Genomic DNA, 54,290 nt, shown 5'->3' with positions numbered 1-54,290 from the left:
CATGGATCGGCCAGGCCGATCCATAGGTTCATCTCCAATCGCCACGCCTTGATGGTCGGCGCTACGCGTGGCTTCAGCCGCTACCCCAGCACCCCATCCAGCGGATCCCCCGGCTCCGTGACCCCCATGGGCGCCCCCGGCGCCCTGGCCACCACCCTGCTGGACGTGATCCGCGGCCTGGCCGGCAGCAGCGTCGAGACCATCGAGCGCGGCAAGACGATCTTCTTCCCCGGCGACCCGGCCGAGCGCGTCTACCTGCTGCGGCGCGGCGCCGTGCGCCTCTCGCGCGTCTACGAATCGGGCGAGGAGATCACCGTGGCCCTGCTGCGCGAGAACAGCCTCTTCGGGGTGCTCTCCCTGCTCACCGGCCAGCGCTCCGACCGCTTCTATCACGCGATCGCCTTCACCCGGGTGGAGATGGTCACCGCCCCGGCCACCTCGGTGCGGCGCGCCATCGAGCAGGACGCCAGCGTCGGCCTGCTGCTGCTGCAGGGCCTCTCCTCCCGCATCCTCCAGACCGAGACCATGATCGAGACCCTCACCCACCGGGACATGTCCTCCCGGCTCGTGAGCTTCCTGCTCGTGCTCTGCCGCGACTTCGGCGTGCCCGGCGCCGAGGGGATCACCATCGACCTGCGCCTCTCCCACCAGGCCATCGCCGAGGCGATCGGCTCCACCCGCGTCACCATCACCCGCCTCCTTGGCGACCTGCGCAACGATGGCTTGGTCCAGATCGACCGCAAGAAGATCACCGTCTTCGACCCCATCGCTCTGGCCAAGCGGTTCAGCTGAGCGGGCGACCCCGGCGGGGTGCCGTGAGGCCACCGACAGGGATACTTGGTGCATCGCAAAGCCGAGGCGCAGAAGGTGTCGGGTTGGCTGCTGATCCTGGCCCTTCTGGTGCTCGGCGGAGTGCTCTCCACCCTGGGCGACCGGCTCGGCAGCCGCGTGGGCAAGGCGCGCCTCAGCCTGTTCAACCTGCGGCCCCGCAAGACCGCCGTGGTGATCACGGTGCTCACCGGCAGCCTGATCAGTGCCGTGTCGCTGGCGCTGATGCTGCTGGTGAGCGAGCGCCTGCGGGTGGGGCTCTTCGAGCTCGACCAGATCCAGGACCGCCTGCGGGACAGCCGCGCCGCCCTGAAGCGCAACGAGGGGGAACTGACCCGCACCCGGGGCGAACTGGAGCGCAGCCGCCTCGATCTGATCACGGCCGAACGCCGCCGTGACCAGGCCCTGGCCAGCCAGCGCCGCGCCCGCGACCAGCTGCTGGCCGCCGAGCGCCGCGTCGAGACCCTGCGCCGTGAGCTGCAGCCCCTGCAGGCCGAGCGCGTCCGGCTGGAGGCCGAGCGGGCCCGGCTCAGCCGGGAGGTGCAGGGCCGGGACGCCGAGATCCGCCGCACCGAGGCCGAACTGGCCAGCGTCCGCCGCCGCATCGCCGCCGGCGCCAAGGAACTCAAGGACCTGGAGACCAACGTCATCGCCCTGCGCCGCGGCGACGTGGTGATCGCCAGTGGCCAGCCCCTGGCCACCGCCAAGGTGCAGCTGCAGCGCCCCGACCAGGCCAAGCAGGTGATCGACGCCCTGCTGCAGGAGTCGAACCGGGCGGCGTTCCAGCTGCTGCTGCCCGGCCAGCCCCCCAACCGCCAGATCCTGCTGGTGCCCCGCAGCGACATCACCCGGCTGGAATCGCTGCTGGCCACCCCCGGCACCTGGGTGGTCAGCATCCGCTCGGCCGCCAACGTGCTGCGGGGCGAGGCCCAGGTGCTCGCCTTCCCCGACCTGCGCCCCAACCGCCAGGTGGTGGAGCAGGGGGAGGTCCTCTCCCGCACCTCCCTGGAGCCCGACGTGCGCGACCCCGAAGCCGTCCGCAGCCGCCTCAACCTGCTGCTGGCCGCCGCCTTCGCCAAGGTCCAACGCCAGGGCACCCTGGCCAACGGCCTCCAGTTCGATGCCGCCGGCATCAACGCCCTGGCCCGCGACCTCAGCGAGCGCCCCGCCGGCGTCACCGCCAACCTCGAGGCCGTGGCCACCCAGAACGCCGACACCCCCGACCCGATCAGCGTGGAGCTGCGCTGGCCCCGCAAGGACGGAGCCGGAGCCACCCGGCCGGGGCGGCCATGACGGTGGCGGTGCGGCCATGACCACCGGCCCTTTGGCGGGGCTCGATCCCGGCCGCAGCAAGTGCGGGCTGGTGCTCACCGACCCAGGGCGCCGCGAGATCCGCGAGGCCGTGGTGCTGCCCCCCGAGGCGGCCTGGGAGCGGCTGGAGCACTGGCACCGCCACCAAGGCCTGGCCGCCGTGGTGATCGGCGACGGCACCGGCAGCGGCGCCTGGCGGCGGCGTCTGGAGCCCCTGCTGCCGGTGGAGCTGGTGGATGAGCAGGGCACCACCCTGGCGGCGCGGCGCCGCTACTGGGAGCTGTTCCCCGCCCGGGGCTGGCGGCGGCTCCTGCCCCTGGGCCTGCGCCAGCCCCCCCGCGACTACGACGACGTGGTGGCCCAGCTGCTGCTGGAGCGGCGGCTGGGGCGGGAGCTGCTCAGAACGACGCCCGCACCGTGAACACGTAGTCGCCGCCAGGTTCGAGCTGGTAGTCGGCCTTGAGCAGGAAGCGCAGCAGGGCATCCTGGATCAGGGCGCGCCCCAGGGACGGCTCCACCTGCAGTTCCCCCCGGTCGAAGGCCCAGCGGAAGCGCCACTGGAAGCCGCCGGCGCTGATCTCCCCCTCCAGCAGGCAGGGGCTGAAGCTCTGGCGCAGCACCCGCAGCTGAGCGGTGGTGGCGGGAAGGCGACTCACGGGACGGTGTCGATGCTCTCAGGATGGCGGCGGATCGGCGCGAAAACTGTTCAACCGGTTGGCCGCCTTCTCCAGGCCCAGCCGCCGGATCAGGTCGATGCCCGCCTCCACCTCCTCCAGCACCGTCTCCAGCACCGGCCGGTCGGCGGCGGAGAACTTGCCCAGCACGTGGGACACAGTGCGGGCCCGGCGCTCCTCGGGGGTCTCGCCGGGGGCGCCGATGCCGATGCGCAGCCGCGCAAACGACTCGCTGCCCAGGTGGGCGATCGTGCTGCGCAGGCCGTTGTGGCCGCCGGCGCCGCCTGCGGCCCGCACCCGCAGGCGCCCCAGGGGCAAGTCCATGTCGTCCACCAGCACCAGCATCTGGGCGGGCTCGAGCCGGAACCAGTCGAGGGCGGCGCGGATCGAGCGGCCGCTGTCGTTCATGAAGGTCTGGGGCATCAGCAGCCGCAGCCGCCTGTCCCCCTGGCCGGTCTCGGCCAGCAGCCCGTGCAGCCGGCCCTGGTTGCGGAAACTGGCGCCACCGGCGCGGGCCAGCCTCTCCAGCACCATGAAGCCGACGTTGTGGCGGGTGTCGGCGTAGCGGGGGCCGGGATTGCCCAGGCCCACCAGCAGTTGCAGATCCAACGGGTGGCCGTCCTCAGCTGGCGGGGCCGTTGGAGGGTGCGGCGCTCTCCTCGACCACCACCGCCGGCGTTGCCGGGTCGGCAGCGGGCGTGATCGCGGCGGGTTCGGCCGCAGGCGGCACGGCGGCGGGGGGACCTGAGATGTCGATCGGCTGCTCAGTGCCCACGGCCGTGCGGAACTCCTTCTCGAACTCCTGCGAGGCCGATTGGAAGCCGCGCAGGGTGCGCCCCAGGGTCTTGCCGAGCTCGGGCAGCCGCTTGGGTCCGAAGACCAGCAGCCCGATGGCGGCGATCACCGCCATCTCGGGCAGACCGATGCCGAAGATGTTCATGGACAGGGGGCGAGAGGAATCAGCCGACGCCGTTCCAGTTGACGTTGATGCCCTCGAGCAGCAGGGACTTGTTGTACAGCTGCAGGATCACCAGCAGGAACACCAGGAAGAGCAGCATGAACACGCCCATCACGGGGGTGGTACCCCAGCCGGGCACCACCTTTCCGTACTCGGAATTCAGGGGGCGCAGCAGGTTTCCCAGACGGGTGCGTTGGGCCATGGCAGCTCGGACCTCTCGGGCACGGGATCGCGGTGCTTACTGTAAGGGTCTTGCCGGCCGCACCGAGATGGGCTGTCGAGAGTTGTGACGGAAGCGCGAGGCCCGAAGCCTCGCCACCCCGCGCCCCCTGCCCCGCCTGAATGCCCTCCATGGATCCCGCCGCCACCAGCTCCCCCGCCCTCTCCGTGGCCCTCGCGGTGCTCGCCGTGCTGCTGGCCCTCACCGGTTTCGGGGTCTACACCGCCTTCGGTCCGCCCTCCAAGGGCCTCACCGATCCCTTCGACGATCACGACGACTGAGCCGTCGCGCTCTCCGCCGGCACGCGCCCCAGCCGCCAGTGGCCCAGCTGCCACGGCCCCAGTGCCAGCGGCTCGGCCGCCTGGGGCTGGCCCAGGCCATCGCACCGCCAGAGCACGTTCCAGTCCGGGCCGGCTGAGAAGCGCCGCCGGCAGGGCCCCAGGTTCTGGACGCTGAGCAGCACGTCGCCCGCTTCCGCCGCGCCGTCTGGTTCCGTGCCGTCATCCGCCGCCAGGGGCCGCAGGGCCACCAATTGGAGGTCCTCGCCGAGGGACGGGAACAGCGTTTCGGCCGGCACCCCAGCTTCGGCGCCCGCGCCGGCGGCCGCTGCCATCGGCCGGCACCAGAGCGGTTCCCGCAGCCGGGTGGCCTGCTGGGGCGCCGCGGCCGCCCGCCAGCCGCCGGGGCAGGGCAGCAGGGCCAGCCGCTGCCGCTGCCAGCCGTTGTCGGCGCCGGGATCGGGCCAGGTGGGCGCCCGCAGCAGCGACACTCCCAGGCGCTCCGCCGTCGCCGACACCCCCTGGGGGCCATCCAGCAGCACCGCCAGCCCGTCGCCACGGCCCGGGCCCACCGCCGCCATCCAGCTGATGGCGCTCACCTCCCAGCGGGCCCGCTCCCGGGCGGTGCGGGCCGTGGCCGGCCGCTCGATCACCCCGCCGGCGGTGTCGGCCGCCCAGCGGCAGGCCGCATCGGCCAGGGGAATCTCCAGCCGCAGCAGCTCGTGGCGCTGCCGCCACTGGGTGCCCAGCACCAGCTCCAGCCAGGGACTGCCCGCCAGCAGGCGGCCGTCGAGGCGCACCGGGCTCTCGCCGCAGCGGCCGCGCCAGACGAACCGGGCACACAGCGGCCCCGTCTCCAGCCACTGGGGCACCCCCTCCCAGGTCCAGGCCAGCGGGTGCTCGCGGTAGTCGGCGGCCAGATCCCAGGCATCCCAGAACTCGCCCCGGTCGCGCCAGCGGCACCAGGCCAGCGGCCCCGCCAGCTGGGGCCGGCCATTTCCATCGAAGAGCTGCTCCACCCCCGCCGGGCCGATCAGCGCCGACACCAGCCCATTGCCCAGCCGCCAGTGGTCCTGGCCCACGTCGGGGGCCCGCTCCAGGTGCACCGCCCCCGCCACGGGGCTGGCCGCTGCATCGCCGCCGCTGCCGGCGGACGCCGGTTGCCGCCGCAGGCGCCGCACCTCGACCCCTTCCAGGTCGGGGATCTGCAGCCACTGGCCGCCCCCGGGGGCCGGCTGCCCCGCCAGCCGCCTCTCGCCGTCCGGCGCCGCCAGCCACCAGTCGCCGGCCGGCAGCCGCAGGGTGCGGGGCTGGGCCGGCAGCGGCAGGAGCTGCACGACACACCAGGACTCAGCGGGCGTCGACGGCGTCGTGGCCGCCAGCCCCAGCCGCAGGGTCCGGTCGCGGCGGCGGGCGGCCCGGCGGCGGGCGCCGCGCCACTGGGGCTCGGCCTGCTCGAACACCTCCGGGATCGCCGTGCCCGGCAGGATGTCGTGGAACTGCTGGAACAGCAGGGTGCGCCAGTCGTCGGTGGCGGCCGGCGCCGGCCGGCCGAAGAGCGCCGCGGCCAGATCCGCCTCCCGCAGCAGGCGCTCCAGGGTGCGGTTGTGGCGCTTCTGGTCCGGCCGGCTGGTGGGGCAGCCGCGGTGCAGCTCCAGATAGAGCTCGTCGCGCCACACCGGCAGCTGCCCCGCCAGCGACTCCAGCGGCTCCAGGTAGGCGCGCAGGGTGCCGTGGCGCTGGCCGGCGGCCACGGGCTGGTCCTGCCAGAGCGCCAGCTGCTCCAGCATCTCGGCGGTCGGCCCGCCGCCGTGGTCGCCGACCCCGGGCAGCCACAGGGCATCGGCGCAGCCGCTGGCCTGCTGCCACTGCAGCCGGTAGCGCTCCATCGCCACCGGATCGCCATCGGTGCCGATCGGCGCCGTCATCAGGGCCAGCACCTCGGACCCGCAGCGGCTGCGCCAGCGGAACAGCCGGTGGGGGAAGGGGTTGGTGGCGTTCCAGGCCAGCTTGTGGGTGCAGAACCAGCGCACCCCGGTGGCGGCCGCCAGCGCCGGCAGGCCGGCGGCGAAACCGAAGCTGTCCGGCAGCCAGGCCAGCCGGTGGCTCCACTCCGGGAAGGTGCGCAGGCTGTAGGTCTGGCCCTCCTGGAACTGGCGCAGCAGCGAGGTGGTGGAGAGCAGCACGCAGTCGCTCTCCACCCACGGACCGTTGAGCGGCTCGAAGCGGCCCTCCCACATGGCCCGGCGCACCCGCTCGAACAGGGCCGGCCGGTGGCGCTCCAGCCAGGCATAGAGCGCCGGGGTGGAGTGGCCGAAGTGGAGCGTGTCGAAGCGCTCCATCAGATCAAGGGCGGAGGCGAAGGTGCGCTCCGCCGCCTGCCAGGTGTCGGCCACCGGCCACAGCCAGGCCAGATCGAGGTGGGCATGGCCCAGCACCTGCAGCACCCCCTCCCCCGGCGCCCCGTCGTGCCGGTGCTCGCGGCGCAGCTGCCGCAGCTCGTCGGCGGTGGCCGCCAGCAGGCCCAGGGGATCGGCCGGATCCAGGGGCTCCAGCTCGATGCGGCTGCTGATCAGGGCGCCGTCGTCGTGCAGGGGGCTGCGCAGCCGCAGCTCCAGGTCCAGGGCCTCCCCCCGCCACCAGCGCTCGGGCAGGGGCCAGCGGCAGGCGGTGTCGAACAGATCGCCGCTGTGGATGCGCTCGCCATCCACCCACAGCTCGGCGCTGTCGGCCCACCAGCGCAGCGCCAGCCGCGCCCGGGCGCCCTCCGCCAGGGGGGCCCAGGCCTCCGGGCAGGGGCAGGGCAGGCGCAGACGGCACCACTGGCCGCCCCGCGGCCAGATGATCAGGCCCCGGGCCGCCCAGTCGGGACGGTGGCGGAGCCCCCACGCCCCCCCCAACGCCGGACCGCTTCCGCCCCCGGGCTGGATGGCCTGCCAGAGGGGTTGGAGATCCAGGGGCCGGGGCATGGGGAACGTGACCGAAACGTTTCAATCGGAGCCGGTTGTCCCCGCCAAACGGCATCGGACAGCCTGGATGGCCAACCACCACCCATAAGATGATGCGGCTGCCGAGGGGTCATTGAGACCCGTACCGGCGCCTGTCACTCCCTGTCACCCGCCGGACAGACCATGCTCGCTCTCAAGATCTCGGTTTACTCCGTCGTCTTCTTCTTTATCGGGATCTTCGTCTTCGGCTTCCTGGCCAGCGATCCCACCCGCTCCCCCAGCCGCAAGGACCTGGAGGACTGACCCCTTCGGCGGCGGCCCCGCCCGCCACCCGTCCGGAAACCGGACCGCCGCGGGGGTCGACCCCGAACTCCCATGGCAGGATCGGCCGCGTTCTCGCTGCCCATCCGCTGCCTGTGGTGCTCCACCCCCGCTCGGGACGCCGCCAGGCCCCTGAAGGCCTGACCCCTGGGCTGGGCCTGTGGCTGGGCATCTCCGGTGTCGTGGCGTTGACGGCCGCACCGGTCCAGGCACGGCCGGAGACACCCTCCAGGCTTCAGGTCGCCCAGGCACAGGTCCCCCAGGCACAGCCCGCCCCGGCGCCGGCAGCCACCCCCGGCAACACGTCCACCACCGATCCCTTCGACGACGAGCCCCAGGCCGCGCCCGCCACCGGGACCCAAGCCGGAGCCGAGCCTCCCGCCGGAGCCCAGCCCTCAGCGGAGCCATCGCCCGCCGTTCAGCCCCTGGCTCCCCGACGCCGCTCCCTGGCGGTCACACCCCAGCCCGTTCCGGAACCGATCCCGGCCGAACCCTCCGCAACGACGGCGCCGGTGGCCGGTCTCGACGCCGCCCCGGCGGGCGACGCCATGCCCCTGGAACTGGAGCTGACCGCCAACCAGCAGGGCTACGACGGCCAGCTGCAGCGCTTCGTGGCCACCGGCAGCGTCATGGCCCGCCTGGCCGGTGGCCGCCTGCTGGCCGACCGGCTGGAGTTCGAGGCCAGCACCCGCACCATCTTCGCGGTGGGCAACGTGCGCTTCCAGCGCGGCCAGCAGTATCTGCAGGGCAGCCGCCTCCGCTATGCCCTGCTGGAGGGGGTGGGGGAGATCGACGACGTCTACGGCGTCATCGATCTCGACTCCACCAAGGAGGACTTCGACCTCGACAAGGAGGCCTCCCAGCCCCTGCCGGCGCCGGAGCCGATCAGCTGCACGCCCACCTATCCGGCCGTGCCCCAGTGGCAGCCCTACCCCTGGGCGGTCACCACCTGGGCCGGCCAGATGTATGCCGGTGAGTTCGGCGACACCTTCACCTTCAGCGGCCGCTTCCGGCCCGAATACCTGGGCGGCATCGGCCTGCAGCGCCGCCTCTTCCAGGCGGGGCCCCTGTCGCTGGAGTTCGATGCCAACCTGCTCGGCCACCGGGCCAGCGCCCAGCCGGGCGGCGGCTTCAACCAGGTCACCCCCTTCTCCGACACCCCCGCCCAGAACTTCGGTGAGGTCACCGGTGGCATCGGTCTGCGCCTGTGGCTGCGGCCCTGGCTCAACGTCTTCTTCGTGGAGGGCCTGAGCGTCCTCACCGCCAAGAGCAACTACGAGCAGACCTTCCGTCAGAACTCGGCGCGCCTGCTCAACTACCTGGCCTTCGAGGTGGAGGCGCTGGTCACCCCCCGCTGGTCGGCCGTCGGCCGCATCCACCACCGCTCCGGCGCCTACGGCACCTTCAGCGGCGTCAGCGAGGGCAGCAACGCCTATCTGGTGGGCCTGCGCTACCGCTTCGGCACCGACAGGCCCACCAGCCAGCCGATGCCGGTGCCCCCTGCCCAGGGCTGCCCGGACGCCCCGCCCCTGGCCAGCGAGCAGCCCGATGGGCTGGCCCAGCAGCTCGAGCAGGTGACGATGGGGCCGGGCTGGACCGGCACCAGCGGCCAGCCGGCCCCGAAGCCCCCGGTCCAGCCGGTTGAGGACAAAGGTGGCGTGTGGCGCAATGCCCGGCATCAGGAACGGCTGCGCCGCGAGGCCATCTCCCGGATCCCCCAGCGGGTCGAGAACGTGACCTTCGAGCGCAGCCTCAAGGCCGAGCGGCGCTTCGGCTTCCCGCGCGAGTTCACCACCCCGGAAGTGGCCAACGACTTCGGCACCACCCGTCCCGAACAGCTCAAGGACCAGACCACCGAAGGCAACCAGGAGCTGATCAAGGGCACCGTGAGCCGCTGGCGCATCCAGGCCCGGCGCCTCAAGATCACGCCCAACACCCTCTCGGGCGATCGGGTGGGCTTCACCAACGACCCGTTCACGCCGGCCCAGTCGTGGATGGATTCGGAGAAGGTCGTCATCACCCTGCTGCCCAACGGCGACACCCTGGTGAAGGCGCGCCGCAACACGCTGCGGCTGGAGGATCGTCTGCCGATCCGGGTGGCGCGCCAGCGCCGCATCCAGAAGCAGGATGAGGTGAGCAATCCCTTGGTGATCGGCAACGACCGGGAAGACCGGGACGGCTTCTTCCTCGGCTACAACATCCCGATCAAGATCGGCGAGAAGGGACTCCTGAACCTGCAGCCGCAGGTGATGGTCCAGCGCCTCTACACCGGCAACACCGACGCCTACCCCCTGCCCGGGTCGCCGGCGGGCTCCACCACCATCGTCGAGCAGCCGGCCAAGACCGGCGACTACTTCGGCTTCGATGCCCGTCTCACCGGGCCGGTGCTGGGCTTCAACGCCGATGCCCGCCTCTCCATCTCCACCTTCAATCCCGATAACTTCGCCAACGGCACCCGCAGCTTCGGCGACCTGTCCCGGCTGGTGAAGGTGCCCGTGCTGGGCTTCAGCACCATGCGGCTGTTCGGGGCCTACCGCTTCCGCACCTGGAACGGCTCCCTCGGCGAGCAGGACGTCTATTCCGCCTACGGCGTCTCGCTGGAACAGCAGGGAAGCCTGCCCAGCTGGGGCAAGTTGAGCCGCAGCTACTACTGGCGGATGGGGGTGGGCAACTTCCAGGCCAACCCCACCACCGGCACCGGTCTGCTTGATGTGTGGCGCGCCAACGCCATCGGCTCCTTCAACTTCTCCTACCCGATCTGGACCGGCAAGCCCACCACCAGTCCGCCGGTGGTCTCCCTGGCCAATTCACCGGTGCCGATCGTTCCGGGGCTGCGCTTCAACGCCAACCTGCTCGGGGTGGCCGCCTACTTCAGCGACGGCACCAACCAGAACACGATCGGCCTCTCCGGGGGACCCACCCTCACCCTGGGACGCTTCGAGAAGCCCTTCCTCGACTACACCCAGCTCACCGTCACCGGCGGCATCACCCTGCGGCAGGGCCAGAGCCCGCTGAACTTCGACCGGGCCGTCGACCTGGGCACGGTCGGCATCGGCCTCTCCCAGCAGATCATCGGGCCGCTCGTCTTCAGCGGCGGCATCGGCTTCAACGTCGATCCCAGTTCCGGGTTCTACGGCGATGTCACCGGCTCCTACCTGGAGCTGCGCTGGCAGCGGCGCTCCTACGAGATCGGCGTCTACTACAGCCCCTACGACGGGCTGGGCGGCATCCGCGTGCGGCTCAACGACTTCAACTTCCAAGGGCCGGGAACGCCCTTCATCCCTTACCACCCCACCCAGGGGGTCCTGCAGCGCCCCTTCTAGGTCCCCTCTAGGCGGTGGCGAAGCCGGCCAGATAGGGGAGCCGGCCGGTGGTGGCCCGCAGCTCGGCGTCGTGGGCCACCAGCTGGGCCGTGCCGTTCCACTCGCCGCTCACCAGCATGCGGCGTGGGCCGGCCGCCAGCTCCAGGGGCCACGCCAGAGCCTCGCCGTCAGCCTGCAGCGTCACCTGGGGTGGCTCGAGATCGAGCTGCAGCGGGGCGCCGGGATGGGCGGCGATGGCGGCCTGGACGGCCAGCACCGTGTCGTGGTCGGCGCTGAGGCAGGGGATCCCCAGGGCCAGGCAGTTGCCGAAGAAGATCTCGGCGAAGCTCTCGCCGATCACCGCCCGGATGCCCCAGCGCATCAGCGCCTGGGGGGCGTGCTCCCGGCTGGAGCCGCAGCCGAAGTTGCGGTTGACCACGAGGATCGCGGCGCCCTGGTTGCCGGCCCGGTCGAAGGGGTGGTCGCCGGCCCGCTCGCGGCGGTCATCGGCGAAGACACCCTCCGCCAGCCCGTCAAAGGTGACGCACTTGAGATAGCGGGCCGGGATGATCCGGTCGGTGTCGATGTCGTCGCCGGACACGACGACGGCGCGGCCCTGGCAGTGCTGGATCGGTCCGGCCGGGAAGGGGGTGGCGCTCATGCGGGGGTGGGGGCGGGCTCGGGGGAGGACGGGGTGGCGATCAGGCGGCGCACGTCGGCCACGTGGCCGCTCACCGCCGCCGCGGCCACCATGGCCGGGCTCATCAGCAGGGTGCGGCCGGAGGCGGAACCCTGGCGCCCCTTGAAGTTGCGGTTGCTGGAACTGGCGCTGATCTGGCGCCCCTCGAGCCGGTCCGGGTTCATGGCCAGGCACATCGAGCAGCCCGGCTCGCGCCATTCGAAGCCGGCCTCACGGAACACCGCATCGAGGCCCTCCGCCTCGGCGGCGGCCGCCACCTGCTCACTGCCCGGCACCACGAAGGCCTTGATGCCCGCCGCCACCTGCCGGCCCCGGGCGACGGCGGCGGCGGCCCGCAGGTCGCTGAGGCGGCCATTGGTGCAGCTGCCGATGAAGCAGACATCCACCGGCAGGCCCTCGATCGGCGCCCCGGGCCTCAGATCCATGTAGCGGTAGGCCTCCTCGGCGATCGGCCGCTCGTCACTGTCGGTCTGCTCAAGGGTGGGCACGGCCTCATCGACGCCGATGGCCTGCCCCGGCGTGATGCCCCAGGTGACGGTGGGCGCGATCGTGGCCGCGTCGAACACCACCTCGTCGTCGAAGACGGCGTCGGGACCGGAGGCGAGGGCACTCCACCAGGCGACGGCCCGCTCCCAGGCCTCGCCGGACGGGGCGTGGGGCCGCCCCTTCAGATAGGCGAAGGTGACGGCGTCGGGGTTGACGTAGCCGCAGCGCGCCCCGCCCTCGATGGCCATGTTGCAGAGCGTCATCCGCTCCTCCATCGAGAGGGCCTCGATCGCCGGCCCGGCGAACTCGTAGGCGTAGCCGACGCCGCCCTTCACCCCCAGGGTGCGGATCACGTGCAGCACCAGATCCTTGGCGTAGACCCCGCTCTGCAGGGTCCCCTCCACCCGGATCCGGCGCACCTTCAGCTTGCCCATCGCCAGGCTCTGGCTGGCGAGCACGTCACGCACCTGGCTGGTGCCGATGCCGAAGGCGATGGCACCGAAGGCGCCGTGGGTGGAGGTGTGGGAATCGCCGCAGGCCACGGTCATGCCGGGCTGGGTGAGCCCCAGCTCCGGGGCGATCACGTGCACGATCCCCTGGCGGCCGCTGCCGAGGCCATGGAGGGTGATGCCGTGCCGGGCGCAGTTGGCCTCCAGGGTGGCGAGCATCTCCTCGGCCAGGGGGTCGGCGAAGGGCCGGGCCTGGGAGGTGGTGGGAACGATGTGGTCGACCGTGGCGACCGTGCGTTCGGGGTGGCGCACCGACAGGCCCAGATCGTCGAGGGCGGCGAAGGCCTGGGGACTGGTGACCTCGTGGATCAGGTGCAGCCCGATGAACAGCTGGGTGGCTCCGCCCGGGAGATCGGCGACGCGGTGCAGCTCCCAGACCTTGTCGTAGAGGGTGCCGGCGCTCAAGAGGAAGGATCGAGACGGTCAGAAACCACCCTAGAAGGAGGGTGTTCCACCGGTGCGGGCTCGCGGCGGAACAGGCCATTGAGGTAGTGGCGGGCCACGGCGCGGTCGTGGCTGCCGTGCTGGACCAGGAAACCGGCGAGGGCGGCCTGCATCAGGCGGTACTGGTCCCACTGGGGGTGCACCCGGATGAACTCCCGCATCGCCTCGAACAGGTCCTCCGGCATCTGGTTCTCGATGCTCACGGTGCGGGGAGCGTGGTCGGGAATCTGGCTCATGCGGCGCTGCTCGTCGGTCCCCCCCATCAGGCCATGGGGCTGCCCCCCGCGTCAAAGCGACCCCCACCGGGCCGGTCCCAAGGGACCGCCGCTGAGAATCCCGGCGCTGGGCGGCTTCCCGGCCGCCGCCCGGGGGTGGTCGCCGCCGCGGTCCCTGCCGGGGCACGCGGTCAAGGGGGGGAGGCCTTTCCCGCAGCACCGGGCCAGGACCCCTCCGGCAGCTCGGGCCGACCGCCGCCACCTGTGGAAAACGCCCCTGCTTTCGGGGGAAAAGGGCCAGGTCGGGGGGAAAAGTCCATGCCTCAGGATTCGTGATCGATGGCGGCCGCGGCAGCAGATGTTCCGATCAGGCCGGCTCAGATCGCCCCAATGTTCAGCTGTAACCGCAGACGGTTCAGGCTTTCCCCCACCGTCAGCGTCTGGATCCAGCCGCGCTCGCGGCCGCTGCCGAAGCGCACCGCCTCGCTGCGGCAGCCATCGGGCCCGGCCACGGCGATGTGCACCAGCCCCACCGGCTTCTCGGCCGTGCCGCCACCGGGTCCGGCGATGCCCGCGACCGCCAGGGCCCAGGTGGCCCCCGTGAGACGTCGCACCCCTTCCGCCATCGCCTCGGCCACCGGGTCGCTCACCGCCCCATGGCGCTCGAGCACCGCCGCCGGCACCCCCAGCACCGTCTGCTTGACGGCGTTGGCGTAGGCGATCACGCCACCGAGGAACACCTCCGACGCCCCCGGCACCGCCACCAGGGCGGCCCCGAGGCCACCGCCGGTGCACGACTCCGCCACCGCCAGGGTCTCGCCCCGGCGCCGCAGGGCCGCCAGCACCACCGAGGCCAGGCTGTCGCCGTCGGCGCCGAAGCAGCTGGCGCCGGTGCGGCGGCGCAGTTCCGCCTCCACCGGGGCCAGCAGGGCGGCGGCGGCGGCCGCGTCGCCGGCCCGGGCAGTGACCCGCAGCTTCACCTCGCCGGCGCCGGCGTAGGGCGCCACGGTGGGGTTCTCCAGGGCCAGCAGGTCGTGCACCCGCTCGGCCAGATCGGACTCGAGCACCCCCCAGAAGCGCAGCATGCGGCTGGCGAACACCCCGCCCGCCAGGCCCGCCTCCCGCAGCCAGGGGGCCGCGGTGGCCTCCCACATGGCCCGCAGCTCGCTGGGAACGCCAGGGAAGGTGAGCACGGTGAATCCCGGCACCGGGGTCCAGATCATCCCGGGCGCCGTGCCGGTGGGGTTGGGAAGCACGGCGGCCCCGCGCGGCAGCAGGGCCTGCTTGCGGTTGGAGGGGGCCACGGTGCGGCCGCGGGCCGTGATCCGGGCCTGGATCGCCGCCCAGATCTCGCCGTGCTCCACCAGGTCGGCGCCGAAGGCGGCCGCGATCGCCTCGGTGGTGAGGTCGTCGGGGGTGGGCCCCAGGCCGCCGGTGGTGACCAGCACCCGGCAGCGGCCCGCCGCCTGCCGCACCGCCTCGATCAGCCGCTCCCGGTTGTCGCCCACCACCTGCTGGCGGTGATGCACCACCCCGAGGGCGGCCAGCTGTTCCGCCAGCCAGCGGGCATTGCCGTTGACGATGTTGCCCAGCAGCAGCTCGGTGCCGATGCAGAGCACCTCCACCTCGGCGGCGCCGGGGGGGCCGCTCACTTGGCCTCCTCCTGCATCTGGCGGCGGCAGACCACCAGCACGGCGATCAGCACCGCCGTGGCCAGCGCCAGCCAGAGGAAGCGCATCTCGGCATTGGCCAGCACCAGGGCGATGGAGGCCAGCCACTGGGTGAAGGCGTAGATCAGCACCACGGTGCGGCGGTGGCTGAAGCCGGCCCGCAGCAGGCGGTGATGCAGGTGGCGGCGATCCGGGTAGAAGGGCGAGCGTCCGGCCCGGAGGCGGCCCATGATCACCGCCGACATGTCAGCCAGGGGCAGGGACAGGATCATCAGCGGCAGCAGCAGGCTGACACTGGTAAGCCGCTTGGCCGGGCCGACGATGCTGATCGCCGCCAGGGCGAAGCCGAGGAAGTAGGAGCCACCGTCGCCCATGAAGATGCGGGCCGGGTTGAAGTTGTGGCGCAGGAAGCCCAGGCAGCTGCCGGCCAGGGCCGCCGCCAGCAGGCCGGCGGCGGGCTGGCTGAGGCTGAAGCTCACCGAAAGCAGGCCCACGGCGGCGATGCCGCTCACCCCCGCCGCCAGACCGTCGAGGCCATCGAGCCAGTTGATCGCGTTGGTGATCCCCACCAGCCAGACCACCGTGGCCAGCAGGCTCAACCCCTCCGGCAGCGGCAGCCCGGCGACGGAATGCCCCAGGCCGAAGGGCAGGTCGATGCTGCCGATGCGCACCCCCTGGTTCCACACCGCCGCGGCCACAAGCACCTGGCCGCAGAGGCGGGGCAGGGGCGGCAGGGCGAACAGGTCGTCCGCCAGGCCGATGACGAAGAAGCAGAGGGCCCCCGCCAGGGTGGTCCAGATCAGCTGGTCCTTGTCCGGCGGCAGGTCGGCGAAGCCGCCGAAGGTCCAGGTGCAGGCCAGCGAGAGGCTGAAGCCCACAACGATGCCCACCCCACCCAGCCGCACCATGGGGCCGGTGTGCTGCTTGCGGTCATCGGGCGGGTCGACCAGGCCCCAGCGCAGACCGAGCCTCCGCACCACAGGCACGATCAGCGCCGTGAGCAGGGCCGCCGCAGTGGCCGTGAGCAGGGCCGCCGCGTTGGGGCTGTAGGCGAGGGTCACAACGGCGGGCCGGAAGAGTGCGGTCCTGAAGGCGACACGTTACGGGCGAACGGGGCCGTCAGGCGTGCTGGAGCTCACGTTGGCGTCCATAGAGGGGGAAGCGGCCGCAGAGGGAGGCCACCCGCTCACGGCAGCGGAGCTCCACGGCGGCGTCGTCCGGGTGCAGCAGGCGGTCGGCGATCACATCGGCCACCTCACGGAAGGCCTCGGCATCGAAACCGCGGGTGGTGAGGGCGGCGCTGCCCAGGCGCAGGCCGCTGGTGACGAACGGCGACTCCGGATCGAAGGGCACCGTGTTCTTGTTGGCGGTGATGTTGACGTCGCTCACCAGGCGGTCGGCCACCTTGCCGGTCAGGCCGATGGAGCGCAGGTCGAGCAGCACCAGGTGGTTGTCGGTGCCGCCTGAGACGACGGCGATGCCCCGCTCCTGGATCCGCTCGGCCAGGGCCTGGGCATTGCGCACCACCTGCTGGCTGTAGGTGCGGAAGCTGGGCTGCAGGGCTTCGCCGAAGGCCACGGCCTTGGCGGCGATCACGTGCTCCAGCGGCCCGCCCTGGGAGCCGGGGAAGACGGCCTTGTCGAACTGGCGGCCGAAGGTCTCGTCGTTGCAGAGGATCAGGCCACCCCGGGGGCCCCGCAGGGTCTTGTGGGTGGTGGTGGTGACCACGTGGCAGTGGGGCACCGGGCTGGGGTGCACCCCGGAGGCCACCAGGCCGGCGATGTGGGCCATGTCGGCCAGCAGGTAGGCCCCCACCTCGTCGGCGATGGCCCGGAAGGCGGCGAAGTCGATCGTGCGGGGGTAGGCGGAATAGCCGCAGATGATCAGCTTGGGCCGGTGCTCAAGGGCGAGCTGGCGAATGGTGTCGAAGTTGAGCTGGTGGGTCTCGGGGTCGACGCCGTAGTGGACGGCCTTGAACCACTTGCCGGACACGTTCACCGGCGAGCCGTGGGTGAGGTGGCCGCCGTGGGAGAGATCCATCCCCAGGATCGTGTCGCCGGGCTGCAGCAGCGCCAGGAACACGGCGAAGTTGGCCTGGGCGCCGCTGTGGGGCTGGACGTTGGCCCAGGCCGCGCCGAACAGCTGCTTGGCCCGCGCGATGGCCAGGTCCTCGATGATGTCGACGTGCTCGCAGCCGCCGTAGTAGCGCTTGTGGGGCAGGCCCTCGGCGTACTTGTTGGTGAGCACCGAGCCCTGGGCCTCCATCACCGCCCGGGAGGCGAAGTTCTCGCTGGCGATCAGCTCAAGGTGGGTCTGCTGACGCCGCAGCTCCTTCTCGATCAGGGCGGCGATGGCCGGATCGCCGCTGGCCAGGGGGCTGTCGATGGAGGCTGCAGGCTGCGTGGGGCCGTGATCCGCTCGGTCCGCCATGGGGCTACTCAGTGTGAAACCGATCGTAGGCAAACGCCGCTGGCCTGACCGGGCTCGGATGGGCCGGGGGCTGGACACCGGTGGCCCTGCGAAGGCGTAGCCAGAAAAAAACCGCCCCGAAGGGCGGTGTGGGAAGAAACGCGCCTGGAGAGATTCGAACTCCCGACCCTCTGATCCGTAGTCAGATGCTCTAATCCGCTGAGCTACAAGCGCCTACCCCGACATTCTCACCCCACGGGGTGCCGATCCGTCAACAACGCCCCACCGCCCCCGGCCGGATAGGGTCCGCATCAGAGCCCAACCACCGCCTGCGGCGGTCTTCCCCCCATGCCGATCCGCTGGTACGGCCCCGCCGATCCCGACGATCCCACCTATCGGCACTTCGAGCGGATCGTGAACCTCACGCTCCATGCCGCCCTGTTCGCCGCCGTCAACAGCGGCCTCTGGTTCGTCCAGGGCCTGCGCCACCCCTGGTCCCACCTGGCCTGGCTGACGATCGGCTGGGGCGTCCTGCTGCTGGTCCATGGCAGCGTGGTGGTGCTGCAACGCCCCGAACCCCAGCCATGACGCTTGCCGCCGCCGATCTCGAGGAACTGACCCGGGCGATCGCCGACCGGCTGTACGTGCAGGTGGCCGGCTGGCACCTGTATCTGGGGGATGCGGGCCTAGCCCAGATCCTGGCGATCGAATGCGCCGCCCGGCTCGACCAGGGCGCCGAGGTCTGCGCCCGCCAGGCCCTGGAGGCGGTGCAGGTGCCGATCGGCGGCGGGGCGACGCGCCTGCCCCTGGCCCGGCTGGTGCCCGCCGGCCAGCTGCGTGATCTCGAAGACGTGCTGCAACCCTTTTGCTGACGGCTGCGGCCGGAAGGCCGTTCTACGGATAGGGTGACGCCCCACGCAGGCTGGTCGTGCTGGTCATCGAAGTCACCAATGCCCGTGACGTGGTCCGCCAGCGCATCGGCCGACTCGGCGGGCGTCTGATCGGCAAGGTGGTCGATGCGGAGGCCCAGGTGGAGAAGGCCCTGATCCAGGAACTGGAGAGTGCCTTCCGGGACTTCGGCATCGAGGCCCGCATCTTCTCCATCGACGGCCCCCAGATGATCGGCCGCTCCCATCTGGAGATTCCCGTGCAGGTGAGAGAGGAGCGCCAGGTGCGGCTCCCCTAGGCCCGGCGGCGCACCATCCGCAGCAGCTGACCCGCCTCGGGCACGCCGGCGAGGCTCGCCAGCAGTCCGTAGAGGCCCACCGCCAGGGCGGCGCAGATCGTGTTCTGGAGCAGCAGCCCCCCCAGGCCCGGGGGCCAGGCCACCGCCAGCGACAACCACCAGCAGGCCCCCCCACCGACCAGGGCGGCCAGCAGCAGCTTGCCGCTGTCGGCGGCCCAGAGCCGCAGGGGCAGGCCCCCCAGCCGGCGGCTCAGGGCCAGCAGCAGACCGGCGCAGGTGATCAGGTTCACCGCCACGGTGGCCAGCACCAGGCCGGCGGCGCCGGCGTTGAGCATGGGCAGCTGGAGGCCCCAGGCCGGGGTGGGGCCACCGGTGAAGGCCCAGCAGAACACCGCATTGAGGCCGATGCCGGCCAGGGACCAGCGGAAGGGGGTGTTGCCGTCGCCAAGGGCATAGAAGACGCGCACCAGCACGTCCCGGCCCAGGTAGGCCGGCATGCCGATCCCGTAGGCCATCAGCAGCTGGCCCACCAGGTCGGCGGCGCTGTGATCGAAGGCGCCGCGCTGATAGATCAGGGCCACGATCGGCACGGCCAGGGCCACCATCAGTGCCCCCAGGGGCAGCATGGTGGCGTTGGAGAGCATCAGGCCCTGGCGGATGCGCGTGACCAGCTCGGGCCGGTCCTCCGGCGCCGTCAGCCGGGCATAGACGGGCAGCAGCGGCACCAGCAGGACATTGGACAGCAGGCCCAGGGGCGTCTGCACCAGCAGGTTGGCGTAGCCCAGGCCCGCCGCCGCCGCCGGCATCCCCGAGGCGAAGAACAGCGACACGAAGACGTTGATCTGCAGCATGCCGGAGGAGAGGGTGGCCGGCCCCATCACCTGCAGCACCTCCTGAACGCCCGGATCGCGCCAGTCCCACACCAGCTGCAGCCGGTTGAGGCCCTCCTTGGCCAGGGCCGGCAGCTGGATCAGCCACTGCAGGATCGCCCCCAACGTGGTGCTGGCGGCCAGCACCACCCCACCGATCACCGCCGTGGCGGGCAGGGTGATGGTGCTGCCCAGCTGCCACCAGAGCAGGCCGATGCCGCCGATGACGGCGACGCTGGAGAGCAGCGGGCTCACCGAGGGCAGCCAGAACACGTCGGCGGCGTTGAGGGCGCCGAAACCGAGACCGATCAGGCCGGCGAACAGGGCCATCGGCGCCATCCAGCGCAGCTGCAGCACGGCGAGGGCGTGGCGCTCAGCGTCAAGGCCGGGGCCCACCAGATTGATGAGCGGGTCCGCGGCCACCAGGAGCAGCAGGGTGACGACGATCAGTCCCGCCCCCACCAGGGTGTTGATGCTGGCCAGCACATGGGCGCCCTCGTGGCGCGGCCGCCGGGCCAGGACGCTCACCATGGCGCTGTGGAAGGGCCCGTTGATGCCGCCGAGCAGGATCAGCAGGAACCCCGGCAGCACGTAGGCGTAGTTGTAGGCGTCGTAGGCCGCGCCCACGCCGAAGGCGGCGGCGATCACCTGCTGGCGCAGCAGACCGGCCACCTTGCTGAGGGCCGTGGCCACCCCCACGATCAGGGCAATCCGGCGCAGGGATCGGGCCATGGCGGCGGGGCACTGCCCATCGGAACGCACGGCAGTATGGCCCTCCCCCCTCGGGCAGCCGACCCCATGGCCCCAGCGACCGTTGCCGTGCCCGTGCTGTCCACCGGCCCGCTGGAGGAGGGGGTGCTGCTGAAGCGCTACAAGCGCTTCCTGGCCGACGTGCAGCTGGACGATGGCCGGACGGTGACGGCCCACTGCCCCAACACCGGGCCGATGACCGGGGTGCTGCTGCCGGGCGGGCGGGTGCGCCTGCGCCACGACCCCTCACCCAGCCGCAAGCTGGCCTGGACCTGGGAGCAGGCGCAGGTGGGCGGCCATGGCGGGGGGCCGGTCTGGGTGGGGGTCAACACGGCCCTGCCCAACCGGCTGGTGCGGGCCACGATCGAGGCGGGTTGTCTGGAGCCGTGGCTGGGCCCCATCGGCAGCATCCGCGCCGAGGTGCCCTACGGCGAGGGGCGCCGCAGCCGGATCGACCTGCTGCTGACACCCGCCGAAGGCGCCGCCGATCCCCGGCCGATCTACCTGGAGGTGAAGAACACGACCTGGAGCGACGGCGATCTGGCCCTGTTCCCTGACACGGTCACCGAACGGGGCCAGAAGCACCTGGTGGAGCTCACGGCCCTGGTGCCAGGGGCCCGGGCGGTGCTGGTGCCTTGCCTGAGCCGCGGCGACGTGACGCGCTTCGCGCCCGGGGACAGCGCCGACCCCCGCTACGGGGAACTGTTCAGGGCCGCTGCGGCGGCAGGGGTGGAGATGCTCCCCTGCCGCTACAGCTTCGAGGCGGCGTCCGTGACGTGGCTGGGCCTGGCCGATCAGGCGTGGTGATGGTGGTAGTGGGTGCCGCGGTAGACGAGGTCGAGGGCCTCATCCACCGGGGACGGCTCGTGCCGCAGCGGCGCGTCGTAGTGATGACCGCGATAGACGTGGTCGATCGGGGCGGGGGAGGGAGGCGCGTCGTGGGAGTGGTCGTAGGAGAGACCGCGATAGCAGAGGGCGGAACGGGCCATGGGGACAAAGGCGGAGATGGGGAGGCCAGGAAGACTTCCCTGATGCATGTCTAGCGCCTCAGCACTGTCCATGCTGAACATTTCTGGAAACTCTTTGCATCTCTTCAGGACGGGGGCCGACCGCCGCCCGGGCGGGCGGGGTGGTGCCCTCGGATTCATTTGGTAGCGAATCAGACATTGGAACGGATGCCTGTCATGGATAGTCGGAGCTTGTTGATGCCTACCCCGGCGTCAGAAGACGAACGTTCTCTTCAACCACGATCCATGATCGATTCAAGTCACCCGCACAAGGTTCGACCGCCGAGAAGCCTCAGCGAAGCCAGCCTGCTTGAGGCACCGGGGCTGTTAATGCGCAAGGTTCGTGGTCTGTCCTCCCGCACCAGCCTCACCTGGTTCGCCTGCGTGCCACTGGCCCTGTTCATCCTGGGCCTGTTCAACCTCTCCGCCCACGCGGCCGACCTGCCCGAGCTCACCCCCGCCTTCCTGATCAACAACCTCTGGTTGTCGATCGCGGCCTTCCTGGTGATCTTCATGAACGCCGGCTTCGCCATGGTGGAAGCCGGGCTCTGCCGCCAGAAGAACGCCGTCAACATCCTGGCCAAGAACCTGATCGTCTTCGCCCTGGCGGCCACGGCGTACTGGTTCATCGGCTACAAGATCATGTACAACGCCTCGTGGGTGATCCCCGGCTTCTTCAAGTTCGGCGGCTTCTTCTTCGACCCCACCGTCACCGCTGAAATGGTGACCGAAGGCAAGCTCGTCCCCAGCGTCGACTTCCTCTTCCAGGTGGCCTTCGCCGGCACCGCCGCCACGATCGTCTCCGGCCTGGTGGCCGAGCGCATCAAGTTCAACGAGTTCGTCATCTTCTCCCTGGTCCTGGTTGGCATCCTTTACCCGATCGCCGGCTCCTGGCAGTGGAACGTCGGTGAAGGCTGGCTCAACAAACTCGGCTTCATCGATTTCGCCGGATCCACCGTGGTCCACACCGTCGGCGCCTGGGCCGGCCTGGTGGGCGCCATGATCCTCGGCCCCCGCATCGGCAAGTACATCGACGGCAAGCCCCAGGCCATCCCCGGCCACAACCTGGCCATCGCCACCCTCGGCTGCCTGATCCTCTGGCTCGGCTGGTACGGCTTCAACCCCGGCTCCGTCCTGGCGATGAACGAGCTGGTCCCCTACGTGGCCGTCACCACCACCCTGGGCGCCGCCGGCGGCGGCATCGCCGGCACCCTGTTCTCCCAGATCCACTCCGGCAAGCCCGACCTCACGATGACCATCAACGGCATCCTGGCCGGTCTGGTGGCCGTGACCGCCGGCTGCGACGGCTTCCCGATGTGGGCCGCCTGGGTCGTCGGCTTCATCGGCGGCGCCATCGTCGTCTACGCCGTCAGCTTCGTCGACTCGATCGGCATCGACGATCCCGTGGGTGCCTTCTCGGTCCACGGCATCGGCGGCATCTGGGGCACCCTGGCGGTGGGCCTGTTCAACGCCGACAAGGGTCTGCTGCTCGGCGGTGGCTTCAGCCAGCTCGGCATCCAGATCCTGGGATCCTTCGTCTTCTCCATCTTCACGATCGTCACCTCCTGGATCGTCTGGAGCATCCTCAGTGCCGTCTCCGGCGGCATCCGCGTCGAGGAGCATGAAGAGGTCCAGGGTCTCGACATCGGCGAGCACGGCATGGAGGCCTATCCCGACTTCGTGGCGTCCACCAACTGAGGCCCTGACGTCCGTTCCCTGAACCGACCGCGGCTCCGGCCGCGGTTTTTTTTCGCCCGTCCCACCGCCGACCCCCATAGAGTCGGCACAACCCGGTACCTGCCTGTGGACACCCGTGCCTTCAAGCGCTCCCTGCACCACTCGGATCGCTACAACCGCCGCGGCTTCGGCCTGGGCGAGGAGGTCGCGGGCAGCCTGGAGCAGGCCTACCAGAGCAACCTGATCGCCAGCCTGCGGGAGAACGGCCACGTCCTGCAGCGCGGGCGCCTCAAGATCCGCCTGGCGGAGGCCTTCGGCTTCTGCTGGGGGGTGGAGCGGGCGGTGGCGATGGCCTACGAAACCCGCCGCCACTACCCCAGCGAGCGGATCTGGATCACCAACGAGATCATCCACAACCCCTCGGTCAACGCCCATCTGCGCCAGATGGACGTCCGCTTCATCCCGGTCGACGACGACGTCAAGGACTTCTCCGAGGTGGGCACCGGGGACGTGGTGATCCTGCCGGCCTTCGGCGCCACGGTGCAGGAGATGCAGCTGCTCAATGAACGGGGCTGCCACATCGTCGACACCACCTGTCCCTGGGTCTCGAAGGTGTGGAACACCGTCGAGAAGCACAAGAAGCACGCCTTCACCTCGATCATCCACGGCAAGGTGAAGCACGAGGAGACCCTGGCCACGAGTTCCTTCGCCGGCACCTACCTGGTGGTCCTCGACCTGGCCGAGGCCCGCATGGTGAGCGACTTCATCCTCGAGCGGGGCCAGGGGGCCACCGATCGCGAGGCCTTCATGAGCCATTTCGCCAATGCCTGCTCCCCCGGCTTCGATCCCGACCGGGACCTGGTGCGGGTCGGCGTCGCCAACCAGACCACCATGCTCAAGAGCGAGACCGAGGAGATCGGCCGCCTGTTCGAGCGCACCATGCTGCAGCGCTACGGCCCCGCCGAGCTCGACGAGCACTTCCTGGCCTTCAACACCATCTGCGACGCCACCCAGGAGCGTCAGGACGCCATGTTCGCCCTGGTGGACGAGCCCCTCGACCTGATGGTGGTGATCGGCGGCTACAACTCCTCCAACACCACCCACCTGCAGGAGATCGCCGTCAGCCGCGGCATCCGCTCCTTCCACATCGACACCCCCGAGCGGATCGGACCGGGCAACCGCATCGAGCACAAGCCCCTGGGGGGCGAGCTGGAGACCCTGGAGCCCTTCCTGCCGGAGGGGCCGGTGCGGGTGGGCATCACCTCCGGCGCCTCCACCCCCGACCGGGTTGTGGAGGACGTGATCGAGCGCCTGGTGGGTCTCAGCGAGGAGTGAACCACCACCCGGTGGCTTTACATTCACGAAAGGTTTTCCTCCCTCCAGGGCCGCCCGGGAGATCAGAACCCCCGTCCTTTCTGGCCGTTCCCCTCTGACCCACCGCACGCCCCAGACCACGATGGCGGCAGGCTCCTCCCTGCACCAGGATCCCGACGACACCGGGACCTCCGCGAGCGAGCCCCTGCGCGACAGGCAGGACCCTGCCATCCGCCGCTACGCCAGCACCTTCGCCGATCTGATGGAGATGCGGGCGCCGGCCGCCGTGGTGGGCTCCTACCTCGACCGCCACGAAGGCTGGTTCCGTCGCTGCGCCGCTCCGATGACGGTGGAGCCCATCGGCAGCCAGGGGTATGTGCTGACCCTGGGCCGCTTCGGCAACTTCGGCTTCGAGGTGGAGCCCACCATCGGCCTGGAACTGCTGCCCCAGGCCGCCGGGATCTACCGCATCGTCACCGTGCCCCTGCCCCACTCCGACGCGGCCCTGCGGGGGCTCTACGACGTCGAATTCGCGGCCTCCCTGTGCCTCGACGAGGCCAGCGGCTCCGAGGTGTCCCACGAGGAGGTGGATGGGGTGATGCTCCACACCCTGGTGCGCTGGCAGCTCGACCTCGCCGTGTGGCTGCGGCTGCCCGGCATGCTCTCCCTGCTGCCGGAACATCTGGTCCAGAGCAGCGGCGACCACCTGCTGCGTCAGATCGTGCGGCAGATCTCCCGCAGGCTCACCTGGAAGGTCCAGGAGGATTTTCACGCCAGCCACGGGATCCCCTGCCCGCCGCGGCGCCGGGCCCAGTTCTGAAGAACCTCCCTCAGGAGGCGGTGCTTGCTGAGGGGGCGGGGGCTCAGGGAGCGGTGCTCAGGGGGCGGGGGCGGTGAGGATCTTGTTGACGATCTGCATGCCGGTGACGGCCTGCCAGAGGAACAGGGTCATCAGGGTCATGTTGAGGCCCACGTGCACCTTGCGGGCGATCAGGTTGCCGGCCTGCATCAGCGGCGAGAGGGCCGCCGCCAGGGCGATCAGGGACACCATCGCCAGAGCCACCAGCAGGTGGGGACCGACGAACAACTTGCCGTTGTTGATGTAGGTGACGGCCATGCCACCGACGAAGCCGAGCACGAGGACGGCCAGCACAAGGCTTCCCATGAGGTAATGGCGTTTGGCGAATTGCCCCTTGATGAGCTCCTTGCGATCCTCGGCCGTGGCCGTGCGGGTCTTCTTGGCCTTGATGCCCAGGAACATCGCGTAGGCCGCGAGGCCCAGCAGCACCCACATCAGCAGGGGGTGGGCGAAGTTGAGGGCGAAGGCGAACGAAGCGGGAAGGGCAGCGAACATGACGCGTTGGAACTCCACCGGGCCAGGGCGGCCGGCTGCGAGTGCACCGAAGTTACAACTTCTCCGTGCCCTCAGTGCAGAAAGTGACGACGGCCGGTGACCACCATCACCATGTCGTTGGCGTTGCAGGCGGCGATCGAATCCGGGTCGCGCTTGCTGCCACCGGGCTGAATCACCGCCCGGATGCCGTGCTCCGCCGCCAGCAGCACCGTGTCGTCGAAGGGGAAGAAGCCGTCGCTGGCCAGCACGGCCCCCCGGGCGGCGGCGCCGGCCGCCTCGAGGGCCAGCCGGGCCGAGCCCACCCGGTTCATCTGGCCCGCCCCGACCCCGAGCGTGCGGCCATCGCGGGCCACCAGGATGGCGTTGGAGCGCACATGGCGCACCACCTGCCAGGCGAAGCGCAGATCCCGCCATTCCTCCGCGCTGGGCTGGCGCTCGCTCACCACCTGCCAGGCGTCGGGATCGGCGGGGCCGTCGTCCGCCTGCTGGGCCAGCACCCCTCCGAGCACGCTGCGCAGCTGCAGGGCTCCGGCGGCCCCCGCCACGGCACTGGGGTCGAGCTCCAGCAAGCGCAGGTTGGCCTTCGCCGCCAGCCGCTGGCGGGCCTCCTCGGAGAAGGACGGCGCCACGACGCATTCCAGGAACAGCCCCGCCAGGAGCTCGGCAGCCGCCAGGTCCACCGGCCCGTTGAGGGCGACGATGCCCCCGAAGGCGGAGACCCGGTCGGCATCCAGGGCCCGAAGCAGGGCCTCGGCGGTGTCGGCGCCGATGGCGACGCCGCAGGGGTTGGTGTGCTTGATCACCACCGCCGCCGGCTCGGCGCCGGGGCCGTAGCCGAAGGCCGCCACCGTGGTGAGGGCCGCCTCCAGGTCGATCAGGTTGTTGTAGCTGAGTTCCTTGCCCTGGAGCTGGCGGGCCGCCCCCCAGCCCACGCCGGCCTCGCCGAACCAGCGGGCGCCCTGATGGGGGTTCTCGCCGTAACGGAGCACCTGCCGCAGGGGCAGCTCCAGCCGCAGGGGTTGGCCCGGTTCATCGGCGAGGCGGCCATCGATCCAGCTGGCGATGGCGGCGTCGTAGGCGGCGGTGTGGGCGAAGGCCGCCAGGGCGAGCCGGCGCCGCAGGCTCCCGTCGACCTGGCCGGCCGCCAGGGCCTCCAGGAAGGCCGGGTACTGGTCGGGATCGGTGAGCACCGCCACGTCGGCGTGGTTCTTGGCGGCGGCGCGCACCATCGCGGGGCCACCGATGTCGATGGTCTCGATGGCCGTTTCCCAGCTCACGGCGGGGTCGGCCACGGTGGCGCGGAAGGGGTAGAGGTTGACCACCACCACATCGATGGTGGTGATCCCCTGGGCCTCCAGGTCGGCGCGGTGGGCGGGATCGTCCCGGCGGGCCAGGATGCCGCCGTGGATGCGGGGATGGAGGGTCTTGACCCGGCCGCCGAGGATCTCGGGAGCACCGGTGTGCTCCGCCACCTTCGTGACCGGCAGGCCGGCGGCGGCCAGGGCCGCGGCGGTGCCGCCGCTGGAGAGCAGCGCGTAGCCCTGAGCCAGCAGCCCCTCCGCCAGCGGCACCAGGCCCCGCTTGTCGGACACACTCAGAAGGGCCGTGGCAGCCATGACGGCGGAATGGGCGGAGGAGGAGCCAACCTACGCAGCAACAGCCGAACGCCACCGTGCCCACGGATCCCCTCGCCGAAGTGCCGCCGATCGAAGACGACGCCACCGCCCTGTTCGCCGGACCGCGCCAGGCCGAAAGTCGGCTGGTGCTGCTGCACGGCTGGGGGGCCGACGCCGATGACCTGCTGGATCTGGGGGCGGTGCTCCTGGACACCGATCCCGCCGCCATCGGCCTGAGCGTGGTCGCCCTGCGGGCGCCCCTGCCCCATCCGGCCGGGATGGGCCGCCAGTGGTACGACCTGCAGCAGCCCGAGTGGCCCCAGCTGCCCGAAGCCCGCCGGGCGCTGCGGCGCCGGCTGCTGGCCCTGGGCGCCTCGGTGCCGCTCGAGCACACCTGCCTGCTGGGCTTCTCCCAGGGGGCGGCCATGGCCATCGATGTGGCCACGGGCTGCGGTCCGGACGCCACCGACCCCCTGCCCCTCGCGGGACTGGTGGCCTGCAGCGGCTACCCCCACCCCGACTGGCAGCCCCGGACGCCGCGCACGGAGATCCTGCTCACCCATGGGGAGCAGGATCCGGTGGTGCCCTTTGCGGCCAGTGCGGCGTTGGAACGATCGCTCGCGGAAGCCGGTGGGTCGGTGCGGCGGATCGCCTTCCCAGGCGGCCACAGCATCGATCCCGAGTTGATCGGCCCGGTGCGGGAGTTCCTGGTCAGGGGCTGGAAAGGACGCTGACCAGGAGCGGCGGAGCCGGAATCAGACGAAGGCGTACTCGTACTCCTCCATCTCCTCCCAGTCGTCGGAGGCGAGGGCTTCGAGGCCCTCGAAGAGCACCTCTTCGCCAATGCTGTCGACGATCAGCCGCAGGGACGGGAACAGGAAGTGGTTCTCTTCGGCGTACTGGGCGCTGAACAGGCCCTTCTCCCCCCAGAAGAAGCGGTCGGTGGTGTGCTCGTTGCGGCGCACGTTGAGGATCGCCGGAGCCGTCAGCTCCGTTTCGGCGATGTAGCGGCGGGCTGCCGTCACCGGTTTATGGGAGCCGGTTTCGAGGTTGAAGGTCGGGACATGGGCGAGGACCCGCTGGCCTGCGAGACGACGGCGACTGATCCGCTTGCGCTTCTTGGACATGGCATGGATCCCGGTGAAGGGAGACCGAAAGGTGGAGTTTGGGGGGGGCTGCAGACGTGCGATAGCGGCCGGAGCCGGCGACGAACGGCAGGGAGGACCGACCACCCAGAGGTGGCGGGTCCACGTCCATACGACTGTCGACCTGGGGCTGGTCGGAGAGGATCACCGTCGGTAACGCCGGCCGGCTCCCGGAGGAGGTCATGGCCGGTACAGAGGCGGTGCGCAGCTGCCTCTGCTGTAGCCTTGGTTGCGAGCAAAGCGCAACGCTGGCCGTTACGACTGCAACTTTCCGCCCGTCCGAGGACTGCGAAGTAGTGGTCGTTACCAAGATCTTAAAACTTTTTTTGCGTTTCGACACGCCTCTCCCGAAAATTCCCCGGACGGATCCGGTCCGCGGCTGGTGATGCCTGTCTCGCAACGGTTTCTGGCCCTGGTGGGGTTCCAGCTGGGCCAGTTCGTCGACTGCCCTGAGGTCCGGTCCCTGGTGGTCTACGTCACCCATCAGGGGGAAACGGGCCAGCCCAGCCTGCTGCCGGTCGGCCACTGGCCCCCCGACGAGCGGGCCCTGCCGGCGGTGGACAGCGTCAGCCGGCTGCGGGTGCCGGCGGAGCAGCGGCGCTGGCTGCCCCTGCGGGACGGCCAGCGCCTGCTCGGTGCCCTTCAGGTGGAGGCCGCCCGCAACCCCTGGCCGGAGCCGCTCGCCCAGCGGCTTCAGGCCGTGGCCCTGGCCCTCACCGAAGCCCTGCGGCTGGATCTGGAGGGCGGCGAGCTGCGACAGCGGCTCACCGAGCGTGAGGAGCAGCTGGGACTGCTGCTGCACCAGCTGCGCAACCCGCTCACGGCCCTGCGCACCTTCGGGCAGCTGCTGCTGCGGCGCCTCGGCCCCGACCACAACGACCGCTCCCTGGTGCAGGGCCTGCTGGCGGAGGAACGCCAGATCAACCGTTATGTGGAGGCCATCAGCGCCCTGGTCCACCCGGAAGGGCGGCTCGCCGCCCCCGCCTCCCCCCAGCCCCTGCTGCTGCCGCCCCTGCTGAGCGGACCCGAGGGCCAGCCCCTGGCCGGGCTGCTGGAACCACTGCTGCAACGGGCGGCCGCCACCGCGACCCTGCAGGGGCGGGAGTGGCACGGCCCCCGGACCCTGCCGGACTGGAGCGGCGACAGCGGATCAGTGGCGGAGATCCTGGCCAACCTGCTGGAGAACGCCTTCCGCTACAGCGCCCAGGGTGCCGCCGTGGGACTGCACTGGGCCACCGACGACGGCGGGCTCCACCTCACGGTCTGGGACGGCGGGCCGGCCATCGACACCGCCGAGCGGGAAGCGATCTTCGGGCGGGGGGTGCGGGGAACCCGGGGCCAGGAGCTGCCCGGCACCGGCCTGGGCCTGGCCCTCGGCCGTGATCTGGCCCGCAGCCTGGGCGGCGAGCTGGCGCTCGTGGTGCCGCCCCGGACCGTGGCCGAGGCCCTTCCGGCGCAGGGCAACGCCTTCCAGCTCAGCCTGCCCAGGCCGTCAGCACCGCGGCGATGAGCAGCAGGCCCAGCGATTCGCTCCACTCCACGCAGGCGCCGTAGCTGTCACCGCTGTGGCCGCCGAGACGGCGGCCCAGGACCACCGGAACCAGCAGGGCCGGCAGCAGGGCCAGCGCTCCGACGGGCACGGGCCAGCTGGTCAGGCCCGGCCAGGGCAGCAGCAGCAGGGGCGCCAGCAGCAGCAGGGCAGGCCGCAGTTCCACCGCCAGGCCGGCCCCGTGGACACGATGGAAGGCGGCGCTGCCGCCGGGCCGCAGGTAAGGGAACCAGGCCATGGCGGGCAGGGGCGCCACCCGGCCGCAGACCGCGGCCCAGACCAGCGCCACCGGCGCCGCCGGCCCCAGCATCGCCAGGGCCCCGGCCCGCAGCAGCAGCACCAGCACCAGGGCCTGCACGCCGCTCGCCCCCACCCGGCTGTCGGCCATCGCCTCCAGGCAGCGGTCCCCCGCCGCCAGGCCATCGGCGCTGTCCATCACGCCGTCCATGTGCAGGCCGCCGCTCAGCCACATCCCGAGCGCCAGCACCAGCGCCACCTGGGCCACCAGCGGCACCCGCCCCTCCAGGGCCCACCAGAGCAGCCCCTGCAGCACACCGAGAACGGCACCGATCCAGGGGGCGAAGCGGGCGATCCGCTCGAACCGGGGCGCCGGCGCCGGCCAGGCCGGCAGCACCGAATAGAAGATCCAGGCCCCGGCCAGATCCCGCAGCCACGGTGGAGCGCTCAGGCGGGGCATGGGCAGGGCGGTGGGGATGGAGGTGGCGGCGGGAACCCCGGGTAGCGTCGCAGCAGCGGCGCCTAGCGTCAGCGCTGAGCCGCTGCGGCGTCATCGCCTTCGACTTCACGATCACCGCCCGCTGCCCGCGGACCCGGGCCCGCTGCGGCTGCTTCACCACCCCCCACGGGCCCGTCCACACGCCCCGGTTCATGCCGGTGGGCACCGCCGCCACCGTCAAGGGCGTCAGCACCCCCCAGCTGCGGGAGACCGGGGCCCAGATGGTCCTGGCCAACACCTTCCATCTGCATCTGCAGCCGGGGGAGCCGGTGGTGGCCGAGGCCGGCGGGCTGCATCGCTTCATGGGCTGGGACGGCCCCCTGCTGACCGACTCGGGCGGCTTCCAGGTGTTCAGCCTCGACGCCATCAACCGGATCGACGACAACGGCGTGGTGTTCCGCTCCCCCCGGGACGGCTCGCGGATCGACCTGACCCCCGAGCGTTCCATGGCCATCCAGCGGGCCCTGGGGGCCGATGTGGCCATGGCCTTCGACCAATGCCCGCCCTATCCCGCCAGCGAAGCGGCGGTGGCCGAGGCCTGCCGGCGCACCCACCGCTGGCTGCAGCGCTGCGTCGCCTGCCACGGCGGCGGCGACCAGGCCCTGTTCGGGATCGTGCAGGGGGGCTGCTTCCCCCATCTGCGCGAGGCCTCGGCCCGGGTGGTGGCCGCGATGGACCTGCCCGGCATCGCCGTCGGGGGCGTGAGCGTGGGCGAGCCCGTCGAGGAGATGCACCGGGTGGTGCGCCAGGTGGGTCCCCTGCTGCCCCAGGAGCGTCCCCACTACCTGATGGGGGTGGGCAGCCTGCGGGAGATGGCGATCGCGGTCGCCAACGGCTTCGACCTGTTCGACTGCGTGCTGCCCACCCGGCTGGGCCGGCACGGCACCGCCCTGGTGGGGGGCGAGCGCTGGAACCTGCGCAATGCCCGCTTCCGCCACGACCACGGCCCCCTCGACCCCAGCTGCAGTTGCCTGGCCTGCCGGCACCACAGCCGCAGCTACCTGCACCACCTGTTCCGCAGCGACGAACTGCTGGGCCGCACCCTGCTGAGCCTCCACAACCTCACCACCCTGCTGCGCTTCACGACCGCCATGGCCCAGGCCATCGGCGAGGGATGTTTTGCAGAGGATTTCGCTCCCTGGGAGCCCGACTCCCCGGCCGCCCACACGTGGTAGGTTCCGGCCATTGCAACGGTTCTCCCCCAGGCATGGCTCTCTCCCTGCTGGCCAGCTACGCGCCCCATACCCTCGCCCAGCTGCCCGAGGCTTACCAGGCCTTCGGCCCCCTGGTGGACATCCTGCCGATCATTCCCCTGTTCTTCCTGCTGCTGGCCTTCGTCTGGCAGGCCTCCGTGGGCTTCCGCTGATCAGCGGCGTTCACTGAGCACCACCGTTCAGCGGCGTTCCCGGAGAACAGCCCAGGCGAAGGCCGGCAGCGAGAGCATGCGCCGCCAGCGGCTGGGCTCCTTGATCAGCCGGTAGAGCCACTCGATGTGCAGGGCCCCCATCCAGGCGGGGGCGCGTTTCTTGGCGCCAGCCCAGATGTCGAAACTGCCGCCCACCCCCATCCAGAGGCCGCTGCGGGGTCCGGGCAGCTCCTGGATCCAGGTCTCCTGGCGCGGCACCCCCAGGGCCACCAGCACCAGATCGGGGCGGCACTGGAGCAGCTGGCGCTCGAGCCCGGGCCAGGCGTCCGCGCTCTGGTAGCCGTGGACGCTGAAGACGAGCTTCAGCCCCGGCAGGTCGTGGGCGAGGCGATCGCGCAGCTGATCCATCACCGCCGGACTCGCCCCCACCAGGGCCACCCGCCAGCCGCTGGCGGCCGCATGGTCGAGCAGGCGGCGGGCCAGCTCGATGCCCGGAGCCCGGCGCACCCGGTACGACTGGCGGCCCAGGGCCCAGACCACGCCGGCCCCATCGGGGATGACCATCCGGGCCGCCTCGATCGCCGCCCCCAGGGCGGGATCCGCCCGGGCCGCCATCGTCATCTCCGCATTGAGGGTGACGATCTGGCCACCGCCGGCCGCGTGCAGGGCCACGGCATCCCGGAAGACGTCGTTGCTTACATTCACAGGGATGCCCAGGACGCGGGCACGGACCGGCGTGGTCGCGAGGGCTGCCATGGGAAGGAACGACGGCGGGGAGAATCTATGGCCTGGTTCCACGGCCGCCACCACCGGCACGCCCCGTCCTGACGCGACCATGATGAGCACGGCGAGCAACGGCGACAGGGGCGTGATCGATCCGCCCGCCCCTTCCACCGGCGAGGCGGAGGCCAGAGAGCTCCTCGAACGGCTCGACCGCGGCATCGAGCATGTCGTCCTGCGGCGCCAGCATCCGATCACGGGTCTGCTGCCCGCCAGCACCGCCAGCACCGTGCACGGCAACTACGGCGATGCCTGGGTGCGGGACTGCGTCTACTCCATCCAGTGCGTCTGGGGGCTGGCCCTGGCCCACCGTCGGCTGCAGGGACCCTGCCGCCGCAGCTTCGAGCTGGAGCAGCGGGTGCTGCAGCTGATGCGGGGGCTGATGCGCTCGATGATGCGCCAGTCGGCGAAGGTGGAACGCTTCAAGACCAGCCTCGAGCGCCTCGACGCCATCCACGCCAAGTTCGACACCGCCACGGGGGATCCGGTGGTGGCCGACGACGGCTGGGGCCACCTGCAGCTCGACGCCACGGCCCTGTTCCTGCTGCAGCTCGCCCAGCTCACCCGCTCGGGCCTGGTGATCGTGCAGACCAGCCACGAGCGCGACTTCCTCCAGAACCTCGTCTACTACGTGGCCCGGGCCTACCGGGTGGCCGACTACGGCATCTGGGAGCGGGGCGACAAGGGCAACCACGGCCAGCCGGAGCGCAACGCCAGCTCGATCGGCATGGTGAAGGCCGCCCTCGAGACCCTCGTGGGTCTGGACCTCTACGGCCCCCAGGGCGACGGCAGCAGCTGCCTGACCATTCCCCATGACGCCATCGTCCGGCTGCGGCGTGCCCTGCGCGGCCTGCTGCCGAGGGAGTCGGCCAGCAAGGAGGCCGACAGCGCCTGCCTGTCGGTGATCGGCTACCCCGCCTGGGCCGTGGAAGATCCGGCGCTGGTGGAGCGCACCCGGGAGAAGATCCGCAGCGAGCTGGCCGGGTCCTACGGCTACAAGCGCTTCCGGCGCGACGGCCACCAGACGATGCTGGAGGACGTGACCCGGCTCCACTACGAACGGGAGGAGCTGGCCCAGTTCGAGCACATCGAATGCGAGTGGCCCCTGTTCCTGGCCTACGAGCTGATCACCGCCTGCTGTGAGGGCCGCTGGGAGGAAGCCCGCCTGTGGCGGCGGCAGCTGGAGGAGCTGAGCGTGTCGGTCGACGGGGAGGCCCTGCTGCCGGAGCTCTATCTGGTGCCGGAGCGGCTGATCGAGGCCGAGCGCCGCCAGCCCGGCAGCCAGACCCGCGTCCCCAACGAGAACGTGCCCCTGCTCTGGACCCAGAGCCTCACCTGGCTGTCGGATCTGCTGCTGCACGGCCTGATCACCGCCGAGGATCTCGACCCCTGCGGGCGCCGCCACCCGTGCCCCCCGGGGGCCGAGGAGGTGCTGGTGGCCCTGGCTCCGGCCAACGACAGCATCGCCGCGGCCCTGGCGGAGGCAGGCCTGCCGGTGCGGCGGCCCTCGGACGGGACGTCCCCCCTGCGGGTGGCCAGTTCCCGCGAGCTGGCCCGGCGCCTGGCGACGGTGGGCGCCAACGGCCGCCTGGGCCTCTCGGGCCACCCGCCGGTGCGCATGGAGACCCAGGCCACCGCCCGCCTCTACCGCCACGACGGCGAGCTGATCGGCTTCCTGCCGGCGGTGCTGGAGGAGGACACCTTCTACCTGGCCGACGATGCCCAGGTGCTGGTGGACACGGTGGCCACCGAGGTGCGGGTGCTGCAGCGCCACTGGCGGGGTTCCGGCGCCCCGCTGCTGCTCGTGCCGGTCGCCGCCGGCCCCTTCCGCCGCGACCCCGACGCCTTCCTGAACCTCGGCCGCGATCTGCAGCAGGGCCAGCTGGGCTCGGTGCCGGTGCGGCTGGTGTCGCTGGAGGAGCTGGTGCCGCTGGCCAGCCTGATCGACCTGCCCCCCCAGGCGCTGGCGGCCTGCGATCTGGTGCCGGACGGCCACACCCTGCTGCCGCCCAGCGCCAGCCACCAGCCCCTCACCGCCCGCCAGGAGCAGGAGCTGGAGGACGTGCCGCTGGCCCATCTGGTGGACAGGCTCTGGGCCAGCCGCTCCCTGGAGGAGCAGGCCGAGGTGCTGGAGCTGCTGAGCCGCCGGCTCGGCCCCAATGCCCGCCTGCAGGGACCCCGCAGCGGCCCTGGGGTGCGGCTGATGGTGCTGCTGGAGGAGGTCTACCGCCGCGGCCTCGCCGACGCCGACTGGAGCGTGGTGCGCCGGGCCGCCGGCGCCATGGGCCTGGTGCACCCCCAGCTGGAGGATGCCCTCACCGACCTGCTGCTGCGCCAGAAGCAGGTGGTGGTGGGCCGCAACTACACCCGCGATTCGCTGCTCGGCCATCCGGAGGGCAGCCTGGCGATCGCGGCGATGGTGCGCCGCTTCAGCGGTGAGGACGGCCGGGAATGGATGCTGCAGCAGGAGCTGCTGCTGGCCATCGACGCCCTGGCCCGCTCCGACGTGGATCTGCTCAGCGGCAGCCTCACCCTGCAGCTGGGGCAGTTCCTGCTGCTGCTCACCGGCGAGCTGGCGGCGGAGGCCAACCTCAGCCCCAGCGAGGCCTTCGAGGCCCTCTGCGGCCTGCCGCCCCATGCCATCCGCCGCCGCCTGCGGGCCGTGCTGGCGGACGTGGAGCACGCCCGGGCCTCCCTGCAGCGCAAGGAGCAGCTGCACCTGCGCGGGCGGGTGCGCTGGGAGGTGCCCGACCCCCTGGCGGAACTGCCCAAGGACGGCAGCTGGCTGCAGCACCGCATGCGGCTCGGGGCGCTGCAACGGGTGCCGAAAGACTTCTATCCCGGCATCTGGGACCTGCTGCACCACTGCCGGGGCCTGGTGATCGGCGACAAGCTGGAGCGGCGCAATCGCCTGGAGAGCGCCCCCCTGCTGCGCGAGAAGACGCCGGGGGAAAAGAACTTCGCGATCCTGGTGGAGCACCTGCTGAGCAAGATCGAAGCGCCGGAGTACCGCCGGCTCTGCATCGAGACCCTGCTCACCCTGATGGCCTTCGTGGCCGCCAACCCCCAGGTCCAGTTCGACGACGACCTGGCCCTGGACGTGGTGATCGGCCACGCCGTGCGGGTGGGCTGGCAGCAGCGCCATCCCGAGGTGCCGAGCGAGGCCTACGGCCGCCACAAGGCGGAAGCCTGGGATCTCTTCTACCGCTCCTCCCCCGCCGACTGCCGCCGCTGGCAGTTGTTGGCCCTGCAGGAGCTGGCCGACAGGGACGCGGCCCCTGCCGCGATGATCCCGGCGGCGGGTGTCTAGATCGGGGCCTCCAGGGCCATGCAGAGGTTGGGCTGCTCGACGCACTGCTCGATCAGGTCGGCCAGCTGCAGGGCCCGGGAGGCCTGCAGACCATCCACGGCCGGGGTCTCCCGGCCGCGCACGCACTGGAGGAAGTGCTCGAGTTCGGCGTAGAGGGGTTCGATCGAGGTGGTGCTCACCTCTTCGATGAAGCCGTCGTTCCGGTAGAGCAGCTCGCCGTGGTCGGCGCTGACCGATTCATGGGAGCGCCGGTGGATGCGCAGATTGCGGTTGAGGAAATCCGTCTCCATCAGGCTGCTGCGGCAGTGGGCACTGAGGCTGCGGATCTTGCGGTGGGCCATCTTGCTGGCCGTGAGGCTGGCCACCACGCCGTTGGCGAACCCCAGGGTGGCGTTGACGTAGTCGATCGGGCCATCGGAGCTGCGGCCACCGGCCGCCGCCAGCCGCACCACCGGGGAAGCGGCCAGTTCGAGCACCAGATCGATGTCGTGGATCATCAGATCGAGCACCACCGACACGTCGTTGGCCCGGTCGGCGTTGGGGCTGTGGCGCCGAGCCTCGAGCACCACCACCTCCTCGTTGGCCACCACCCGCAGCAGCTCCCGGAAGGCGGGGTTGAAGCGCTCGATGTGGCCCACCTGCAGCAGGCGTCCGGCCGCCTCGGCGGCGCCGATCAGGTCGGCGGCCTCCTCCTGGGTGGCGGCGATCGGCTTCTCGATCAGGACGTGCACCCCCGCCTGCAGGCAGGCCATGCCGACCCGGTGGTGCAGCAGGGTGGGAACGGCGATGCAGACGGCCTCCACCTCGCCGAGCAGGTCCTCGTAGGCGGGGAACCAGCGGCAGTCGAACTGCTCCACCGCCAGCCGGCCGCGGGCCTCGTCGGGGTCGGCGACACCCACCAGTTCGGCGTCGCGGAGCAGGCTCAGCACCCGGGCGTGGTGCCAGCCCATGTTGCCGATGCCGATGACACCCACGCGCACTGGGTTCATGGCAGGGGCAGAGCAGGTGGCCGCATTATCGATGATCAGGTTCCGTCCGTGCTGGCGAGGGTGATCTGAACCCGCTCGATGCGGGGGCCGTCCATGGTGAGAACGTCGATGCGGACGCCCTGCCAGCGGAGACCCTCCCCGGGGGAAGGGATGTGCTGGAGCCGTTCCAGCACGAAGCCGGCCAGGGTGTGGTGGCCGTCCGCCTCGGGCAGCTGCAGGCCCAGCTGGCGGTTGAGCTCGACGATCTCCAGGTCCCCCGCCGCCGACCAGCTGCCGTCGACGAGGGGCAGCAGGTCCTGGGCCGTCTCCAGGGGGTTCTCGTCCTCGCCGACGATCTCGCCGGTGAGGTCGGCCACGGTGACCAGCCCCTCGGTGCCGCCGTGTTCATCCGCCACCACCAGCAGGGGCTGGCCGCTGCGGATCAGCGGCAGAAGATCGGCCAGGGAGGCGCTTTCCTGCACCTGGGCCACCGGCAGGATCCAGGGGGCCAGGGCCGTGTCGGGGCGCAGCAGGCCCCGGGCGATCGGCTCGGCCAGCCGCCGCAGATCGAGCATGCCGCGCACGTCGTCGAGGGAGTTGCCGATCACCGGGAAGCGGGCGTGCTGGCTGGCATGCACCGCTTCCATCATCTGGGCGAAGGTGACATCCAGCGGCAGGGTGACCATGCCGGAGCGCGGCATCATCACCTCGCGCACCAGTGTGTCCCTCAGGGAGAACACCCCCTCGAGGATGCTGCGCTCGTCGGGCATCAGGCCGGTGACGCTGCCGCTCTCGATGAGCGTCTCCAGCTCACCTGCCGACAGCACCGGCACCAGCTCATCCCAGTTGCGCGGCAGGCCCAGCAGCCGCAGCAGGCCGCCGCTGAAGCGCTCGATCACCAGAAGCAGCGGCGACAGGGTGCGGGTGAGCGACTCCAGCAGCGGCGCCAGCCGCAGGGCCGAGCCCTCAGGACGGTGCAGCACCCAGGCCTTGGGCACCAGGCCGCCCAGGAGGGTGGCCAGCAGGGCCAGCAACAGGAAGACCCCGGCGTCGATCCAGGCCTGCTCGCCCCGGCCCATCCAGCCGGCCACCTGCTCCGCCAGGCCCCGGGCCAGCCAGCCCATGGCCAGCAGCGCCAGCACCAGGCCCAGCTGGGTGGCCACCAGGACGCTGCGCATCCGGTGCTGGAGCCGGGCCACGGAACGGGCTCCTGGCTCCTCCGCCTCCTCGAGCTGCTGGACGCGGCTGGGCCGCAGACGGATCAACGCAAGCTCCCCGGCAGCGAAGAAGGCCAGCAGGGCCAACAGGATCGCCAGAACCAGAAAGCGCATCGGTGGGGTGTCGTGGCTGAAGGTTAGGCCCCGCAGCCCGGCTCAGCCCTCGCCGCCCTCACCGCCCTCGCCACCGTCCCCGTCGCCGCCCTTGTCGCCGTCCTTGTCGCCGTCCTTGCCGGCCCCATCCGGCGCCCCGGGGGCCGGCCGTTCCGCGGCCGGGGCGCTGATGCCATTTTCGCCGCCCTCCTGGTCCTTCGATTCGGGGGCCTGGGCGCAGCCCATGGTGGCCGTGATCAGTCCGGTGGTGACCAGGAACAGGGCGATGCTGGATCGGGCCATGGCATGCACCGTGGTGGGGTGGGGGGAGAATTGTGGCGCAGCGGACAGCCGAAGAATGCAGTTCCGTCTCGAACCCCTGCTGAGTGCCGGCCAGGTCGACGAGCTGCGGCAGGCGCTGCTGGCGGAGGACGTCCCCTGGCGGGACGGGGCCGAAACGGCCGGATGGCATGCCCGGGACGTGAAGCGCAACCGCCAGCTGGACCCGGGGTCCTCCCTGCACCAGACCCTCGCCTCCGCCCTCAGCGACCGCCTGCTCCAGCATCCGCTGCTGCAGGCGGCGGCCCAGCCGGTGCGGCTGCACAATCTGCGTTTCAGCCGCTGCGGCGTCGGCGAGGGCTATGGCCGACACGTCGACAATGCCTTCATGGCCGGCGGCCGCTCCGACCTCTCCTTCACCCTGTTCCTGAGCGAACCCGACCAGTACGACGGTGGCGCCGTGGTGCTGGAGGATCCGGGCGGTGAGAACGCCCTGCGCCTGCCCGCCGGCCATGCCCTGGTGTATCCGAGCTCCCTGCTGCATCGGGTGGAGCCGGTGACGCGGGGTGAACGGCTGGTGGCCGTGGGCTGGATCCAGAGCAGGGTGCGCCGCAGCGATCAGCGCGAACTGCTGTTCGAGCTCGACACCGCCCGACGCGCCCTCTTCCAGGCGCAGGGCAAGGACGAGATCTTCGATCTGCTCAGCCGCAGCTACGCCAACCTGCTGCGGATGTGGGGCGAGTGAGGCAGATGGGGGTCGCGAGGATCGAACTCGCCTAAGGCGAATTATGAGTTCGCTGCATTCACCAGATTGCTAGACCCCCGGGGGACGGGCCACCGGCTGGGCAGAGGCGTCACCAGAGGCCCCGGATCGGCGGGGTCCAGGTGGTGGCGGCCGGCGTCCGGACGTAGGTGGGGGTGGCGGGCCCTGAGCCGAGGCTGGTGCTGAAGCCGTTGGTGATGTCGGCGGTGCGCTGGGGCATCAGACCGCTCTGATCGGTCAGCATCACCGAGGCGGTGTTCTCGATGGCGGTGCCGTCCCAGATGATGTTCTGGTCGGGGAAACCGAAGGCGACGATCCTGCCGCCATCGCGGCCGGGGATCGAGAGACCGAGGGGATCGGTGATCTGGTGCAGCAGGTTGACGCCCTGGGCGAAGGGCGCCGAGAAGCTGTAGAAGCGCTGCTCCATCAGCTCGGGGGCGGAGCGCGTCACGCCGCAGCGGGTGACCTCCACCGGCCCCGTGCCGGCCGAGCCGGGGATGGGGGCTTCGAGGGTGGTGGTGCAGAGGACAGGGCCGGCCAGGGCGGGGGCCAGGACGGCGAACGGGAGCAGGGCCGTGACGCCGGCAGCGAGGCGGGCTGTGAGGCGGTGAGTGAGGCGGGCGGCGAGGGGGGAAGGCACTGCCAGGATCGGTGCTGTCATGGGGTCTACGGGCCCAGCCTCGGGGCGATATGTGCGCAGGTTAGCGACCTCTGACGCTCTCGCCCATCCATGGCCCGCCGCACCGGCCACATCTGCGACGCGCTCCTCCAACGCCGTTCCCCCAACGTCCATGGTCTCCCTGCCCTCCAGCCCCAGCCAACAGCGTTCCGCCCTGCTCGCCCTGCTGGCGGAGCGGGCCTACCGGCTGGGTGACTTCACCCTGGCCTCGGGCCGCCGCAGCCCGCACTACGTCAACTGCAAGCCGGTGAGCCTGAGCGGCATCGGCCTGGCCCTGCTGGGCCGCCTGATGCTGGAGTTGGTGGAGGACGAGGCCGCCGCGGTGGCGGGGCTCACCCTGGGGGCCGATCCCCTGGTGAGCGCGGTGGCCCTGCAGGCCGCCCTGGCCGGCCGCGACCTCGATGCACTGATCGTGCGCAAGGAGGCCAAGGGCCATGGCACCGGCGCCTGGCTCGAAGGCCCCCTGCCGCCGGCCGGTAGCCGGATCACGGTCCTGGAGGACGTGGTCACCACCGGCGGCTCGGCCCTCAAGGCCGTGGCCCAGCTGCAGGAGGCGGGCTACGCCGTGGAGCGGGTGGTGGCGATCGTCGATCGCCAGGAGGGGGGAGCCGAGGCGATGGAGGAAGCGGGCCTCGACCTGCGCAGCCTGTTCCTGCTTGAGGAGGTGGCCGCCACGGCCGCCGGGCTGGACGGCGCGGCAGGCTGAGCCCCGCGACAGGCTGAACCCCGCGACGCGCTCCGCCATGGCCCCCTCCCCCGACCCGACACCGGCTGCGGCCGATCCCTGGCAGTGGACGCCGCCGGAGGGGAGCCGCTGGTCGCGGCCGGTGGGGCTGCTGCGGCTCGACGGTCCCGACACCCTGCGGGTGCTGCACGGCCAGACCAGCCAGGCCCTCGAAGGGGCCCGCCCGGGCCAGTGGCTCGGCACCTGCTGCATCAGCCCCACGGCCCGGCTGCGGGCGGTGGCGGAGGTGCTGGTGGATGACGCCGGGGCCTGGCTGGTGATCGTCGACGGGGATCCCGGGGCCGTGCGCACCGCCCTCGACCGGGTGTTGTTCCCCGCCGACAAGGTGCGGCTGGGTCCGGTGACGGCGGCCGTCCTGCACCAGCCTCTGGGGGCGCCGGAACCGGAGGCCCTGCCGGCCGGCACCTGGGCCCCGCTCGAGGGCTCGCCGGGCTGGCGGCTGGGGGAGGCCCTGCTGCTGCCGGCCGAGGCTCCCTTGCCCCCCTCACTGGCCGCCAGGCGCCCCCTGGAACCCCAGGAGGCGGAACGCTGGCGGCTCCAGCAGGGCCTGCCGGCGGCGCCGGGGGAGATCAACGAGGAGATCAACCCCTTCGAGCTGGGGCTGGCGGGCCGGGTGAGCCTGAGCAAGGGCTGCTACGTGGGCCAGGAGACCCTGGCCAAGCTGGCCACCTACGACGGGGTCAAGCAGCAGCTGCGCCGCTGGTGGGCCACGGCTGTCCCCGACGAGGCCATCGCGGTCGGCACACCCCTGCAGGACGGGGCAGGGGGCCGCGCCGGCCTGATCACCTCCAGCCTGGAACTCCCCGGTGACGGGGGCTGGATCGGCCTGGCCCTGGTGCGCAAGGCCTGGCTGGCGGAGAGCCATCTGCTGGCCGGGCCGGCCCCTGGCGTGTCACTGAGCCTTTCGCTGCCGGAGGCGTTTCAGCCGCCGCCGGTGGGGCCCGGGGGCAAGGCCGCGTCCTGATCGAGCAGCCAGCGGACCACCGCCCAGGTGGCCAGGCTGTCGTCCTGGTTGTAGCGGAAGATCCGCTGCAGCTTGCGGCCCAGGGCCCGCCGGCTCGGACGCCGCGGGCCGCCGGAGCCCTCCCGCCACTGGCGCCACCAGAGCAGGCAGCGGGCGCCGTCGACCCCCTTCTGGCTCCAGGTGAAGCCCCGCCAGCCGGCGACGGCCTTGAGCCCGTAGCTGTTGACCGGCAGCAGCCAGTGGCGCCGCAGCCGCTGGTGCACATCCACCAGCCGGGCCCGCAACCGTTCCCGCTCCCGCTCGCTGGCCCCCTGGCGCTCGGCCAGCCGCAGCAGGGCGACCGACTCGGTCTCGCCGTAGTGCAGCACGGGCCAGTCGGGATAGCGTGCCAGCAGGGTGCTGAGCCGCCGCCAGAGCAGCGCCTCGCCGTGCTCCTGCAGGGCGAGCAGGGGCTGGTAGCTCCCCAGGTCCTCCCCCGGCCCGGGCGCCCCTGGCCAGAGGCCGTCCGCGCCGCGCTCCAGCCGCACCAGGCCGTGGAGGAAGTCGTCGCGGGCATCGGGGTCGGATTCGATGTCGTAGAGCAGCACCCCGGGCGCCGCCGAGAGCTCCGGCAGGGCGGGGCCGTCCCCCTCGCCGCTGCGTCGGGGGGTGCCCTGCCGCTGCACCCTGGCCTGGGCCACCAGCCGGGGGGCCACCTCCCGGTGCTGCTCCCCATGGGCGGCCAGGTCCTCGGCCAGCCGGTCCGGATCGGCCGCCGCCAGCTGGTCGAGGCTGGCGATGCCCAGTTCCAGCAGCAGCTCGCGCCGTTTGCCGCCGATGCCGCTCACCTCGCTGAGGTGCCCCTCCGCGGTGGCGACCCGATCGCAGGCGCCGCGCCAGCTGCAGAGGGTGCATTTCTTGCGGTCGCTGACGAGGGGCGGCGGCTCGCTGCGGGCCAGGTCGAGCGCCAGTCGCTCCAGGCTCTCGTCGAGCTGGCGCTGCAGGGAAGGGCCGAGGGCGAGCCGTTCCCGCTCCAGCCCCCGGTCGGCGCCGGCCACCACCAGCCCATGGGGCACGGGGGCCCGCTGGTGCTCCGCCAGCAACCGCCCCCACAGGGCCAGCTGCAGGCGGTGCTCCCGGGTGAGGCGCCGGCCCTGGCGGGCCAGCACCGGCCGGTAGCTGTGGGCACCCCAGCGGCTGGGCTCCTCGACCCGCTCCAGCAGGCTCGGGTGGGCCTCCAGGCGCAGGCCCCGGGGGCCGGTTCCCGCGAGCCTGAGGCCCACCACGCCGGGCGCCCCATCCCGGCAGGCCGCCTCCCCGTGGCCGGGGCGCTGGGGCAGCAGGCTCTGGAAGCTGCGCAGCTGGTCATCGAGGGCCAGGGCGCGGTGGGCACTCCACAGCCGCTCCTGGGGCACACCGTGGAGATCGAGCCAGGCCCGCCGCCGGCAGCGCACCCAGCTGCGCAGCAGGCGGTCGGTGAGGACGGGGGATCCGGGGGAGGCGGCGTCCGGGGTCTGGGGCATGGGATGCAGGCTAGGGGGACCGGTGGCCTGCCATCAGGCCGGCACCCGCCCCAGCCATCCGGAGGGGCCGGCCTGCTACGACCGGCCTGCCCCTCCATCGCCTCCGCGCCGCCCATGGCCTCCGCCCCCCTGCCCCTCGAGGCCGGACCGATCCACTTCGGCACCGATGGCTGGCGGGGCATCCTCGGGGTGGACATCACCATGGAGCGGCTGCTGCCGGTGGCGGCCGCCGCCGCCCGGGAACTGGCCGCCAGCGCCCCGGAGGGCCTCGCCAGCCGGGAGGTGGTGATCGGCTACGACCGGCGCTTCCTGGCCCCGGAGCTGGCCGAGGCCATCGCCGCCGCCGTGCGGGGGGCCGATCTGGTGCCCCTGCTGGCTGCCACCCCCGTGCCCACCCCGGCCTGCAGCTGGGCGGTGGTGGAGCGGGGTGCCCTCGGGGCCCTGGTGATCACCGCCAGCCACAACCCGCCGGAATGGCTGGGCCTCAAGATCAAGGGACCCTTCGGCGGCTCGGTGGAGGGCGACTTCACCGCCCGGGTGGAGCGGCGCCTGGCGGCCGGGGGCCTGACGGTGCCGATCCCCGGCGACACCGAACGTTTCGATGCCATGGGCACCTACCTGGCGGGGCTCGGCGCCAAGGTCGACGCCGCGGCCCTGGTGCAGGGGCTGGCCGCCGCCGGCCTGCAGGTGATCGTGGACCCGATGCACGGCTCGGCCGCCGGCGGGCTGCCGGCCCTGCTGGGGGAGGCGGGGGCAGCTGCCGGCGTGATCCGGGAGATCCGGGGGGAGCGGGATCCCCTGTTCGGCGGCCACCCGCCCGAACCCCTGGCTCCCTACCTGGAGGCGCTGATCGCCGAGGTCCGCCAGGCCACGGCCGCCGGCCGGCCAGCGGTGGGGATTGTCTTCGACGGCGACGGTGACCGCATCGCCGCGGTGGACGAGCAGGGCCGCTTCTGCAGCACCCAGCTGCTGATGCCCCTGCTGATCGACCACCTGGCCCGGGCCCGCGGGCTGGGGGGCCGCGTCGTCAAGACCGTGAGCGGCTCCGACCTGATGGCCCTGGTGGCGGCCGACCTGGGCCGGGAGGTGATCGAGATGCCCGTCGGCTTCAAGTACATCGCCGCCGAGATGCTCAGCGGCGAGGTGCTGGTGGGTGGAGAGGAATCGGGCGGAGTGGGCTTCGGCATCCATCTGCCGGAGCGGGATGCCCTGTTCGCAGCCCTGCTGCTGATCGAGGCCCTGGTGGAAGGGGGGCTGCCCCTCGGGGCCCGGCTGGCGGCCCTTCAGGAGCGCTGCGGTGGCGCCAGCGTCTACGACCGCCTCGACCTGCGTCTGCCGGACATGGCCAGCCGCCGCCGGCTGGAGGCCCTGCTGGCCCAGGATCCGCCCCAGCAGGTGGCGGGAGCGACGGTGCTGGAGGTGAACCGCACCGATGGCGTCAAGCTTCGGATGGGCCCCAGCCACTGGCTGATGCTGCGCTTCTCCGGCACCGAGCCCCTGCTGCGGCTCTACTGCGAAGCCCCCGACGCCGACCGCGTTCAGGCGGTGCTGGCCTGGGCCCGCCAGCTGGCGGAGAGCATCTGATGGCCGCCCCATCGGAGCCCGGGGTGGCGCCCACCGTGCTGGTGATCGCCAGCGGCAACGCCGGCAAGATCCGGGAGTTCTCCCACCTGCTGGCCTCCCTGCCCCTGGAGGTGCGGCCCCAGCCCGAGGGCCTGGAGGTGGAGGAAACGGGCACCACGTTCGCCGCCAATGCCCGGCTGAAGGCCGAGGCGGTGGCCCGGGCGACCGGCCACTGGGCCCTGGCCGACGACTCGGGCCTGGCAGTGGCGGCCCTGGGCGGCGCACCCGGGGTCCATTCGGCCCGCTACGCCGACAGCGACCCCGCCCGGATCGCCCGCCTGCTGCAGGAGCTGGGGGATGCGGACCAGGCGCGCTGCGCTCAGGGCCTGGGGCCGGACCGCCGGGCGGCCTTCGTGGCCGCCCTGGCCGTGGCCGACCCGAGCGGGGCGATCCGCCTGGAGGTGGAGGGCCGCTGCGACGGGGAGATTCTGGAGGCCCCGCGGGGCAGCGGCGGCTTCGGCTACGACCCGGTGTTCCTCGTGCCCGAGACGGGCCTCAGCTACGCGGAGATGGACAAGGGCCTCAAGGGCCAACTGGGCCACCGGGGGCGGGCCTTCAGTCAGCTGGAGCCGGGACTGAGGGAGCTGCTGGCCTCGGAAATCGATCAACCGGGCAGAAGCCCTCAACAGGGAAGAGACGTCGCCTGTCCGGAAGGCTGATCTCAAGCATCCATTCATGGGGACTGTCGAAGGGAAAGGAGCTGATGGGCCAGTTCCGTCTGCCTTGAATCGTCCTTCTCCAAGGCCTTGAAGATGCTGTCCTCCTGACACTCCTTCAAGGGCCTGACCCAATGTCTGCATTGAGGCAAGATCCAGAGATCGAGCCGTCGACGGGCCGACTCAAGCGCAAAATTCAGATCGACCATGTTGATCTCCGGCCAGCGGAGAACATCAAATTGCATCGTCCCAACCCTGAACATGCAGCCGTTCGTGGCCAGCACATCCACACGTCGAGGACGAAGTCGCCGGCCAGCGAAATGGAAAATCGTTCGTTGCTTCGAAAAGCTGACAAAGTCACGGTGCAGGCGACTACCGTGAATTCCAACGGCCGCAGAGCGATTCAACGCCAGCAACATTAGTCGCAGCCGCAGAGAGAAGTCTCGCGGATAGAAATTGTCATCGTCAAAACAGACATAGAAGTCGTCGGGGTTCGCCGAAGCCAGGCCCAGAAGCTTGCCGTTAGCGCCAATAGCCCCAAAGTCCTGAGATTTGAGAAGGACAATTTTGGGATGCACCACATAGGATGGGGTGGCCGTGAATCGGTCAAGATAGACGTATAGCCGATCCACATTGGGAAGAATTGATCGTATGGCCAAAGCGGCGGTGTCCTGCCTGCTTGGCATCGTCGCCAGTCCTCCAATGATCATCAGCCCACAGGAGAAGCCGAAATGGCGCGCAGCGCCAGCTTCACAGCGGGGGCATCGGGACGGCTGGGAATCAGGGGCCTGTTGGACAGCCCCCTTCGGCTTCTGATCTCGCGACGCTTGGAGAGGAACTCAAGAAGTGGGATGAAGAACCGACGGAAGACCCGCTTGGGCAGATACCTGGAAAGACGTGGATACGCGGAGGCGATGGCTCTGGCTCGGTGATTGGCAATCCATTGGGTACGAATGTGTTCGCGTTCAAGATTTAACTGCCAGGTCTCCTCGAAGGCATCCATGGATTCCACGGCTCGATGGTCAGACCAACGAAAAAGGTGATAGCCAAGATCCATGGGGTTGAAGGGATCAAAGGCCCGGTACGTCACATGGCTGTCCTTGGCAAACGTGATCCTGGTCCCCATGCTGATCAACCGAAGCCCGAAGTCGACCTGCTCTCGGGTGATGAGCCGTTCATCAAGGCCACCCATGGCCTCCCAGACAGACTTACGCAGCATGGCACAATGGAACTCACAGACATCATTGTCTGCTGGAGCCAGCTCTGAAAGCCTGGATTCCACCCTCTCAAAAGGTACATTCATCAATCGATGTTGCTCTTTGATGATCGGGCGACCACTGGATTCGTTGAAGATCAGTCGGCCTCCAGCGTGGTGAATGGTCTTGGCCTCACTCGGTCCGATAAAGATCAAGGGCGCCACCGCATCAGCGCCTGATTCCAACGCATTCCGCTCAAGGGCCTCCAACCATCCGGGTTCATACTCGATATCATTATCGGCAAGCACCACATAGGGGGTCGAGGCCATGCGCATCCCGATGTTCCGCGCCTCATTCGGCGTCACCATGTAGCCAAGCGAAACATGGGTGAAGGCTCGGAGTTCGTTCAGCTCTCGGAGGCGCCGTCTGATCGTCCGCGGGGTTGAGCCTTCAACCACAATGACAGGCACATCGGGAGAGATCGTTGAAAAGAGCGACTCCAAGGAGGCAAGGATTGACGAGTATCGCTCCCTTGGAGAAACAACAATGGTGGTCATCATTGCGGCTTACCTGGCGAAGGATAATGAGGAGATTCTTTGGAATTGATCAACCCTTGCAACGGGCAGTGACAATGAACTGCCGAAAGACTTGACTAGGATTTTGAAACAGAACCTGGAAGAAGACGTGCGATCTGAATCAGAGACTCGCCCGCAGGGGCGGCTGCGCAACCCTTAACCACACAACAAAGCAGTGACAGCGGCACTGGCGTGGCGGTGACACTGGCACGACTGATGCTGAATTATGGCCCGGATCCCAGGCCAGTGGGTGTGCGATCAGGCCCCCATCCAGGCCGCGCCGCTCCATGGAGGCGGAGGGCAAGTTGTTTGTATCGCACAGGGATTGAGGCTCTTGACCCGCGATGGCGGCTCCGTCTAGGCGCCAGGGCGTTGACGACATGGGTCGGCGGGACCCCGGCGGGCCTGCAGGGCCGCCGTCAGGGCCTCGGCCGTCGCTTCGGCCCGCTTCTGCCAGGTGCATCCCATGGCAAACCGATGGCGCTCCGTGGCAAAGCCGTCCTGGAAGCCGGTGGCGGCCAGGCGCTCGAGGGTGGCCGTGAGGGCCTGGCCATCGGCACAGTGATAGGCCAGATGCGGCGTTTCGGCGATCTGGGCGCAGGTGCCTGTGTAGAGAATCGGCTGGCCGGTGGGCAGCTGGGAGAAGAAACGGACGGGGCTGCTGCAGGGGTTGATGTCGCCGTCGGTGAGGGGCAGCACGGCCGCATCGAGGGTGGCGAAACAGGCCTGGAGTTCGGTGTAGGGCATGGCGCCGAGGAAGCGGCAGCGGGGGCTGCTCTGGAGATGGGCGAGGCCGGGCACCTGGCGGCGCACCGGCCCCACGAACAGCCAGCGGAGCTCAGGCAGCGCGTCGTGGGCGGCGACGATCGGCAGCAGGTCGATGCGGCTGCCGATCACGCCGATGATGCCGATCAGGGGCCGGAAATCGGCCGGCACCAGATCCGCCGGCAGGGCGGGGCGCTGGGGTGGCTGGGGCGTCAACGCGGCGGGAGGCTCGGCCGGCAGCCAGGAGGAGGGAATGCCGTTGGGAATGATGGGAAAGCGGGACGCCTCAAGGCCGTACCGAGCACGGATCACCTCGGCAAGGCGCTGGGACACGGGGAGGATGAGATCCACGTGACGGACCAGATCGTGTTCCTGATCGAGTCGGACATGGGGGTAAGCCGCATAGTCATCGCTGACCAGATAGGCGATGACGGAAGCGAGGGCGCGGTGATGAATCGCGTAGGGCCAGGAGTGGGGATCGGTGATGATCAGGGCGTCGGCCTTGCCGTAGGTCGCCAGCAGGCGCCGCTGCACCAGGGGGGCAAGCATCCTGACCAGCCAGCGATGGCGGGAGAAGGCACCGCGCGGGAGTTCACAGGTCCGGCGACGGCGACCGAAGCCGGGCAGCCAGCCCCGCCAGCTGAGCCGGGGAGCCAGAGTCTGCACCGTGCAGATGGTCTCCAGCGCCTCGAACAGAGCCTGGTGATAAGGCTCTTCGGAACCGACAACGAAAAGGCGTCGCAGTTCGTCCGTCGTCCTGGCTGAATCCGTCGTCCTGGCTGAATCAGTCACGGCGGGACGAGTAAGCCATGGATTCTTGATCCTAAAGGTGTGGATCCCTGGCGATGGCCGAGACCAGCACGACCCGGAGACGCCGGCCAGCGACGCTGGCTGGAAGCGCACGGCTCGGGGATCGAACGCGACCCAGGCCGAGGCCTGTATGGTTGGTTGGGATGGAACCGTCCTGCTCTCCAGCCATGTCAGGTTCAGACAAGGGCGGGCACGGGCAAGAGGCAACGGTCGTCTTCCTGCCCGACAAACGACGCTTCAACCCCTACCAGAAACGGCTTGCCGAAGCGCTCATCCATCAGGGCTTCTGCGTCGACGTCAAGGATCATCCTCCACTGTTTGGAGCCTTTTTTCGACAGCAACGGCTGTATTCCAGGAAGGTGATCGTTCACCTGCATTGGCTGAACGGCCTGACGGACCAGGCCGTCTATGCCCAGTCCAGGATCCGATTCCTGGCCTGGTACCTTCTGATGCTGATCGACCTGAGTTTGTTCAGGCTACGGGGCGGAAGACTGTTCTGGACAGTGCACAACCTGATCAGCCATGAATGCCCAGACCATGCCAGGGAGCTGAAGGTTCGAAGGCTGATCACCAGATTTGCCAATGGCATTCATTTTCACAGCAGATCGTCCATTGACCGAGCCGAGGAGGAATACGGCGTTTCGCTGAAGAAGAAAGCGCTTGTGGCAGCTCACGCCGGCTACCCCGAGGACTATCCACCCAACCCATCCAGACGCGAAGCCCTGGCCAGGGAGACCGACATCAGCAACGCCGACTTCACCTTTCTGTTCTTTGGCAACATCCGTCGTTACAAGGGTCTCGAGTCCCTTGTTGAAGCCTTCCATCGTCGACCGGGGTCCCACTACAGGCTCCTGGTCGCCGGTGCCCCCATCCCGGGGGTATCGACGGAATGGCTCAACGAAGCCTCAGCGAAGGACCCCCGCATCCGCCTGCGCATCGGCTACGTGTCGGAACCGGATGTGTCCGCCCTCTTTTCGCTCGCGGATGTCTTGGTGGCGCCTTACACCGCCACGCTCACCTCAGGGGTTGTCTCGCTCGGGCTCACCTTCGGTTGTCCCATGGTGCTCCCGGAGGCCGCCAGGGTCTACGACCTGCCGGGCGATGCCGGAGCGGAATACTTCGCCCCCGGCCTCCTGGCGGAGGCCCTGGCCAGGATCGAGGGGCGCGATCTCGATGGGATGCGGGCCCACAACAGCAACCTCGGCCGATCCCTGACCTGGGAGGCCATGGCCCGGACGATCGCCGGGGGCTACCGGAAGGCCGGCCGAAACCGCTGAACCGGAGGCGTGTCCAGGGCCTCCAACAGGGCCTCCCGCGCCTCATGGCGCAGGCCGTCGAGATGCTCCGCTGCGGCGACACCGGCCTTCCGGGCTGCCGCAGGATCGCGGAGATAGGCGAGCACGGCCTCGGCGAAGTCGTCAGCCGTTCCAGCCACCGAAACGCCCGGGGTCAGGGCCATGCCCTCCACACCGGCCGGCGTCGTCACGATCGCCCGGCCATGGGCCATGGCTTCCACCGTCTTGATCTTCAAGCCGGTGCCGGTGCGCATGGGATTGATCATGAACAGCGATAACTGATAGATGTCCCGGGCAGATGGCACGACCCCGAGGAGCTCAACCTCCTCAGGGAAGGGCATCGCCTCGCAGATCCCGCCGGCGACCACCAGCCGGCCGACGCCCCCCCTCTTCCTGACCAGCGGCCACACCTGCTCAAGGAACCAGCGCAGACCCACCCGGTTGAGGGGATTCGCCGAGGCCAGATAGCCCACGACGGGAACCCGGGCTTCGGCGAAGGGCAAAGGATCCGATGGAATGATGTGGCCGACGGTCCTGACGACACGCCGGCCATGGGTCAGGCGCTGGAAGTAGCTGGATTCTCGCTCCTGGATGCCGAGGATCACATCGGATCGCCGCAATCCCCGGCACTCGTCGCCCTGGTTCAGGGAAATCCAGAAGTCCTCAGGATCCAGCTGGGCCCTCTGGAGCAGGGCGTTCCGATCCGTGAAGACATCATGACAATCCAGAATCTTCAGACAACGGGAGTCGAAGACTTCAAAGAAGGCGGAATGGGTCACGTAGGACACCAGCACGCGCCTGTAGTTGCCGGCGCGCTGGAGACGGCGCGCCTCAGGGAGCCAGCTCGGATGAAACCAGTCGTCCAGGGGGCGGTTGCCGATGGAGGGCCCCGGCTCCCGCCCCGGCCAGCAGCGACGACGGAGCCCCTGCAACGCTCTGCCAAGTCGCTGCCTGACCCGGGCGGCCAGCGGCCGCCGGCCGCCCGGGGGCCAGACGAAATCGTGAATCCAGCGGTCGACAGCCTTGCGGGTCTCCCGTTTCTCTTCAGCGGAGAGATCGACACCGGCGAAATGGAGCTCGAAGCCAAGGGCCCGCAGGTCGTCGAGCAACGCGGCCATGCGGCTTCGGTTGCCGGCGTAGGGGGGGCCGACGCCGATTCTCGAGATGACCAGGAGACGTCGATCCGTCATCAGGACACCGCCAGGTCCCCCACCGCCGGCCGCCACCCCTGCAGCTGCCAGTGCACACACCCGGCGATCACCATCGGATCCTGGAGCACCAGGGCGAGGGCGGCGGCATGGTCGGGAGCCTCGAGCAGCAGCAGGCCGCCGCCACCGGGCCGCCCCTGGTCATCCACCAGATAGCCGCTGCTGATGCGGCGTCCCTCCAGACGCAGCCGCTCCACCCAGCGGCGATGCTCCTGCAGGTGGGGGATCACGGCGTCGTGGGGGAACCGGAAGGTTTCGGTCTTGATGAACCAGGCCATGGCGGGAACGGAACACCACATCGGGCTCCAGGCCGCGCCCTGAAAGGGAGTAGGACGGAGAGTCCGTAGTCGATGGTCCCATGTCCAAATCCCAGCTCACCGCTTTCCTCGCCAAGGTGGCCGCCGATCCGGCCCTCAAGGCCCGTGTGGATGCCGCCGCCGACGCCGATGCCGTGGTCGCCATCGCCCTTTCCGAAGGTCATCTCTTCTCCCCCGCCACCTTCACCCGTTTCTCGCGCGGCTGAGGCCGGCGCGGTCCTTTCACAGCTGGACGATGGGGGAGACGATGCAGGGGCGGAGCGGGGTGAACCGAGCCAGCGCGTGGCTGCTTTCAGGGGCGTCCCTGGCCTCCCATCCTCCGGCCAGCCGCGGCATTCCCAGGATCATCCATCAGACGTTCAGCACCAGGAGTCGGTTGCCGTCCGTGCTGGAGGAGAACTGTCGCGCGATCGAAGCCCTCAACCCTGACTTCACCTATCGCTTCTACGACGATCGCGACTGTGAGCGGTTCATCGGCGACACCTACGGCGAGGCGATCCTGGCCCGCTATCTGCGGATTGATCCTGCCTACGGTGCCGCCCGTGCCGATCTGTTCCGCTATCTGTGCATCTACCACTTCGGCGGTGTCTACCTGGACATCAAGGCCTGCGTCACCCGGCCGTTCTCCGAGGTGCTGCGCGACGATGATGCCTTCCTGCTGAGCCAGTGGGACCATTCACCCGGCAGTCCCCATGCCGGCTGGGGCACCCACCGGCAACTGGCCGCCATCCCGGGCGGCGAATTCCAGCAGTGGCATGTCATCGCCTCTCCCGGCCATCCCTATCTGGCCGCCGTGATCGCTGCGGTGCTCAGAAACATCGATCGCTACGAACCCTTCGTTCACACCAATCCCTGGGAGGCGGTGATCTGCACCACTGGCCCGGTCGTCTACACACAAAGCATCCACCGGATCCTGGCGGCCCATCCCCACCGGCGCCTGGTCGGCAGCGAGGAGATCGGCCTGCAGTACAGCGTCTTTGATGGCTCGGAAGACCCGAACGCCCATCGTCGGCTCTACAAGGACTACCGGAAAGCCGAAACCCCGCTGGTTCGCCAGCCCTTTCCCCTCTCCCTGCTCTGGCCCCTGCTCAAGCTGGCCCGCAAGGTGGCGCGCCGAACGCGCGGGCTGATCCGGCGCTGATCGCCCAGCCGCTGGCAGAGCGGCGCGGCCTCAGGCCGCCACCCAGCTGCCATGCAGGCCATGGGGGATGGCCAGGGGAAGCTCCAGCACGGCGACCTCGCCCATGGAGGCGGCATCGAGAACCACAAGATCGCTGGCACTGCGGGCGCCGTTCCAGACCAGGCCGAGCACCCAGCCGTCGTCCTCGGCCGTGGCGCCGGGACGGGGCACCATGATCGGCTCACTGACGAAGCCGCGGGGCGCCGCACTCCAGACGCGGGACTCACCGCTGGCGAGATCGAGCTTCATCAGGGCCTGCAGGGGGTCGTTGCCGCGCTCCCGCTCGGCCACCGCCATCCAGCCGTAACGACTCTCCAGCCCCACCCGGGCCGGCGCCACCATGGCGAATTCACAGGTGCGCTCACTCAGCCGCGTGGCCGTGACCGTGCCGCTGGCCAGGTCGAGACGGCACCGCTCCAGCAGGCCCTCGGGGATGCGGTCGAAGTCGACCTCCTTGTAGTCCTGGTCGGGGCCGATGGAGGGGAAATCGGCGTAGAAGATGCTGTCGACCACCACCGCATCGCCGTCCTCCCAGGCGTTGAGATGGTGGAACACGAAGCCTTCCGGAGCCTCCAGCACCCGCGGCTCCTGGCCGGCGAAGGCACCGTCCTGGCGCGGAATCAGCCAGAACTGGCCGCGGGCACCGGCCCGGGACTTCAGGCACTGGGCCGCCCCTTTGCGGCCGAGCACGTAGGGGAGGGGGTTGAAGTCGATGGCGTTCTGCAGGAACACCGCCCAGTTGGGGGTGATGGCGAAATCGTGCAGGAAGGCGAAGCCGCCGAAGCTGTGGCTGGAGTCGGCCAGCAGGGTGCCGGCCCCGGGACCGTCGGCGGCGAACTCCATCAGGCGCACGGTGCTGCGGGGGCCGGCCTTCACACCGAAGGTGACCATCCGGGGAGCGCCGTGGTGGCCGGGATCGAAACGGGGGTGGGCACTGAAGGCCTCACCCGGCTTGAGCACCCCGTCCAGCAGGGTCAGACCGCGGGTCTCGAGGCTGAGGGGATCGAGGGCATGGGGGGAGCTGGCCTCCCAGAGGGCGAGCAGCTGGTCGCCGAGTCGCACCACATGGGTGTTGGCGATGTTCTTGAGCCGCAGATCGAAGGCGTTGGCCAGCGGGCCGCCGGGCTTGGGGGTGCCGAACACGCCCCGGTAGAGCACCGTGCCGGCCTGTTCCTCGGCCAGCCAGCCCTCGGTGCGCACGAAGCGGTTGCTGAGCCGGGTGCCACCCTCGGAAAAGCGCAGGGCCGTGATCATCCCGTCGCCATCGAAGGGGTGGTGGACCCAGTGGCCACCGCGCTCAAGCCGGCCGGGGCCGTTGCGGTAGAGGGTACCGCTCAGCTCGGCGGGGATGGCACCACGGGCGGCGACGAGGGGCTCGTCGCTGAGCTCGACGCTGACGTTGCAGAAGGAGCTGGACCAGTCGGCGCGGTCGTAGGCAGGCGAGGCCGCGGCGGCGGGGGAGGCAACGGTCATCGGATCAGCCCACGGGAAGAACAGCGCAGCGCGCTGTCCCGATTATCACG

55 protein-coding genes and 2 tRNA genes are annotated in these 54,290 nt (G+C 70.7%); 26 read left to right on the top strand and 31 right to left on the bottom strand.

Annotation, left to right across the window (positions count from 1 at the left end):
- Nucleotides 1–126: 126 nt before the first annotated feature.
- The 3 genes from ntcA to KUG38_RS08020 all read left to right on the top strand — a co-directional run bounded on the left by ntcA (nt 127) and on the right by KUG38_RS08020 (nt 2,560).
- Nucleotides 127–792 carry a global nitrogen regulator NtcA gene (ntcA, locus tag KUG38_RS08030; protein ID WP_416233167.1) on the top strand — a complete coding sequence of 222 codons (666 nt, stop codon included), beginning with the start codon at nt 127–129 and terminating at the stop codon, nt 790–792.
- Nucleotides 793–867: 75 nt separating this feature from the next.
- Nucleotides 868–2,121, top strand: coding sequence for a DUF3084 family protein (locus KUG38_RS08025; protein ID WP_216920685.1), 1,254 nt, complete (start codon nt 868–870; stop codon nt 2,119–2,121).
- A 16-nt stretch (nt 2,122–2,137) separates the two neighbouring features.
- Entirely contained in the window at nt 2,138–2,560 is a 423-nt protein-coding gene (locus KUG38_RS08020; RefSeq protein WP_216920477.1) for a RuvC family protein, read from the top strand.
- On the opposite strand, the gene KUG38_RS08015 is transcribed toward KUG38_RS08020, so the two are convergent.
- The 4 genes from KUG38_RS08015 to psbH are packed head-to-tail and all read right to left on the bottom strand — an operon-like array spanning nt 2,538 to nt 3,973.
- Nucleotides 2,538–2,795, bottom strand: a complete 258-nt coding sequence (locus tag KUG38_RS08015; RefSeq protein WP_015109626.1) for a DUF3146 family protein — start codon at nt 2,793–2,795, stop codon at nt 2,538–2,540. The genes KUG38_RS08020 and KUG38_RS08015 overlap by 23 nt on opposite strands.
- Before the next feature lie 18 nt (nt 2,796–2,813).
- Nucleotides 2,814–3,422 carry an aminoacyl-tRNA hydrolase gene (gene pth / locus KUG38_RS08010; protein WP_216920475.1) on the bottom strand — a complete coding sequence of 203 codons (609 nt, stop codon included), beginning with the start codon at nt 3,420–3,422 and terminating at the stop codon, nt 2,814–2,816.
- 13 nt (nt 3,423–3,435) lie between these two features.
- Nucleotides 3,436–3,753 (bottom strand): TatA/E family twin arginine-targeting protein translocase, encoded by a 318-nt coding sequence (locus KUG38_RS08005; protein ID WP_216913671.1) that lies wholly within the window; start codon nt 3,751–3,753, stop codon nt 3,436–3,438.
- A 19-nt stretch (nt 3,754–3,772) separates the two neighbouring features.
- Entirely contained in the window at nt 3,773–3,973 is a 201-nt protein-coding gene (gene psbH, locus KUG38_RS08000) for a photosystem II reaction center phosphoprotein PsbH (RefSeq protein ID WP_015109629.1), read from the bottom strand.
- Between the two features lie 149 nt (nt 3,974–4,122).
- Here psbH and psbN point away from each other — a divergent pair, with 149 nt between their 5' ends.
- Nucleotides 4,123–4,272, top strand: coding sequence for a photosystem II reaction center protein PsbN (gene psbN, locus KUG38_RS07995; protein ID WP_216913669.1), 150 nt, complete (start codon nt 4,123–4,125; stop codon nt 4,270–4,272).
- Here psbN and KUG38_RS07990 read toward each other — a convergent pair.
- Nucleotides 4,260–7,238 carry an alpha-mannosidase gene (locus tag KUG38_RS07990; protein ID WP_216920473.1) on the bottom strand — a complete coding sequence of 993 codons (2,979 nt, stop codon included), beginning with the start codon at nt 7,236–7,238 and terminating at the stop codon, nt 4,260–4,262. The two genes, psbN and KUG38_RS07990, sit on opposite strands and share 13 nt — an antisense overlap.
- Before the next feature lie 162 nt (nt 7,239–7,400).
- Here KUG38_RS07990 and KUG38_RS07985 point away from each other — a divergent pair, with 162 nt between their 5' ends.
- Together KUG38_RS07985 and KUG38_RS07980 are read left to right on the top strand one after the other, a co-directional pair.
- A complete protein-coding gene (locus tag KUG38_RS07985) occupies nt 7,401–7,520 on the top strand; it encodes a photosystem II reaction center protein I (protein ID WP_015109632.1) in 120 nt (39 codons plus the stop codon).
- Between the two features lie 113 nt (nt 7,521–7,633).
- Nucleotides 7,634–10,861 carry a DUF3769 domain-containing protein gene (locus KUG38_RS07980; RefSeq protein WP_216920472.1) on the top strand — a complete coding sequence of 1,076 codons (3,228 nt, stop codon included), beginning with the start codon at nt 7,634–7,636 and terminating at the stop codon, nt 10,859–10,861.
- Between the two features lie 7 nt (nt 10,862–10,868).
- On the opposite strand, the gene KUG38_RS07975 is transcribed toward KUG38_RS07980, so the two are convergent.
- From KUG38_RS07975 to KUG38_RS07945, 7 genes are all read right to left on the bottom strand, one after another.
- Nucleotides 10,869–11,501, bottom strand: coding sequence for a 3-isopropylmalate dehydratase small subunit (locus tag KUG38_RS07975; RefSeq protein ID WP_216920470.1), 633 nt, complete (start codon nt 11,499–11,501; stop codon nt 10,869–10,871).
- Complete coding sequence (leuC, locus tag KUG38_RS07970) at nt 11,498–12,940, bottom strand: 3-isopropylmalate dehydratase large subunit (RefSeq protein ID WP_216920468.1); 1,443 nt, start codon at nt 12,938–12,940, stop codon at nt 11,498–11,500. The genes KUG38_RS07975 and leuC overlap by 4 nt, the downstream gene beginning before the upstream one ends.
- Entirely contained in the window at nt 12,937–13,242 is a 306-nt protein-coding gene (locus KUG38_RS07965) for a DUF2811 domain-containing protein (protein WP_315859202.1), read from the bottom strand. The genes leuC and KUG38_RS07965 overlap by 4 nt, the downstream gene beginning before the upstream one ends.
- A 329-nt stretch (nt 13,243–13,571) precedes the next feature.
- Nucleotides 13,572–14,846: a competence/damage-inducible protein A gene (locus KUG38_RS07960; RefSeq protein ID WP_353617750.1), complete on the bottom strand. Its 1,275-nt coding sequence runs from the start codon at nt 14,844–14,846 to the stop codon at nt 13,572–13,574.
- Complete coding sequence (locus tag KUG38_RS07955) at nt 14,843–15,925, bottom strand: MraY family glycosyltransferase (protein ID WP_094584412.1); 1,083 nt, start codon at nt 15,923–15,925, stop codon at nt 14,843–14,845. The genes KUG38_RS07960 and KUG38_RS07955 overlap by 4 nt, the downstream gene beginning before the upstream one ends.
- A 58-nt stretch (nt 15,926–15,983) precedes the next feature.
- A complete protein-coding gene (glyA, locus tag KUG38_RS07950) occupies nt 15,984–17,294 on the bottom strand; it encodes a serine hydroxymethyltransferase (RefSeq protein ID WP_094584411.1) in 1,311 nt (436 codons plus the stop codon).
- A 139-nt stretch (nt 17,295–17,433) separates the two neighbouring features.
- A tRNA-Arg gene (locus KUG38_RS07945) sits at nt 17,434–17,507 on the bottom strand.
- Nucleotides 17,508–17,621: 114 nt separating this feature from the next.
- Here KUG38_RS07945 and KUG38_RS07940 point away from each other — a divergent pair.
- From KUG38_RS07940 to KUG38_RS07930, 3 genes are read left to right on the top strand one after another with little or no spacing between them, the layout of a single operon-like run.
- Entirely contained in the window at nt 17,622–17,861 is a 240-nt protein-coding gene (locus tag KUG38_RS07940; protein WP_216920466.1) for a 2TM domain-containing protein, read from the top strand.
- Complete coding sequence (locus KUG38_RS07935; protein WP_015109641.1) at nt 17,858–18,145, top strand: DUF3181 family protein; 288 nt, start codon at nt 17,858–17,860, stop codon at nt 18,143–18,145. The genes KUG38_RS07940 and KUG38_RS07935 overlap by 4 nt, the downstream gene beginning before the upstream one ends.
- A gap of 56 nt (nt 18,146–18,201) precedes the next feature.
- On the top strand, nt 18,202–18,459 hold the full coding sequence (locus KUG38_RS07930; protein ID WP_015109642.1) for a hypothetical protein: 258 nt from the start codon (nt 18,202–18,204) through the stop codon (nt 18,457–18,459).
- Here KUG38_RS07930 and murJ read toward each other — a convergent pair.
- Complete coding sequence (gene murJ / locus KUG38_RS07925; RefSeq protein WP_216920681.1) at nt 18,456–20,060, bottom strand: murein biosynthesis integral membrane protein MurJ; 1,605 nt, start codon at nt 20,058–20,060, stop codon at nt 18,456–18,458. The two genes, KUG38_RS07930 and murJ, sit on opposite strands and share 4 nt — an antisense overlap.
- Nucleotides 20,061–20,126: 66 nt before the next feature.
- On the opposite strand from murJ, the gene sfsA reads away from it, so the two are divergent.
- Nucleotides 20,127–20,885, top strand: coding sequence for a DNA/RNA nuclease SfsA (sfsA, locus tag KUG38_RS07920; RefSeq protein WP_216920464.1), 759 nt, complete (start codon nt 20,127–20,129; stop codon nt 20,883–20,885).
- Here the strand turns inward: sfsA and KUG38_RS07915 are convergent.
- Nucleotides 20,873–21,067 carry a DUF4278 domain-containing protein gene (locus tag KUG38_RS07915; protein ID WP_216920462.1) on the bottom strand — a complete coding sequence of 65 codons (195 nt, stop codon included), beginning with the start codon at nt 21,065–21,067 and terminating at the stop codon, nt 20,873–20,875. The two genes, sfsA and KUG38_RS07915, sit on opposite strands and share 13 nt — an antisense overlap.
- Before the next feature lie 264 nt (nt 21,068–21,331).
- Between KUG38_RS07915 and KUG38_RS07910 the strand changes: the two genes are divergently transcribed.
- The 3 genes from KUG38_RS07910 (at nt 21,332) to KUG38_RS07900 (ending at nt 24,896) form a co-directional block, all read left to right on the top strand.
- Entirely contained in the window at nt 21,332–22,783 is a 1,452-nt protein-coding gene (locus tag KUG38_RS07910; RefSeq protein ID WP_216920461.1) for an ammonium transporter, read from the top strand.
- 105 nt (nt 22,784–22,888) lie between these two features.
- Nucleotides 22,889–24,097: a 4-hydroxy-3-methylbut-2-enyl diphosphate reductase gene (locus tag KUG38_RS07905; RefSeq protein WP_216920459.1), complete on the top strand. Its 1,209-nt coding sequence runs from the start codon at nt 22,889–22,891 to the stop codon at nt 24,095–24,097.
- Nucleotides 24,098–24,218: 121 nt separating this feature from the next.
- Nucleotides 24,219–24,896, top strand: coding sequence for a DUF1997 domain-containing protein (locus KUG38_RS07900; protein ID WP_216920457.1), 678 nt, complete (start codon nt 24,219–24,221; stop codon nt 24,894–24,896).
- Between the two features lie 57 nt (nt 24,897–24,953).
- Here KUG38_RS07900 and KUG38_RS07895 read toward each other — a convergent pair whose 3' ends face one another.
- The gene (locus tag KUG38_RS07895) at nt 24,954–25,430 is read right to left on the bottom strand and encodes a DUF4079 domain-containing protein (RefSeq protein WP_216920455.1); all 477 of its coding nucleotides are present in this window, start codon (nt 25,428–25,430) and stop codon (nt 24,954–24,956) included.
- A gap of 71 nt (nt 25,431–25,501) precedes the next feature.
- Nucleotides 25,502–27,046: a bifunctional phosphoribosylaminoimidazolecarboxamide formyltransferase/IMP cyclohydrolase gene (gene purH / locus KUG38_RS07890; protein WP_216920454.1), complete on the bottom strand. Its 1,545-nt coding sequence runs from the start codon at nt 27,044–27,046 to the stop codon at nt 25,502–25,504.
- Between the two features lie 56 nt (nt 27,047–27,102).
- On the opposite strand from purH, the gene KUG38_RS07885 reads away from it, so the two are divergent.
- Nucleotides 27,103–27,780, top strand: a complete 678-nt coding sequence (locus tag KUG38_RS07885; protein ID WP_216920452.1) for an alpha/beta hydrolase — start codon at nt 27,103–27,105, stop codon at nt 27,778–27,780.
- A 21-nt stretch (nt 27,781–27,801) separates the two neighbouring features.
- Here the strand turns inward: KUG38_RS07885 and KUG38_RS07880 are convergent, their stop codons facing one another.
- Nucleotides 27,802–28,173 carry a DUF3155 domain-containing protein gene (locus KUG38_RS07880; RefSeq protein WP_015109652.1) on the bottom strand — a complete coding sequence of 124 codons (372 nt, stop codon included), beginning with the start codon at nt 28,171–28,173 and terminating at the stop codon, nt 27,802–27,804.
- A 403-nt stretch (nt 28,174–28,576) separates the two neighbouring features.
- Here KUG38_RS07880 and KUG38_RS07875 point away from each other — a divergent pair, with 403 nt between their 5' ends.
- Nucleotides 28,577–29,701 (top strand): sensor histidine kinase, encoded by a 1,125-nt coding sequence (locus KUG38_RS07875; protein ID WP_216920450.1) that lies wholly within the window; start codon nt 28,577–28,579, stop codon nt 29,699–29,701.
- Here KUG38_RS07875 and KUG38_RS07870 read toward each other — a convergent pair.
- Entirely contained in the window at nt 29,667–30,437 is a 771-nt protein-coding gene (locus KUG38_RS07870; protein ID WP_216920448.1) for an adenosylcobinamide-GDP ribazoletransferase, read from the bottom strand. The two genes, KUG38_RS07875 and KUG38_RS07870, sit on opposite strands and share 35 nt — an antisense overlap.
- Nucleotides 30,438–30,529: 92 nt before the next feature.
- On the opposite strand from KUG38_RS07870, the gene tgt reads away from it, so the two are divergent.
- Nucleotides 30,530–31,651 carry a tRNA guanosine(34) transglycosylase Tgt gene (gene tgt, locus KUG38_RS07865; protein ID WP_216920679.1) on the top strand — a complete coding sequence of 374 codons (1,122 nt, stop codon included), beginning with the start codon at nt 30,530–30,532 and terminating at the stop codon, nt 31,649–31,651.
- Between the two features lie 32 nt (nt 31,652–31,683).
- The gene (locus KUG38_RS07860; protein WP_015109656.1) at nt 31,684–31,842 is read left to right on the top strand and encodes a photosystem II reaction center protein K; all 159 of its coding nucleotides are present in this window, start codon (nt 31,684–31,686) and stop codon (nt 31,840–31,842) included.
- A gap of 27 nt (nt 31,843–31,869) precedes the next feature.
- Here KUG38_RS07860 and KUG38_RS07855 read toward each other — a convergent pair whose 3' ends face one another.
- Entirely contained in the window at nt 31,870–32,598 is a 729-nt protein-coding gene (locus KUG38_RS07855; RefSeq protein ID WP_216920446.1) for a WecB/TagA/CpsF family glycosyltransferase, read from the bottom strand.
- Nucleotides 32,599–32,677: 79 nt separating this feature from the next.
- Between KUG38_RS07855 and KUG38_RS07850 the strand changes: the two genes are divergently transcribed.
- Nucleotides 32,678–35,932 carry a glycoside hydrolase family 15 protein gene (locus KUG38_RS07850; RefSeq protein WP_216920444.1) on the top strand — a complete coding sequence of 1,085 codons (3,255 nt, stop codon included), beginning with the start codon at nt 32,678–32,680 and terminating at the stop codon, nt 35,930–35,932.
- Here KUG38_RS07850 and KUG38_RS07845 read toward each other — a convergent pair.
- The 3 genes from KUG38_RS07845 to KUG38_RS07835 are packed head-to-tail and all read right to left on the bottom strand — an operon-like array spanning nt 35,929 to nt 38,513.
- Complete coding sequence (locus KUG38_RS07845; RefSeq protein ID WP_094584398.1) at nt 35,929–36,921, bottom strand: Gfo/Idh/MocA family protein; 993 nt, start codon at nt 36,919–36,921, stop codon at nt 35,929–35,931. The genes KUG38_RS07850 and KUG38_RS07845 overlap by 4 nt on opposite strands.
- 35 nt (nt 36,922–36,956) lie before the next feature.
- Nucleotides 36,957–38,231, bottom strand: a complete 1,275-nt coding sequence (locus KUG38_RS07840; RefSeq protein ID WP_216920442.1) for a hemolysin family protein — start codon at nt 38,229–38,231, stop codon at nt 36,957–36,959.
- Nucleotides 38,232–38,273: 42 nt separating this feature from the next.
- Nucleotides 38,274–38,513: a hypothetical protein gene (locus KUG38_RS07835; protein ID WP_216920440.1), complete on the bottom strand. Its 240-nt coding sequence runs from the start codon at nt 38,511–38,513 to the stop codon at nt 38,274–38,276.
- A 55-nt stretch (nt 38,514–38,568) separates the two neighbouring features.
- On the opposite strand from KUG38_RS07835, the gene KUG38_RS07830 reads away from it, so the two are divergent.
- Nucleotides 38,569–39,234 carry a Fe2+-dependent dioxygenase gene (locus tag KUG38_RS07830; protein ID WP_216920438.1) on the top strand — a complete coding sequence of 222 codons (666 nt, stop codon included), beginning with the start codon at nt 38,569–38,571 and terminating at the stop codon, nt 39,232–39,234.
- Nucleotides 39,235–39,240: 6 nt separating this feature from the next.
- Here KUG38_RS07830 and KUG38_RS07825 read toward each other — a convergent pair.
- Both KUG38_RS07825 and KUG38_RS07820 read right to left on the bottom strand, forming a co-directional pair.
- Nucleotides 39,241–39,313, bottom strand: a tRNA-Ile gene (locus KUG38_RS07825).
- Between the two features lie 30 nt (nt 39,314–39,343).
- Nucleotides 39,344–39,913: an Occludin/ELL family protein gene (locus tag KUG38_RS07820; protein ID WP_216920436.1), complete on the bottom strand. Its 570-nt coding sequence runs from the start codon at nt 39,911–39,913 to the stop codon at nt 39,344–39,346.
- A gap of 130 nt (nt 39,914–40,043) precedes the next feature.
- On the opposite strand from KUG38_RS07820, the gene pyrE reads away from it, so the two are divergent.
- Together pyrE and ygfZ are read left to right on the top strand one after the other, a co-directional pair.
- Nucleotides 40,044–40,637, top strand: a complete 594-nt coding sequence (pyrE, locus tag KUG38_RS07815; protein ID WP_190611208.1) for an orotate phosphoribosyltransferase — start codon at nt 40,044–40,046, stop codon at nt 40,635–40,637.
- A 37-nt stretch (nt 40,638–40,674) separates the two neighbouring features.
- A complete protein-coding gene (gene ygfZ, locus KUG38_RS07810; RefSeq protein WP_216920434.1) occupies nt 40,675–41,640 on the top strand; it encodes a CAF17-like 4Fe-4S cluster assembly/insertion protein YgfZ in 966 nt (321 codons plus the stop codon).
- Here ygfZ and KUG38_RS07805 read toward each other — a convergent pair.
- A complete protein-coding gene (locus tag KUG38_RS07805) occupies nt 41,598–43,142 on the bottom strand; it encodes a TM0106 family RecB-like putative nuclease (protein ID WP_216920432.1) in 1,545 nt (514 codons plus the stop codon). The genes ygfZ and KUG38_RS07805 overlap by 43 nt on opposite strands.
- 114 nt (nt 43,143–43,256) lie before the next feature.
- Between KUG38_RS07805 and KUG38_RS07800 the strand changes: the two genes are divergently transcribed.
- Together KUG38_RS07800 and rdgB are read left to right on the top strand one after the other, a co-directional pair.
- On the top strand, nt 43,257–44,726 hold the full coding sequence (locus KUG38_RS07800) for a phosphohexomutase domain-containing protein (RefSeq protein ID WP_216920431.1): 1,470 nt from the start codon (nt 43,257–43,259) through the stop codon (nt 44,724–44,726).
- Entirely contained in the window at nt 44,726–45,424 is a 699-nt protein-coding gene (rdgB, locus tag KUG38_RS07795) for an RdgB/HAM1 family non-canonical purine NTP pyrophosphatase (protein ID WP_216920429.1), read from the top strand. The genes KUG38_RS07800 and rdgB overlap by 1 nt, the downstream gene beginning before the upstream one ends.
- A gap of 14 nt (nt 45,425–45,438) precedes the next feature.
- On the opposite strand, the gene KUG38_RS07790 is transcribed toward rdgB, so the two are convergent.
- From KUG38_RS07790 to KUG38_RS07780, 3 genes are all read right to left on the bottom strand, one after another.
- Complete coding sequence (locus KUG38_RS07790; RefSeq protein ID WP_216920427.1) at nt 45,439–46,131, bottom strand: hypothetical protein; 693 nt, start codon at nt 46,129–46,131, stop codon at nt 45,439–45,441.
- A complete protein-coding gene (locus KUG38_RS07785; protein WP_216920425.1) occupies nt 46,131–47,174 on the bottom strand; it encodes a glycosyltransferase family 2 protein in 1,044 nt (347 codons plus the stop codon). The genes KUG38_RS07790 and KUG38_RS07785 overlap by 1 nt, the downstream gene beginning before the upstream one ends.
- A 375-nt stretch (nt 47,175–47,549) precedes the next feature.
- Nucleotides 47,550–48,623, bottom strand: coding sequence for a glycosyltransferase family protein (locus KUG38_RS07780; RefSeq protein WP_216920424.1), 1,074 nt, complete (start codon nt 48,621–48,623; stop codon nt 47,550–47,552).
- 311 nt (nt 48,624–48,934) lie between these two features.
- On the opposite strand from KUG38_RS07780, the gene KUG38_RS07775 reads away from it, so the two are divergent.
- Nucleotides 48,935–50,044, top strand: a complete 1,110-nt coding sequence (locus KUG38_RS07775; RefSeq protein WP_216920423.1) for a glycosyltransferase — start codon at nt 48,935–48,937, stop codon at nt 50,042–50,044.
- On the opposite strand, the gene KUG38_RS07770 is transcribed toward KUG38_RS07775, so the two are convergent.
- Nucleotides 50,017–51,252, bottom strand: a complete 1,236-nt coding sequence (locus tag KUG38_RS07770) for a glycosyltransferase (protein WP_216920422.1) — start codon at nt 51,250–51,252, stop codon at nt 50,017–50,019. The genes KUG38_RS07775 and KUG38_RS07770 overlap by 28 nt on opposite strands.
- Complete coding sequence (locus KUG38_RS07765; RefSeq protein WP_216920421.1) at nt 51,252–51,548, bottom strand: YciI family protein; 297 nt, start codon at nt 51,546–51,548, stop codon at nt 51,252–51,254. The genes KUG38_RS07770 and KUG38_RS07765 overlap by 1 nt, the downstream gene beginning before the upstream one ends.
- 80 nt (nt 51,549–51,628) lie before the next feature.
- Between KUG38_RS07765 and KUG38_RS07760 the strand changes: the two genes are divergently transcribed.
- Nucleotides 51,629–51,793: a Nif11-like leader peptide family RiPP precursor gene (locus KUG38_RS07760; RefSeq protein WP_216920420.1), complete on the top strand. Its 165-nt coding sequence runs from the start codon at nt 51,629–51,631 to the stop codon at nt 51,791–51,793.
- A 179-nt stretch (nt 51,794–51,972) separates the two neighbouring features.
- Entirely contained in the window at nt 51,973–52,728 is a 756-nt protein-coding gene (locus KUG38_RS07755) for a glycosyltransferase family 32 protein (RefSeq protein WP_353617755.1), read from the top strand.
- Between the two features lie 30 nt (nt 52,729–52,758).
- Here the strand turns inward: KUG38_RS07755 and KUG38_RS07750 are convergent, their stop codons facing one another.
- Nucleotides 52,759–54,240: a carotenoid oxygenase family protein gene (locus tag KUG38_RS07750; protein ID WP_216920418.1), complete on the bottom strand. Its 1,482-nt coding sequence runs from the start codon at nt 54,238–54,240 to the stop codon at nt 52,759–52,761.
- Between the last annotated feature and the right edge of the window lie 50 nt (nt 54,241–54,290).

Origin of the sequence: Synechococcus sp. CCAP 1479/9, from assembly GCF_019038535.1 — a bacterium.
In the GTDB taxonomy this organism is placed as follows: domain Bacteria; phylum Cyanobacteriota; class Cyanobacteriia; order PCC-6307; family Cyanobiaceae; genus Cyanobium.
This window is presented reverse-complemented; position numbering and strand designations above follow the sequence as displayed.

Coding starts and splice junctions, on each gene's coding strand:
- ntcA (WP_416233167.1), top strand. CDS start 127: ATGGGCGCCCCCGGCGCCCTGGCCACCACCCTGCTGGACGTGATCCGC.
- KUG38_RS08020 (WP_216920477.1), top strand. CDS start 2,138: ATGACCACCGGCCCTTTGGCGGGGCTCGATCCCGGCCGCAGCAAGTGC.
- KUG38_RS08005 (WP_216913671.1), bottom strand. CDS start 3,753: ATGAACATCTTCGGCATCGGTCTGCCCGAGATGGCGGTGATCGCCGCC.
- psbH (WP_015109629.1), bottom strand. CDS start 3,973: ATGGCCCAACGCACCCGTCTGGGAAACCTGCTGCGCCCCCTGAATTCC.
- psbN (WP_216913669.1), top strand. CDS start 4,123: ATGGATCCCGCCGCCACCAGCTCCCCCGCCCTCTCCGTGGCCCTCGCG.
- KUG38_RS07990 (WP_216920473.1), bottom strand. CDS start 7,238: ATGCCCCGGCCCCTGGATCTCCAACCCCTCTGGCAGGCCATCCAGCCC.
- KUG38_RS07985 (WP_015109632.1), top strand. CDS start 7,401: ATGCTCGCTCTCAAGATCTCGGTTTACTCCGTCGTCTTCTTCTTTATC.
- KUG38_RS07975 (WP_216920470.1), bottom strand. CDS start 11,501: ATGAGCGCCACCCCCTTCCCGGCCGGACCGATCCAGCACTGCCAGGGC.
- KUG38_RS07965 (WP_315859202.1), bottom strand. CDS start 13,242: ATGGGGGGGACCGACGAGCAGCGCCGCATGAGCCAGATTCCCGACCAC.
- glyA (WP_094584411.1), bottom strand. CDS start 17,294: ATGGCGGACCGAGCGGATCACGGCCCCACGCAGCCTGCAGCCTCCATC.
- KUG38_RS07940 (WP_216920466.1), top strand. CDS start 17,622: ATGCCGATCCGCTGGTACGGCCCCGCCGATCCCGACGATCCCACCTAT.
- KUG38_RS07935 (WP_015109641.1), top strand. CDS start 17,858: ATGACGCTTGCCGCCGCCGATCTCGAGGAACTGACCCGGGCGATCGCC.
- murJ (WP_216920681.1), bottom strand. CDS start 20,060: ATGGCCCGATCCCTGCGCCGGATTGCCCTGATCGTGGGGGTGGCCACG.
- sfsA (WP_216920464.1), top strand. CDS start 20,127: ATGGCCCCAGCGACCGTTGCCGTGCCCGTGCTGTCCACCGGCCCGCTG.
- KUG38_RS07915 (WP_216920462.1), bottom strand. CDS start 21,067: ATGGCCCGTTCCGCCCTCTGCTATCGCGGTCTCTCCTACGACCACTCC.
- KUG38_RS07910 (WP_216920461.1), top strand. CDS start 21,332: ATGATCGATTCAAGTCACCCGCACAAGGTTCGACCGCCGAGAAGCCTC.
- KUG38_RS07900 (WP_216920457.1), top strand. CDS start 24,219: ATGGCGGCAGGCTCCTCCCTGCACCAGGATCCCGACGACACCGGGACC.
- KUG38_RS07895 (WP_216920455.1), bottom strand. CDS start 25,430: ATGTTCGCTGCCCTTCCCGCTTCGTTCGCCTTCGCCCTCAACTTCGCC.
- purH (WP_216920454.1), bottom strand. CDS start 27,046: ATGGCTGCCACGGCCCTTCTGAGTGTGTCCGACAAGCGGGGCCTGGTG.
- KUG38_RS07880 (WP_015109652.1), bottom strand. CDS start 28,173: ATGTCCAAGAAGCGCAAGCGGATCAGTCGCCGTCGTCTCGCAGGCCAG.
- KUG38_RS07875 (WP_216920450.1), top strand. CDS start 28,577: ATGCCTGTCTCGCAACGGTTTCTGGCCCTGGTGGGGTTCCAGCTGGGC.
- KUG38_RS07870 (WP_216920448.1), bottom strand. CDS start 30,437: ATGCCCCGCCTGAGCGCTCCACCGTGGCTGCGGGATCTGGCCGGGGCC.
- KUG38_RS07860 (WP_015109656.1), top strand. CDS start 31,684: ATGGCTCTCTCCCTGCTGGCCAGCTACGCGCCCCATACCCTCGCCCAG.
- KUG38_RS07855 (WP_216920446.1), bottom strand. CDS start 32,598: ATGGCAGCCCTCGCGACCACGCCGGTCCGTGCCCGCGTCCTGGGCATC.
- KUG38_RS07850 (WP_216920444.1), top strand. CDS start 32,678: ATGATGAGCACGGCGAGCAACGGCGACAGGGGCGTGATCGATCCGCCC.
- KUG38_RS07845 (WP_094584398.1), bottom strand. CDS start 36,921: ATGAACCCAGTGCGCGTGGGTGTCATCGGCATCGGCAACATGGGCTGG.
- KUG38_RS07840 (WP_216920442.1), bottom strand. CDS start 38,231: ATGCGCTTTCTGGTTCTGGCGATCCTGTTGGCCCTGCTGGCCTTCTTC.
- KUG38_RS07835 (WP_216920440.1), bottom strand. CDS start 38,513: ATGGCCCGATCCAGCATCGCCCTGTTCCTGGTCACCACCGGACTGATC.
- KUG38_RS07830 (WP_216920438.1), top strand. CDS start 38,569: ATGCAGTTCCGTCTCGAACCCCTGCTGAGTGCCGGCCAGGTCGACGAG.
- KUG38_RS07820 (WP_216920436.1), bottom strand. CDS start 39,913: ATGACAGCACCGATCCTGGCAGTGCCTTCCCCCCTCGCCGCCCGCCTC.
- pyrE (WP_190611208.1), top strand. CDS start 40,044: ATGGTCTCCCTGCCCTCCAGCCCCAGCCAACAGCGTTCCGCCCTGCTC.
- ygfZ (WP_216920434.1), top strand. CDS start 40,675: ATGGCCCCCTCCCCCGACCCGACACCGGCTGCGGCCGATCCCTGGCAG.
- KUG38_RS07805 (WP_216920432.1), bottom strand. CDS start 43,142: ATGCCCCAGACCCCGGACGCCGCCTCCCCCGGATCCCCCGTCCTCACC.
- KUG38_RS07800 (WP_216920431.1), top strand. CDS start 43,257: ATGGCCTCCGCCCCCCTGCCCCTCGAGGCCGGACCGATCCACTTCGGC.
- rdgB (WP_216920429.1), top strand. CDS start 44,726: ATGGCCGCCCCATCGGAGCCCGGGGTGGCGCCCACCGTGCTGGTGATC.
- KUG38_RS07790 (WP_216920427.1), bottom strand. CDS start 46,131: ATGATCATTGGAGGACTGGCGACGATGCCAAGCAGGCAGGACACCGCC.
- KUG38_RS07785 (WP_216920425.1), bottom strand. CDS start 47,174: ATGACCACCATTGTTGTTTCTCCAAGGGAGCGATACTCGTCAATCCTT.
- KUG38_RS07775 (WP_216920423.1), top strand. CDS start 48,935: ATGTCAGGTTCAGACAAGGGCGGGCACGGGCAAGAGGCAACGGTCGTC.
- KUG38_RS07770 (WP_216920422.1), bottom strand. CDS start 51,252: ATGACGGATCGACGTCTCCTGGTCATCTCGAGAATCGGCGTCGGCCCC.
- KUG38_RS07765 (WP_216920421.1), bottom strand. CDS start 51,548: ATGGCCTGGTTCATCAAGACCGAAACCTTCCGGTTCCCCCACGACGCC.
- KUG38_RS07760 (WP_216920420.1), top strand. CDS start 51,629: ATGTCCAAATCCCAGCTCACCGCTTTCCTCGCCAAGGTGGCCGCCGAT.
- KUG38_RS07750 (WP_216920418.1), bottom strand. CDS start 54,240: ATGACCGTTGCCTCCCCCGCCGCCGCGGCCTCGCCTGCCTACGACCGC.